A 57,185-nucleotide genomic window follows, 5' to 3' on the forward strand; every position below is an offset into this window, starting at 1 on the left:
CGACGTCGAGGTCCGGCGAGTCCGGATCGGCCTCGATCGGCCAGCCGTCCGGGCCGACCATGACCAGGGTGCCGTCCCAACGACGATGCAGGACCGTGGCGTACACGCGGACGATGATTGGCGAACACCTGCTCCGGATCAATAGAATTCATAGAATCTCGCTGCAAGTACACGCGTCCGAGGTAGTGAACTACCGTGCGTATTCGTTGATCGAGAGGTCTATGACCCATTCAGGCGCTCGCCATGACTGGTGATTGCATGGATTCTGTGAATTCCACAATCTAACGGAGGGGCTTCCATGAAACTGACTCACCTCGGCACGACATCGAAGAACGGCGGCTGCCCGGAGCTGTACGCCACCGACCGTGGGACTTACATCGTCCAAGGCGCGCGGGTGACCGACCCGGAGGCGTTGGAGACACTGCGCGCGCGTGGCCTGCCGGATCACGAGACAGCTGTCGAGATCCCTAAGGCTCTGCTGCGGTTCGCGCCGGAGAGCGCATGACTGCGCGCCGCCATAGCCCGGATGAGCTCGGTGCGCTGCTGGCGGGCGTGCGCCGCTCGTCATGGCGCTGGGAATGTCAGGGCTACTACGCCGTCGATGCCGCCGAGGTCGACGCCTGGCGGGCCGGACGTGACGTCGAGCAGACCGATGACGATCGCGCTTGGTTGGCCTACATCGGACGCCTGCGTGACACCGGTGTCCCGTTCGAACGCGTGCGGATGCTCACCGAGCCGCTCACGGACTACCTGCGGTGGATGCTCGACACCACCCACATCAACGTCGCCGCAGGTGAAGACATCCGCTGGATCGAGCAGGCGCGAGCTCGCCGGCTCGGCATGCCGGACTACGACTTCTACCTCCTCGACGACGAGCGCGTCGCGTTCCTGCGGTTCGACGACGCCGCTGAGCTGGTCGGCGTGGACGTCGACGACGATGTCGATATCGTGCGTACACACCAGCATTGGCGCGAGCGCGTGTGGCCGCTTGCCACGCGGCACGACGACTACATCGCAGGGGCCCGGTGAGTATCGACAAGAGACAACTCGCGCTCGCGGACACGCTGCGCAATATCCGCGAACGCGCCGGCTACCGCACCGGCAAGGACTTCGCTGAACGCATCGGCTGGCAGGCATCGAAGGTCTCGCGGGTCGAGAACGGCCGAACGCTACCCAGCGACGCCGACATTGCAGCATGGACCACCGCGGCCGGCGTCGACGACGACACGCTCATCGCCCTCCGTGACGAGGTCCGTGAACTACGCCTCGAACGTGACCGATGGAAGGCACGCCTGCGGCGCGGTCACGCCGAGGTGCAGCGGGACACCGCGGAGGCCGAACGCGTAGCCACGACGATCACCATGGTCGAACTGCTTCTCGTCCCCGGTCTAGTCCAGACCCCTGACTACGCTCGGCGCGTGTTCGAACTCGCCGCCGAGATGCACGGCGGCCGGCGTGATGCCGACGACGCGGTTCGGGAGCGCATCCGCCGTCAGGACGTGCTCTACGACCCGGCCAAGCGGGTCGAACTGCTCATCGGCGAAGCAGCGCTACGGCACCCCGTCGGCAGTCCGGCCACGATGCGCGCCCAGCGTGACCGCATCGCCAACCTGGCCGGACTCGCTCATGTTCGACTCGGCATCGTCCCGGTCGACGTCGAACTACCCACGATCACCCTGCATGGCTACACGATCCTCGACGACCTCGTGCAGATCGAGATCAACCACACCGACGTCGTGGTGACCACGGCCGAGGACGTGGGCCTCTACCGCCGCATCACGACCGACCTGTGGTCCGTCGCCGCTGAAGGTGACGAAGCACGGGCGATCCTCTCGCGCGCCATGTGATCTGTCCTAACTCGACAGGAGCCGCGCTCGCGCAGGCCGTCGCCGTCAGAACTGGTAGTACAGGAAGGGGCTGAAGGTGCCGGTGGCTACGAGGATCGCGGCGTAGGTGACCCCGACCGTCATCAGGCCGACGCGGAGGGCGGTCGCCGGTTTCGAGCGTGCCGTTTCGAGCAACGGACCGAGCACCGGTGTCGCGGGCAGGAAGAACACCGCCATCGCCACGAGCAGCAACACCAGACGCTGGTTCGTCAGCGCCGAGTCGACCACGTCGGTGAGTCCGCCGAAGTCCGGCGTGAACATGTGCCCGATCATCGACAGCGCCTGGCCCAGATCCGGGGCACGGAAGAACACCCACCCCACGATCACGAGCACCAACGTCAGCGCACGCCTGCCGGCCCGCGCACCCACCGATGCCGGCGTGCGCGACCATCCCGTCGCACGCTCCAGCACGAGCAGGGCGCCGTGGTACACACCCCAGATCACGTACGTCCACGCCGCACCGTGCCAGAACCCGGTCAGGATGAACACGATCCACAGGTTCCGGTACGTCTTGTGCCCACCGGCGCGGTTACCACCCAGCGGGATGTAGACGTAATCGCGGAACCAGCGCGAGAGCGACATGTGCCAACGCCGCCAGAACTCGGTGATCGTCACCGCCGAGTACGGCCGCGCGAAGTTCTCCGGCAGGCGGAAACCCAACATCCGGCCCAGGCCGATCGCCATGTCCGAGTATCCGGAGAAATCGAAGAACAACTGCAACGTGTATGCGATCGCGCCGAGCCACGCGATCGCGAACGTCATCTCGTCGTCCGGGGTGGAGAAGCAGGCGTCGACGAACGGGGCCAGCGAGTCGGCGATGATCGCCTTCTTGCACAGACCGAGAGCGAACCGGGGAAAGCCTGCCGCGATGTCGTCGAGCCGGTGCTGACGGTGCTGCGGAAGCTGGTCGGCGATCTCGTGGTAACGCACGATCGGACCGGCGGCCAGCTGCGGGAACATCGCGATGTAGGTGCCGAACGACACCGGGTTGCGCAGCGCGCGCCGCTCCCCGCGGTAGATGTCCACCACGTAGGAGATGTGGTGGAACGTGAAGAACGAGATGCCGATCGGCAGCGCCAACTCGGCGATGGGGAAGTCTCCGCCGAACAGCTGGGCGAACCACGCGATCTGCTCCGTGGCGAACCCGGCGTACTTCCACACGAACAGGATCGACAGGTCGAACGCGATCACACCGATCAGCAGGCGACGTCTCCGCCCACTCGGCGACATGTCCCATTCGTCCGGTTCCAGCGCGGGGCCTGCGAGGAAGTTCACCACCATGCAGGCGATGAGCAACAGCGTGAACGCGCCCGCGCCGGTGGCGTAGAAGACGAGACTTCCGACGGCGATGATGCCGTTGCGCCAACCCCTGGGGCACACCAGCACCGCGATGAGAATCGCGGGCATGAAATACCACAGGAACAGTGGCGATACGAACGACATCCGGTGGGCCCCCTCGGCTGATCCGAGGTGACCCTAGCTCAGGGCGTCGCCGTGTATGCCCGGTACCGGAAGGTCCACCGGCGAAGGCCCGTCACAACCAGGCCGGCGTCACACCCGGCCCGCGGCCCTCCTGCGCCGGGCGACCTCGGCCATCAGCACGGCCGCGGCCACGGAGGCGTTGAGCGACTCCACCTCGGGCGACATCGGGATCGACACCGTGACGTCGCAGTTCTCGCGCACGAGCCGCGAGAGCCCCCGGCCCTCCGAACCGACGACGATCACGAGCGGGTCGGTGGCGATGTCGAGGCCGTCGACGTCCAGCGTGGCGTCGGCGTCGAGGCCGGCGATCATCATGCCCTCGGAGGCCCACGCCTGGAGCTGGCGCGTCAGGTTGGTCGCGACCGCGACCGGCAGCTTGGCTGCCGTGCCCGCGCTGGTCCGCCACGCCACGGCGGTCATGCCCGCGCTGCGCCGCTGGGGAAGCAGCACACCGTGGGCACCGAACGCCGCGGCCGAACGGATGACGGCTCCGAGGTTGCGCGGATCGGTCACGCCGTCGAGCGCGATGATCAGCGGCGGTTCGCCGGAGTCGCGCGCGGCGGCGACCAGGTCGTCCGGGTGCGCGTACTGGAACGGCGGCACCTGGAGGCCGAGCCCCTGGTGCACCGCGCCACCGGTCTTGCGGTCGAGCTCGTCGCGCGGCACCTCGAGGATCGAGATCCCCCTGTCGGCCGCGAGCTGCACGGCCTCCTTGACGCGGTCGTCGGCGTCGATGTTCAGCGCGACGTACAGCGCCGTGGCCGGCACGTCGGTGCGCAGCGACTCGACGACGGGGTTGCGGCCGGCGATGATCTCCGGGCTGTCGGCCGCCTTCTTCTGGGCGCGCTTGCGCTGCTCCTCCTGTGCGGCGCGCTTCTGGGCCTGCTTCTGCTTGGGATGCCCGGGGCGGTTCTCGCCTTTGGGCGTCGGCCCCTTGCCCTCGAGGCCCTTCCTGCGGTTGCCGCCGGAGCCGACGACCTGCCCCTTCTTGGTGCCCTCTTTGCGGACCGCGCCGCGACGACGGGAGTTACCGGCCATGTCTCTAGTCCCTCACTGTCCACAATGGACCATTGGGGGTGTCCTCCACCGCGATGCCCGCGGCGGTCAGCTGATCGCGGATGGCGTCGGCCCGCGCGAAGTCCTTGTCCGCACGCGCCTGGGTGCGCTCGCCCAGGAGTGCGTCCACGAGCGCCCCGAGTGCGCGCGCCTCACCGCCGTCGCTCGCCGTGTCCCGCCACTGCTCACCCAGCGGGTCGAGCCCGAGCACGTGGACCATGCCGCGCACCGCCTCGGCGAACTCCAGTGCCTTCGTGGCATCGCCCGCGTCGAGGGCGGTGTTGCCGTCGCGGACGGCGTTGTGCAGTACGGCGAACGCCTGGGGGGTGCCGAGGTCGTCGTCCAACGCGGCCGCGAACTCGCCGGGCACCGCGCCCACGCGGACCTCGTGCGAGGCGCTCACCCGGCGCAGGAACTGCTCGACCCTGCGGTAGCCCTGGGCCGCCTCGGCCAGCGCTTCGTCGGAGTACTCGATCGTCGAGCGGTAGTGCGGTTGGATCAGGTAGTAGCGCAGCTCCACCGGCCGGGCCTTCTCCAGCAGCGCCGGGATGGACACGATGTTGCCGAGCGACTTCGACATCTTCTCGCCAGACAGCGTGACCCACGCGTTGTGCAGCCAGTAGCGCGCGAAGCCGTCACCGGCCGCGTGCGACTGGGCCCGCTCGTTCTCGTGGTGCGGGAACACCAGGTCGACGCCGCCGCCGTGGATGTCGAACTCCGAGCCGAGGTACGTCGTCGCCATCGCCGAGCACTCGAGGTGCCAGCCGGGACGTCCGTCACCCCACGGCGTCGGCCACGACGGCTCGCCGGGCTTGCTGCCCTTCCACAGGGTGAAGTCGCGGGGATCGCGTTTGCCCTCACCCGCGGACTCGCCCTGCTGCATCTCCTCGAGACGCTGACCGGACAGCGTGCCGTAGTCGGGCAGCGACGACACGGCGAAGTAGACGTCGCCGCCGGAGGCGTAGGCGTGCCCGCGGTCGATGAGCCGCTGGATGAGCTCGATCATCTGCGTGACGTGGCCGGTCGCGCGCGGGGACACCGACGGCGGCAGGCAGCCGAGCACCGAGTAGGCGTCCTCGAACGCGCGCTCGTGCGTCGCCGCCCACTCCCACCACGGCCTGCCCGCTTCGGCGGCCTTGGTGAGGATCTTGTCGTCGATGTCGGTGACGTTGCGGACCATCAGCACGTCGAGTCCACTGTGGAGGAGCCAGCGGCGCAGGACGTCGTAGTTCAGCGCGCCACGGACGTGACCGATGTGCGGAACGCCCTGGACGGTGGCCCCACACACGTACATGGACGCCGTTCCGCTGCGCGCGGGATGGAACTCCCGTACGTCCCTGGTCGCGGTGTCGTAAAGATGAAGGGCCACGCCCGAAATGGTACGGGCTACAACACGCCGTGCTCGCGCAGGGCGGTGCGCAGCCCGTCGGTGCGCTCGGCCGTGGGCAGCGGCTCGACCAGCGCGAACTCGCAGCCGATGTCCCGCGCGCCGCCGTCGGCGTCGGTGTGGTCGCCGATCATGAGGGTGGCCTCGGCGGGGGCCCCGAGGCGCTCGACGAGGATGCGGAAGACCCCGGGATCGGGCTTGACGACTCCGACCTCGTAGGACAACACGAACTCGTCGACATAGGCGTCGAGGCCCCGCGCACTGAACGCGGGCCGGATGTCGAACGCGATGTTGCTGAGCACGCCGATCCGGACACCCTTGCCAGCCAGCTCCTTGAGCACGTCGGCGGTGTCGGGGTACGGCGTCCACTCGGCGGGGTCGATCAGCCTGCGGTAGAGCGCCTCGCCCTGCTCGCGGCCGGGGACGCCGCTCTGCCGGAGGATCTCCAGGTACACCTTGTGGTGCAGCGCCGGGTCGAGGTCGCGGTTCTCCCAGGCGTGCCGGTACTCGGTGTCCAGATCGACGGTCAAAGTGACCGGCGCGGTCATGCGGCGCATGATCTCGGCCTGCGCGGCGGCGTCGAGCGGGGTTCCGTGGTCGTCCACCAGGCCGGAGAACCACGACTCCTGTTCCTCGAGCCGGAAGAGCGTGCCGGAGAAGTCGAACATCACCGCCTGGATCGCCATGAAGATCAGCCTACCGGGGTGTGAGCAGGGCCGTGGCGATCGCGGCGATGCCCTCGCCGCGGCCGGTGAGACCGAGGCCGTCGCTGGTCGTCCCCGACACGCTCACCGGTCCGCCCACGGCCTCGGACAACACCCGCTGGGCCTCCTCGCGGCGAGTCCCGATGCGCGGGCGGTTACCCACGACCTGCACGACGGCGTTGCCCACGACGAAACCGGCGGTCTCGACACGGCGCCGAACCTCGGCGAGCAGCTCGACCCCGTGCGCGCCCGTCCAGCGCGGGTCGCCCGTGCCGAAGACGCTGCCGAGGTCGCCGAGGCCGGCCGCCGACAGCAGGGCGTCGCACAGTGCGTGTGAGGCCACGTCCCCATCGGAGTGGCCGGCGCAGCCGTCGTCGTCCGGCCACAGCAGGCCCGCGATCCAGCAGTCGCGGCCGGTCTCGATCGGGTGGACGTCGACACCTTGGCCGATACGCGTCATGCGGGGTTCTCCGTGGTCAGCAGTGCCTCGATCACGGCGACGTCGAACGGCGTGCGGATCCGCATGCCGTGCGGGTCGCCGTGGACGGTGCGGATCTCGCCGCCGAGGGCCGCCAGGTCGGCGAGCAGAGTGGTCAGCTCGGCCGCGGGGTCGCGGGTGAGAGCGTCGGTGAGCGTGGCGAGGCGGAGCGCGAGCGGGGTCTGCACGTGCCGCAGGTGGCTGCGGTCGCGGGTCGCGCGGACGATCCCGTCGTCGTCGACGACCTTCACCGTGTCGGCGACCGGCTGCACCGGCACCGCCGCGACGGCTCCACCCGAGACCGCTTCACCGGCGACCGCGTCGACGACCTCGCGGACCACCGCGGCCGGCACGAACGCCCGGGCCACGTCGTGGACGAGGACGACGTCGTCGGGCCCTGCGTCCGCCGCCGCGAGAGCCGCGCGCAGCGGCGTGAGCCCCATGGCCCCGGGGCCGGCCGGGTCGCCGTCGGAGCCGGTCGGGACGACCGTGACCCGCGGGTCGGAGGCGAGCTGCGGGGTGCCGGGACCGTGAACAGCACGATGCCGTGCCGGTCCTGCCACGACGATCCGGTCCACGCATCCGGAGTCGAGCAGGCCGTGCACGGCATGTGACAACAACGGTTCCCCGTGGACGAGCAGGGGCGCACCGGAATGGAGCGCGTCCTCGTCCGCGAGTGGAACCAGCGCGATGACGTTCAGGTTCTTATGCCTCGTGCGCCTTGCCGGGAACTAGACGACCGCGGTCTCGAGGACCTCGTCGAGCAGCACCTCGGCCTTGCCCTCGTCGGTGCCCTCGGCCAGCGCCAGTTCGCTCACGAGGATCTGTCGAGCCTTGGCCAGCATCCGCTTCTCGCCTGCGGACAGGCCCCGGTCCTTCTCCCGCCGCCAGAGGTCGCGCACCACTTCGGCCACCTTGTTCACATCGCCGGAGGCGAGCTTCTCGAGGTTGGCCTTGTACCGACGCGACCAGTTGGTCGGCTCGTCGGTGTGGGGAGCACGCAGCACGTCGAAAACGTGGTTGAGCCCGTCTTCGCCCACGACATCACGCACGCCGACGATCTCGGCGTTGTCTGCGGGAACGCGAACGGTGAGATCACCCTGCGCGACCTTGAGGACGAGGTACTGCTTCTCCTCGCCCTTGATCACACGGGTCTCGATCGCTTCGATGAGTGCGGCACCGTGGTGCGGGTAGACGACGGTCTCTCCGACCTTAAAAACCATGTGTCCTCTGCCCCTTTCGCTGTATCCAGCTTAGCACGCCATGCATGCCTCCAACCAGGCGGCCGCGTTCGTCCTCGCAGGTCAGTGGCCTAATCTGACAGCGCCAGGGGCTTGACAAATGCGCAATTCGCATACTCACGCAGGTGGGCCGGGATCCGTTTCCTGCAGTTTTCTAATCCACTATGGACATTTCATCGGCCCGTTTCCCGTCGAAGCTCCCGGTCAGGGGGTGTGAGCCCTACAGAGTGTCGTGCTCGCCACCAGGTGATGTCGGCGCGGGGCGCGCGGGATAGTCTGCCTGCTAGACCGGCCTTGCGGACACGGCCGGTGTGCGTTGCAGGCGCTAGGAAGGACTCGAGCAGTGAAACGTCGCATGATCGGTGCGGGCATGGCGGGCATCGCGCTCCTCGTCGCGGGCTGCGGCGCAGGCCAGATCACGCAGACGGACACTCAGGAGGCGGCCGTCAACGGCGCCTCCGCGGAGGTCAAGACCATCGCCATCCGCAACGCCGAGGTCGCCTACCCCGGCGACGTCCAGCCTGCCGCCTACCTCGAGGGTGACGACGCCGACGTGGTGATGAGCATCGTCAACACGGGCGAGAAGGCCGACGAGCTGCTGTCGGTCACCTCGGACGTCGCCGACGACGTCACCGTGTCCGGCACCAAGTCCGTGCCGGCCGACACCACGGTCTCCGTGGGCCCGGAGGAGCCGCAGGCGGGCAAGCAGCTGCACGCCGAGATCACCCTCAACGGGCTCAAGCAGCAGCTGCGGCCCGGCCAGGACGTCATGGCGACGCTGACGTTCCGCGACGCGGGCACGGTCGAGGTTCACCTGCCCGTCAAGGTCCCCGAGGAGCCGCGGCACGACGCGCCCGCCCACGACGAGGAGCACGGCGGCCACTGAGCCGTTCCGCCTCGCCGTCCCGGCTTCGCGCCGGTTGTCGGTGCCTGCCGATACGGTCCGGTGCGTGGCCAAGAAGACGTCGAGTACCTATCGCTGCGCCGAGTGCGGCTACGAGGTCGCCAAGTGGGTCGGACGCTGTCCGGAGTGCCAGGCGTGGGGCACGATCGAGGAACGCGGTGACTCCCGTCCGCAGGTAGCGCGCGTGGCCGCGGGTGCGCCGAGCGCCCCCGCCCGTCCGATCGCGCAGGTGGACGTCGAGTCCGCGCGTGCAGAGCCGACCGGGGTGTCCGAGCTCGACCGGGTTCTCGGCGGCGGGCTCGTGCCCGGAGTCGTGGTGTTGCTGGCTGGCGAACCGGGGGTCGGCAAGTCGACCCTGCTGTTGGAGGTCGCCCACCGCTGGGCCGCGTCGGGTGGTGCGCCGTCGCTGTACGTCACGGGTGAGGAGTCGGCCGGTCAGGTGCGCCTGCGCGCCGAACGCACCGGCAACGTCGACGACGCGATGTTCCTGGCGGCGGAGAGCGATCTGTCGGCGCTGCTCGGACACGTGGACGACGTCAAGCCGGGCCTGCTCATCGTGGACTCGGTACAGACGATGTCCTCCCCGCAGGTCGAGGGCTCTCCCGGTGGTGTCACGCAGGTGCGCGCGGTCACCGCGGCGCTCGTCGCGCTGGCCAAGGAGCGAGGTCTGCCGGTCGTGCTCGTCGGGCACGTCACGAAGGAAGGGTCCGTCGCCGGACCGCGGGTGCTCGAGCACCTCGTCGACGTGGTGCTGCACTTCGAGGGTGATCGGCACTCCACGTTGCGCATGGTCCGCGGCGTGAAGAACCGGTTCGGGCCCGCCGACGAGATCGGCTGTTTCGAACTGCGCGACGACGGCATCGCGGGCGTGCCGGATCCGTCCGGGCTGTTCGTCAACCGGCATGCGGAGGCGGTGCCCGGCACGGCCGTGACGGTGACGGTCGAGGGCAAACGGCCGCTGCTGGCCGAGGTGCAGGCCCTGGTGGGCAAGTCGTATCTCAACCAGCCGCGGCGGGCCGTGAGCGGCCTCGACTCCTCGCGGGTGAGCATGGTGCTGGCCGTTCTGGAGAAACGCGGCGGTGTGCAGCTCGGGGACAAGGACGTCTACGTGGCGACCGTCGGGGGTATGAAGGTGACCGAACCGGCGGTCGACCTTGCCGCTGCGCTCGCCGTGTCGTCGGCGTTCACCGATCAGGCGTTGTCCCCGAAGCTCGTGGCCATCGGTGAGGTGGGCCTGGCAGGCGAGGTGCGCAGGGTGACCGGCGTCGGGCGGCGCCTCGGCGAGGCCGCACGCATGGGATTCACGCACGCGCTCGTGCCGCCGGACCCGGGGCCGCTGCCCGACGGCATCAAGACGCTCGAGGTGGCGGACCTGGCCAGTGCCGTGCACGCGGTCGGCTACGTGCCCGGTTGACAGGTGTGCTCCACCAGGGAACGCACCGGAAAGTGAGGCACCACCATGACGTCGATCGATGATCACGACGCCTACCTCGCCGCCGCGCCCGACGCGCTCCGGTCGTCGCTGGTCGCGTTGCGCGCACTGCTGGCCCGTCTGCTGCCCGATGCGGAGGAGATCGTCGCGTACAACATGCCGGGATTCGCGATCGGCGGTTCGGTGATCGCGAGCTATGCGGCGTTCAGCAGGCAGTGCGGGTTGTACGTGCAGCCCGACGCCATCGCCGAGCACGCCGACGCGATCGCGGCCGCCGGACTGAAGGCAACCAAGACGGGCATCACGTTCACGCCGCGTAAGCCGATTCCGGACGAACTCGTCGAAGCGCTGGTGCGGACGTCACGGACAGCCCTAGGGCGCTGAGGCGTTCCGGTTGGGAGGTGTTCCGGTTAGCCGGCCGGGACGCCCCCGACGTACGCCCCGGCCGGCTACGCGGAAGGGACGTACCGAGTCGGCCGTGCTGGTGCACACTCGACCATATTGTGACGTGAATCACGAAAGCGGCTGCCTGGTCTCGTGACCGGACAGCCCCGCGGACGGACGTCGTCACCGCGCGAGCAGCCTCGCGCAGCGGATCAGGCCGATGTGGGAGTACGCCTGCGGGTGGTTGCCGAGCGAACGCTCCGCCACCGGATCGTACTGCTCGGGCAGCAGGCCGGTGGGGCCTGCCGCGTCGACGAGCTGGTCGAACAGCTCCTCGGCCTCGGTGCGCCTGCCGGTGAGCAGGTAGGCCTCGATCAGCCACGCCGCACACAGGTGGAAGCCGCCCTCGCCGCCGGGCAACCCGTCGTCGCGGTGGTAGCGGTACACGGTCGCACCACTGCGCAGCTCGGCCTCGATGGCCGTGACGGTCGACTGGAAGCGCTCGTCCTGCGGGTCGAGGAGTCCGGCGAGCCCGACGAACAGCGACGCCGCGTCGAGATCGGTGCCGTCGTAGGCCGTGGTGTACGCCTTGACCTCGGAGTTCCAGCCGTTCTCCAGGACGTCCGCGGCGATGGTGTCCCGCAGGTCGGGCCAACCGGCCGGGATCTCCCTGCCGTAGACCTCGCCGAGCCGGATCGCCAGGTCGAGGGTCTGCCAGCACATCACGCGCGAGTAGACGCGGTGCCGCGGGACGTGGCGCTCCTCCCAGATGCCGTGGTCGGGCTCGTCCCAACGGCGGCTGACCGCCTCGGCCATCGCGCGCACCATCTGCCAGTCCTCGTCGCGCAGGTCGCCGCGCGCTTCGGCCAGGGTCATCACGAGCTCGACGACCGGGCCGAACACGTCGAGCTGCACCTGGTGGTTGGCCAGGTTGCCGACGCGGACGGGCCGGGATCCCTTGTAGCCGGGCAGCGAGTCGATCACGGCCTCTGCGCCGAGCTGCGTACCGGCCAGCGTGTACAGCGGGTGGAGCCGTTCGGGCCCGGCCAGGGTGGACAGCACGCCGTGCAGCCAGCCGAGGAACGCCTCTGCCTCCTCGAGCGATCCGAGCGTGACGAGCTCGCGCATCGTCATCGCGCCGTCGCGGATCCAGCAGTAGCGGTAGTCCCAGTTGCGCACGCCGCCGATCTCCTCCGGCAGCGACGTCGTCGCGGCGGCCATCGCGGCGCCGGTGTCGGCGTGGATGAGGCCGCGCAGCGTCAGGGCCGACCGGGCGACCAGTTCCGGCTCGACGCCGGGGAGCTTGAGCCTGCCCGCCCACTCGCTCCAGTACTCGCCCGCCCGTGCACGGCGGTCGAGCTCGGGCAGGTCGTGCGGGTTGAGGTCGTTCGTGCCGCAGCGCAGCTCGAGTACGACGGGCTCACCGGCCTGCGGCTGCACGTGGGCGGTCGCCGTGTCGTGCAGGCCGTCGCTGGTGATCTCCCACCGCACGCCGGGCGAACGCAGTGCGATCGGCTCCGAGGTGCCGAGCACCTGCAGGCCGTCCTCGTGCGCGACCAGGCGGACGGGCACGCCGCCGAACTCCGGACGCGGGGCGAAGACCACCTCGGCCTCGGCCTCGCCGGAGATGACGCGCACGATGTCGGTGCGGTGCGCGGGCGACTCGGACTCCATGTAGTCGGTGACCAGCAGCCGGGACCAGCGCGTCTCGACGGTCATCGTGTTCGGCAGGTATCGCTGGCCGAGCGGGAGGCCGTTGCGGTGCGGGTGGATCGAGAAGTGGCCCGCGCCCTCGCCGCCGAGCAGATCGGCGAAGACGGCCGCCGCGTCCGGGCCGGGGTGAGCGAGCCAGGTCAGCTTGGCGTCCGGCGTCACGAGCGCGACCGAACGGGCCGACGCCAGCATCGACAGCCGCTCGATGGGCGGCGCCTGCTCGCCGTAGAGCCAGTTGCGCCGCTCCTCGAGCAGGAACGCCAGCACCGTCGCGACCTGCTCGGTGTCGGCGACGCGGTAGTGGGCGAGGCTGTCGCCCTCGCCGACTTTGATGCCCAGGTCCGGGCCGGTGAGCTGTTCGAAGGCCTTCTCGTCGGTGACGTCGTCGCCGATGAAGAACGCCGCCGTGGAGCCAGCCTGGTGGCGAAGGGTGCCCAGTGCGCTGCCCTTGTTCGTCTGCACGACCGACAGCTCGACGACCTCCTTGCCGTCGGTGGTCGACACGCCATCCCACGTACACGGTCCATTGTGGACCTCGTCGACGATGCGGGCGGCGTCCTCTCTGGACGCGCGGCGGACGTGGACGGCGATGCTCGCGGGCTTGACCTCGAGCGCGGCTCCCGGCGCACCGTCGACGATGCGCTCGAGCTCGGCCTCGACACGGCGGTGCAGCGCGCGGGCCTCGCCGTCGAGCTCGTGCACGAAGCCGATGTCGAACTCCGAACCGTGACTGCCCACCAGGTGAACCTCGGCGGGCAGGCGCGACAGCGTCGCGAGATCGCGCAGCGCACGGCCGGAGATGACGGCCGTGGTGGTCTCGTGCAGAGCCGCGAGGGACCGCAGCGCGCCGACCGACTCGGCGAGCGGACGCGCCTCGTCGGGTTTCTCGGTGATGGGCGCCAGTGTGCCGTCGTAGTCGCAAGCGACCAGCAGGCGCGGCGTCCTGGCGATCTGCATGATCGCGCGCCGCAGCTCAGCGGGCAGGGCCTCGGCGGTCAACACTCCTCCTTAAGGAGTTTCGCGGGTGAGTTCTCGCTGGGGCAGGGCATTACTCGATTGTGACGAGCCCGGCGTCCCGGTACTCGAACTCTGGGGTGCGAGCTGCCGTAGGGCCCCAGTGCGTCGTGTGCACTCGCGGGAGAGTACTCAGGTCGTCGGCCCGGCCCCGAGGGCCTCGAGGAACGAGCGCGCCCACCTGTCGACGTCGTGCGTCAGAACCTGACGACGCAAGGCGCGCATCCGTCGGCGACCTTCCGCGGGGTCGAGCTTAATAGCCTGTTCGAGGGCGCTCTTCACCCCGTCCAGATCGTGCGGGTTCACCAGGAAAGCGCTGCTCAGCTCGGCTGCGGCGCCCGCGAACTCGGACAGTACGAGCGATCCGCCGAGGTCGTGGCGCGCGGCGACGTACTCCTTGCAGACGAGGTTCATGCCGTCGCGCAGCGGGGTGACGACCATGACGTCGGCCGCGGCGAACAGGGCGGCCAGTTCCTTGCGGTCGACCGACTGGTGCAGATAGTGCACGACCGTGTGGCCCACCCGGCCGAACTCGCCGTTGATCCGGCCGACCATCTGCTCGATCTCCACGCGCATCTGCTGGTAGTGCTCGACGCGCTCGCGGCTCGGCGTGGCCAGCTGGATGAACGTGACGTCGTCCGGTTCGACCCGGCCCTCCTGGAGCAGTTCGTGGAAGGCCTGCAGACGCAGGTCGATGCCCTTCGTGTAGTCGAGCCGATCGATGCCGAGCAGGATCTTCTTCGGGCTGCCCAGCTCCTCGCGCACCTCCGCGGCACGCTCGCCGACGGCCTTCGTCCTGGCGAGCTTGTCCAGGCTGGCGGCGTCGATCGAGATGGGGAAGGCGCCGACGCGCACGGTGCGGTCGTCGACCTGCACCATGCCGGGCCGCGACCGGACACCCACCGAGCCGCGACTCGGTTCGAGGCCGATCAACTGGCGCGCCAACCACAGGAAGTTCTGCGCACCGCCCGGGCGGTGGAAGCCGACGAGGTCGGCACCGATCAGCCCACGGACGATCTCCGCGCGCCACGGAAGCTGCATGAACAGCTCCACCGGCGGGAACGGGATGTGCAGGAAGAAGCCGATCCGCAGGTCGGGGCGCAGTTCACGGAGCATCGTCGGGACGAGCTGGAGCTGGTAGTCCTGCACCCACACCGTCGCGCCCTCGGCCGCGACCGACGCGCTGGCCTCGGCGAACCGCCGGTTGACCCGCACGTAGGCGTCCCACCACCCGCGATCGAAGATCGGCCTGGCGACGACGTCGTGGTACAGCGGCCACAGCGTGGCGTTGGAGAAGCCCTCGTAGTAGTCGCGCACCTCCGCCGAGGTCAGCGACACCGGGTGCAGCACCATGCCGTCGTCGCTGAACTCGTCGACCTCGACGTCGGGCACTCCCGGCCAGCCGACCCACGCACCGTTGCGTGCGCGGAGGAACGGCTCCAGCGCGGACACGAGCCCGCCGGGGCTCTGGGTCCAGCGCTGGGTGCCGTCCTCCGCACGTTCCAGGTCGACGGGAAGCCGGTTGGCCACGACGACGAACTCGGCCTCTCCTCGCGACGCTTCCGGCTGGGTGGCTTCCATGGACTCAGTGACCTCCGTGGACGCTGTCGACTCTCCGGGTTCCGAGCAAGGACTCGGAGGAAACATTAGCGTGCCGAGGTCACTCCGGGCTCGCTCCGGGAATCGGCGGACCGGCCATCCGTGGTCCGGCGAGCTTGCGTTCCAGCCTGCCGAGTCCGGTGCGGACCGGCTGGGCGAGGAACTCGCCGAACACCACACCCGCCGCGAGGGCGATACCGGTCGCCACGGCACCCATGAGCGGGGTCAGGTTGCCGTAATCGGCCAATTCGGACAGTCCGCGGTAGGTGGCGAAACCCGGGAGTAGCGGCGTGATGCCCGAGACCGCGACGACCAGCGGCGTCACCTTCAGCCTGCGGGCCATGACGCCACCGCCGAACCCGACGAGCGTGGCCGCGATGGCCGACGACGTGATGGCCCCGGCGTCGAGCACCATCAGGGTTCCGTAGGCCACCGCGCCGACCGCACCCGCACACGCGCCCACCAGCAGCGGACGCAGGCTCGAGTAGCAGGCCAGCGCGAAGCACGCGGCCGCACCCGTGCCCGCGGCGACGACCACGGGCAGGTTCACCACGTCCAGCGCGGGCACCGACGGCACCGGGGTGCGTTCGGCACCGAAGTACTCCGCCAGTTGGATTCCGCCTGCCACGCCCGTGATCAGTCCCGCCGACATGAGCGCGACCTCGAGACTTCGTCCCGCCGCGGTCACGTAGTACCCGGTGATGGCGTCCTGCACCGCCGACACGGTCGACAGTCCGGACAGCAACACCGTCAGTGCCGCGGCCACGACGAGCGTCGGTCTCTCCAGCGGCAGGATGTCGAGGTTCACGATGCCGATCGCCGCCGAAGAGGCCAGCACACCGCCGACCACCTGCTGGAAGAAGAACGGCATCGACGCACGGTTCAGCACCCGGCCGATGCGGTCGATCACCGCGCTGATCACGAACGCGACCAGCGCGGTCCAGACGTCACCGCCGAGCAGCAGGGAGATGCATCCGGCCATGCCGCCCCACGCGAGCGTGGAGACCCACCGCGGGTACGGGTGGCCGGCGTCGGTGACGCGGTGCAGCTCCGCGTAGGCCTCTTCCGCGCTGAGCTTGTTGCGGAGCAGCTTCTGCACGAGGCGTTCGGTGTCGGACAGGCGGGTGTAGTCGAGGCTGCGGGAACGCACCACGCGCAGAGCCGTCACCGGCGGCAGGTCGCTACCGCGGTGACACGACACGGTGATCGACGTGAAGATCACGTCGACCTCGCAGTGGGGCAGGCCGAGCGCGCGCGTGAGCGCGAGGATGGTCGCGGTGACGTCCTGGGCACCCGCTCCGCTGGCCATCTGGACCTCGCCGATTCGCACCACGAGATCCAGTACGAGGTGGACCGTCGTCTCGTCGGGAAGCTGGGGGCCGATCGCCGTGTCGGGTTCGACGGCGGGGAGTTCGCCGGTGGGGGCCTCGAGAATCTGCCATGCACGCTGCCGCAGATTGCTGCCACGTTGCTGGCGAGAGTTGCGCTTGTCCTGCTTGTCGTGCTTACGATCCTCGGCCGGCGCTTCGAGGATCTGCCACGCGTGCCGGCGATTCGCCGCCGACCTGGCGCGCGGCTTCAGTTTCATACGGCCCCACCTCCCTAGCTGCTCATCTGGTTCCCCCGTGGCATCGCCGTTCGAGGCCGCACCGTTGCACCCCCGTTGCTGTGTCGTCGGACACGTTTTCGCGAACCCGGTTGCGCCGTGTCCAATGTACTCACGGATGGGCGTTTTCGCAGGTAGGGACGTGTGTTCCGCGTATGTTCGGGAGTCTCGCCCGCGGGTGTGGCTTCGGTCCTATACTGGGGTCGCGACGTCGCCTCGGCGGCGGACGCATGCCGGCATAGCTCAGTTGGTAGAGCAGCTGTCTTGTAAACAGCAGGTCGCGGGTTCGAGTCCTGTTGCCGGCTCGCTTCGAAGGCCGTCTCCGGATCACCACGGGGGCGGCCTTCGTGCGTTTATTCCGGGTGCCGTGTTCCGTACTCCGCCCGGGATCCGCAACACGGGTTCCTGGGGACGCAACACGGGTTCCCAGGAGCGCAACACGCGCCCCCGAAGGCGCAACACGCGTCCCTGGGGATGCAACACGCGGCTCTTGGGGTGTTCGCGGCCTTACCCTGTCGCCATGCTGGATCTTCTGCTGCGCGACGTGCGTGCCCTGACGTTGGACCCCTCCCACCCGCGCGCCCACACGATCGGCGTGTTCGGCGGTCGCATCGTCGGCGTGGACGACGAGGTCGAAGGGATGCGGGCGCGGCACGTGGTCGACGGCGGCGGCGCGGTCGTCACGCCCGGCTTCTCCGACGCCCACAACCACATGGTCTGGTACGGGCTGTCGCTCGCCGAGATGGATCTGTCGACGATCTCCTCGCCGGACGCGCTCTACGACGCCGTCGCCGCCGAGGCGGCCACGTTGCCGGCCGACGGGTGGGTGATCGGATCCGGATACGACGACTTCGCGCTCGGCGGGCACCCCGATCGCGCGGCGCTGGACCGCGCGGGTGGCGGACGTCCGGTGTGGCTCAAGCACCGCTCCGCGCACATGGCGACGGTCAGCACGAGGATCCTCGAGCTCACCGGCGTCCTGGACGGTTCGGCGACCGTGCCGGAGGGTGGGGTCGTCGAACGCGACGCCGACGGCGCGCCAACCGGACTGCTGGCCGAGCAGGCGCAGCAGCTGGTCGACCGGCTCGTCAAGCCGTATCCGGTCGCCGACCTCGCCGACGCGATCACGCGGGCATCGGCGCGGTACGCGGCCGAGGGGCTGACGCACGTCACCGAGGCGGGCATCGGCGGCGGGTGGATCGGGCACAGCCCGGCCGAGGCGGCCGCCTATCAGGTCGCCCGCGGCCGCGGGGACCTCAAGCAGCGGGTCGAACTGATGCCCGCCCGCGAGGTGCTGCACGAGGTCGACGAGGCCTACGGGCTGGATCTGGGCATCCGCACCGGGTTCGGTGACGAGTTCCTGCGCATCGGCCCGATGAAGATCTTCACCGACGGCGCCCTGTCGAGCCGGACCGCGGCCGTGACCGAGCCGTTCTGCGGGCACGGGGGAGCCGAGGCCCACGGCGTGCTCGGGGACGACCCGGACGTCCTGCGGCGCGCGATTCTGGCGGCACACCACGGCGGCTGGCGGGTCGCCGCCCACGCCATCGGCGACCGGGCGATCGACCTGACCCTCGACATCTTCGAGCAGGCACAGCGCGAACTGCCGCGGCCGGGCGTGCGGCATCGCATCGAGCACGCCGCCATGACGCGGCCCGACCAGCTGGCTCGCATGCGGGAGCTGGACGTCGTGCCCGTTCCGCAGGCGCGTTTCCTGTACGAGATCGGGGACACGATCGCCGACGCCATCGGCGAGGAGCGGATTCCGTGGGTCTACCGGCACAAGTCCTTTGTGGACGCGGGAGTGCGGGTCGCGGGCAGCTCCGACCGGCCGTGCGTGTCGGCGGGTGCCCCGTTGCTCGGCATGCGTTCGATGGTCGAGCGGACCACGAAGAGCGGTGCCGTGCTCGCGCAGGAGGAGTGCGTCGACGCGGAGACGGCCCTGCGCGCCTTCACCGTCGACGCCGCCTACGCCGCCGGTCAGGAGCACGTGCGCGGGACGTTGGCCGCGGGCATGGTCGCCGACCTCGTGCTGCTCGACGACGACCCCACCGAGGTGCCGAGCTCGAAGATCGGAGACATCGAGGTGCAGGCGACCGTTGTGGCGGGCGCGGCGACGCACGGCGCGGAGCGGTTCGGCCTGCCGGGCTGAGTCGCATCCGGACTCGGAGAGCCGTGCCCACGGTCGGGTGCCGAATGAGAGAAAGTCGACATGCCACGTGCGGGGGACGTGCTTGGTGGACCGGCGGTGCGAACCTAACGTCGCTGGCGAATCCGGGAGGTGCGCGATGAGGGACGCCGTGCGGGAACTGCTCGACGCGGTGGACGGCCGCTCCGATGCCATGGAGCGTGCGGCCACGACGCTGCTGGACTGCATCGACGCGGGCGGTGTCGTCCACACCGCGGGTGCGGGCCATTCCGTGGCGATGGTGTGCGAGACGTTCTACCGGGCCGGAGGTCTAGCGGCGGTGCGGCCGCTGTGGGATCCGGAGGTCGTGCCGTTGGACGGTGCGCTGCGCAGCACCGCCGCCGAACGCGAGATCGGCCGCGGCCGCACACTCGTGGAGAAGGCGGCGCCGGCCGCACCCGACGTCGTGGTGGTGTTCTCGACGAGCGGCCGCAATCCGTACCCGGTCGAGATCGCACAGGAATCCGCGGCTCGCGGTGTCCCGGTGATCGCCGTCACGTCGCTGGCCGCGTCGGCGGGCGCCACCGATCGCTCCGGTTCCCGCGTCGCCGACCACGCCGACGTCGTGCTCGACACCGGGGTGCCTCCGGGAGACGCGGTCCACCCGGCGGACGCACCGCGGACGTCGGCCGTGTCGACGATCCTCGGTGCCTACACGTGGTCGGCGCTGCTGGCGCAACTCCACCGGAAGGCGGGGGAGCGCGGCAGCGTCCTTCCACTGTGGACGAGCGCGAACGTTCCCGGTGGCGATGAACACAACGCCGAACTGTTCGCCAGGTACTCCGAACGCATTCCCGAACTGACGGCCGGCATCGGCTGAGCGCGCCCCGCAGCCGGCCCGCCCGGCCCGTCCGTCCGGCTCCGGTCCGCCCGATTCGGCTCAGGGCTTCAAGGTCGCGACCGAGTCGAAACCGGCGAGCTCGACGATGCGCCTCGCCGCGGTTCCGCGGTCCGCAATCACCGCCAGTTCCGCCTGCAACAGGTGCAGCCGGTCGGCGAGTGCGAACAGGATCCGCAGCCCGGAGCTGTCCAGATACGTCACGTGATTGAGATCGAGTCGCACGAGCACGAGATCGTTGGCGATGACGCGATAGATCTCCTCGCGCACGTGGTCCACATTGGACAGGTCGATCTCGCCGGTCACCGTGATGTCGATCGTGCGCGGCTCGGTGCCTGCCCGAGCCTCCACCTGGGCCGTGGTCATCACCGCGCCCCCATCGCTCTGCGCAGGTACACCGTCGTGCCGTGCTCGTCGTAGTCGATGTGCAGGTCGTCGGTCAGTTCCCGCATCAGCTGTGTTCCCCTGCCGCGGTTCGCCCCTCGCGGCGACCGCCATTTGCCTTCGTCTCGTATCGTTCCTTCGATGTGGCCATCCGTGGCCCGCAGACGCAACTCGAGTTTTCCACCGAGCGGGCCGTAGGCGTGCTCGATCACGTTGGCACTGGCCTCGCCGATCACCACGAGCAGGTCGGCCACATCGTCCTCGTTCGCGCCCACCGTGGGCAGCCACCGGCGCAGCGAGGTACGGAGTTCGGCCAGTGCCTCCGGTTGGGCATCCAAGGTAAGCGTCAATTCCAGTTGCTCCTCCGCGGGACGCCTCCGCAGTGCGAGCACCGCGATGTCGTCGTCGGTGGGGTCGTTGCCGACCAGTTTCAGCATCACCTCCGAACAGGTCCGATCGGCAGGGCCGGAGCGGACCGAATCCCGCAGGGTGGCAAGGCCGTCGTCGAGGTTCCGGGTGCGGCGTTCCACGAGCCCGTCGGTGTAGAACAGGACGGTCGTACCGGGCGGGACGTCGATGGTGGTCGTACGCCGTGGTCGGGGCACGCTGCCCGCGCCGACGGGTGGATCGACGGGAAGCTCCAGCAGATCGGTCGCGTCTTTCTCCGACGCCACCACGGGATTGAGATGCCCGGCGAGCGAGATGTGCATGCGGGCCAGTGACGGCTCCCACATCGCATAGCTGACCGTCGCCATCATGTCGGGCTCGAAGTGCCGCACGTGCCGGTCGAGTTTCGTCAACACCTCGGCGGGGTCGGCCGAGTCGAGCGCGTAGGACCGGGTGGCAGTGCGCAGGCGGGCCATCACCGTGGCGGCCGGCAGACCCCGGCCGACGACGTCCCCGATCGTCGCGCACAGCCAGCCACTCGGAAGCTTGAACACGTCGTACCAGTCACCGCTGACACCACCGGCCTCGCCTGGGGAGTAACGGGCGGCGAGATCCAGGCCGGGGATGGTCGGAAGGTCGCCGGGAAGCAGGGTGCGTTGCAACGCCGAGGCGGCCACCGTGTCGGCGTCGGTGATGCGGTGACGGGCGGCGAGGGCGATGCGGTCCGCGGCAACCCGTAGAACGTCGACATCCTCCTCGCTGAACCGGCGCGGTGTGAGCGATCCCACGTGGAGCACGCCGAGCAGGTCGCCGCCCGCGATCAGCGGAACACCGGCGAGGGAGCGGATTCCGCGGTTCCACAGGATCGGGTTGACGACCGTCGTCTCGTCGACCTGGTCGAGCACGACCGGTTCCCTGGAGGCCGCGATGGTGCCCGCGAAGCCTTCGCCGAGGCGCACCCGTGTGCCCTGGCGCACCTCCTCCTCGATGCCCGACGCCGCGGTGGCGACGAGGTGGTGGCCGCTCGCGTCCAGGAGCAGCACGGTGGAGGTGTCGGCTCCGAGCAGGTCACGTACGCGCTTGAGAAGTTCCTCCAGTAATCGTTCGACCTCGAGGTGGGCGAGCGCGGCATCGGTGACCACCTCGATCCGGTGGAGTCGATCGGTGGCGCTGCCCGAATCGAACTTCGGCATGCGTTTCAGGCTAACGCTCCCGCCGGGCGGAGGCAGGGCCGAATCCCGGGTGAAAACAAGGAACTTATTCGTGCTACGTACATCCTGTACGCAACGTGGACCCGGTGTTACCCATGGTTGATCAGTTTTGCGCTCAACAGTGGGCGACTGCCACCGATAAGGGGTTCGAACAGGTCTCCCAGTGACTCTGTGCGGCGACGCACATCGTCGGCCGTGAACACCAAATCGGCCGCGTGATTGCAACTTGCGACCTCGTCCCACGTAATGGGAGTCGAGACCGTCGGTTGCGGTCGCGCGCGCAACGAATACGGCGCGACCGTGGTCTTCTGCGGGTTGTTCTGGCTCCAGTCGATGAGCACTTTTCCCTTGCGCAGGCTCTTCGTCATCCGGGAGACGACGAGGTCCGGCATTTCGCCTTCGAGGCGTTGCGCGAGCATGCGTGCGTAGTCGCGCGGCCGCTCGGATTCGTTGGTGCGAATAGGCGAGTAGAGCTGCATTCCTTTGGAGCCACTGGTTTTCGGGTACGCCTCGAAGCCGTCCTCGGCCAGCGCCTCGCGCAGCCGGACGGCGACCTGGCAGCATTCGACGATGGTGGCGGGTTCGCCGGGGTCGAGGTCGAACACCAGCAGATCGGGCTCCCGGCGTCCGCCACGCTCTCCGACGGTCCACTGTGGAACATGCAGCTCGAGGCTCGCCAGATGGGCGACCCAGACGAGGGTCGGAAGATCCTGCACCAGCGCGAAATCCGCGTACTCGGACCCGCGGGAGCTTCCCGGGGTGTCGATGCGCACGGTGCGCACCCAGTCGGGCGCGTGCCCGGCCACGTCCTTCTCGAAGAACGACGAGGCTTCGACACCGTCCGGGTAGCGCTTGAGGGTCAGTGGCCGGTCGCGCACGTGGGGCAGCAGCACCGGGGCGATCGACGCGTAGTAGTCGATCACCTCACCCTTGGTGAAGCCGGCCTCCGGATACAGCACCTTGTCCAGATTGGACATCTTGAGCCGTCGGCCCTCGATGTCGACGACCGGGTTGTGGTCGCGCTTCGAGCTCATGACCGCAGTTCCTCCGGTGTCCGATCGGGTCGCAGCCCGCGCCAGGACGGCGCGCGCAGTCTGCCGTCGTCGGTCCAGGCCTTGAACACGACCTCGCCGACCAGTTCCGGCCGCGCCCAGTGTGCGCCTTTCGCCCTGTCCCGCGGAACCTCGGTGGTGAACGGGGACTCGTCGCTCTCGACGTCGCGCAGCTGAGCGGAGAGTTCGTCCAGCATCGCGTCGGTGAAGCCGGTGCCGACCTGGCCGACGTAGCGCAGTCCACCGTCGGCCTCCGGCCTGCCGAGCAGGAGCGAGCCGAACGTGGCCGATCGGCGCCCCTCACCGGGCCGCCATCCACCGATCACGACCTCGATCGTGTTCAGCTCGGTGATCTTCAGCCAGTCGGTGCTGCGTTGTCCGTCGCGGTAGGGCGAGCCGGAGCGTTTGGCGACCACGCCTTCGAGGCCCTGCTGGGCGGCCGCGCACACGACGGCGTCGCCGTCCTCGTCGAAGCGGGGCGAGAGCGTCCAGTGGGTTCCCGTGAGCTCGAGCCGTTCCAGCAGCTCGCGGCGGCGTGAGTACGGTTCACCGAGCAGGCTGCGGCCGTCCAGGTGCAGCAGGTCGAAGACGACGTAGGTGACGGGCACCTGCTTGGCGAGCTGCCTCGCCCTGGACTCACCGGCGTGCATACGTTTCTGGAGTGCCGCGAAGCTCGGCGAACCGCCCGAGAGCGCGACGATCTCTCCGTCGAGCCACACCTGCGTGGTGCCCAGATTCGCCCCGAGGCCGCTGAGTTCGGGATAGGTGGCGCTGATGTCGCCACCCCTGCGGGAGAACAGGTCGGTCCGCCCGCCCTCGATGCGGGCGAGCGCGCGCACGCCGTCCCATTTGAACTCGAACGACCAGCCTCCCGACGCGGGAAGCCGTCCCTGGGAGGCGAGCATCGGCCTGATCAGCTCGGGCAACGGCTCCCAATCGGGGTCGGCGGGTGGGTCGGATCTGATGAGCTGCCAGTTCTCGCCCGCGCGGTACAGGACGTGCTTGCCCTCGACGCGTTCGCCGTGCAGGACGATCGACACCTCACGGTCGTTCCACTTGAGCGTGTCGTAGGTGCCCGTGTCCCAGATGCTCATCCGCCCGGCGCCGTACTGGCCCTCGGGGATCTCGCCGGAGAAGTCGATGTACTCGAGCGGGTGGTCCTCGGTGTGCACGGCCAGTCGCGCGACCCGGGGCACGGGCGGCAGTCCCTTCGGCACCGCCCACGACACGAGCACGCCCTCGCGTTCGAGCCGCAGATCCCAGTGCAGATGGCTGGCGTGGTGCTCGTGGACCACGAAACGGTTGCCGCCACCGGAGCCGCCGTTGTCCTGTTCGTCCTCTGTGCCGGACTTCGCAGAGCTCTCCGGCATCGGTTCCGGAGTGCTGCCTGCGCGGCGTTTGCGCCGGTACTCGTCGAGCTTGCCCGCCATGCGACCGGTCTACCCGATCACGCCGCTGTTCACCCGCCGAGCCGGCGGCGCGCCCTCGCTGCGCCGCGACCCGGCGAGCTCGCGAGCCAGTATCGCCCAGTGGTTCACGCCGGTTCGATCCGGGACGTGCCTTTCGCGACTTTCGTAGGGCGCGGCGTGGCTGTCAGGGGTGTGCGAAAGACTGCGTGTTGATCTTGTTCGCGTTTTCGTGTTGGAGGACGACAACCTCATGATGGGCCGCACGCACGCGCTCACCGGATGGTGTGCCGGGCTCGCCGTCGCGCCGCTCGCAGGCGTCACCTCGCTCGCCCAGGCCGTGGTGTTCGCGGCCACGACGGCCGGCTACGCCCTGCTGCCGGACCTCGACCATCCGGGAGCGCGGGCATCGCGCCTGCTGGGGCCGGTCACGGGGCTGTTGTCGCGGCTGTTGCGGTCGGCCTCCGCCGCGGTCTACTCCGTGACGAAAGGTCCCCGGGACGAGGACCGCACGGGAACGCACCGCCACCTGTCGCACACCGTGCTGTTCGCCGCGCTCGTCGGGCTGGCGGTCGCTGCCGGCACCGAGGCGGGCGGGCCGTGGGTGGTCGCGGCTGTGGTGATCATCGGACTGCTGCTGGCCGAGGACGCGCTCGGGGACTGGTTGCTGCCCGTCACCGGAGGTGCGGCGATCTGGTGGGCGTGGGAGGTCGCGCCGCACGCGCTGACCGAGCTCGAGGCGATGGGCGGACTGCTCGGGCTCGCGGTCGCCCTCGGCTGTGTGACGCACTGTCTCGGCGACGCGCTCACCGAGTCGGGTTGTCCGTTCCTGTTCCCCCTGCCGATCGCGGGGGAGACCTGGTACGAGCTGCGCCCGCCGTCGCTGTTGCGGTTCCGCACGGGCAAGACGTTCGAGAACCGCGTGCTGTTCCCGCTGTTCTCGGTGTTGGCGGTGCTGTTGATCCCGGGTGTGTGGACAATGCTGGCCGAGCTGCTCGCCGCGGTCGTCATGGACGGAACGCCCGCGGCCGAGAACTGATCGGTGCGTTCACGGCGCTGGGGCGGGCTCCTCGTGGTCGCGCTCGGCTTCGCGGAACGCGCGTGGCGTCATGGCCGTCCAGACGACCACCGCGGCGATGCCGTGCACGACCGCGCCGATCCACCACACACCGCGCAGATTCCACTGTGCGGCAACGAAACCGCCCATCAGCGCGCCCAGCGGAGTCAGTCCCCACGCCAGCATCTTGTGACTGGTCAGCACCCTGCCGAGCAGGCGGTTCGGCGTGAAGCGCTGCCGGGCCGACTGGGAGCAGACGTTCCACACGAGAATCGCCGACGACTGCACGACCAGCACCGCGCCGACGAACACCGGCCAGGTCGGCGCGGCCGCGGTGAGCACGGCCGTGACGACCGCCATCGACTGGGAGATCCGCATCGACCACGCGTAGCCGATGCGCGCGACGATCCGGTGGACCACGAACGACGTCACCACCCAGCCCGCCGCGAAGCACGCCAGCAGCGCGCCGTACCCGACCTCGCCGATGCCGAGCTCCTGGGTGGCGTACAGCACGAGCATCGTGTTGGCCGCACTGGCCGCAAAGGAGCCGAGTGCCACCGACACCGTCACGGCACGAAGTAGTGGCGCCGCGACGAGGTAGCGCAGTCCTTCGCCGATGTCACGCAGCGGCCTGCTCGGGCCGGTGGGCCGCGCGGGCGGTGCGGACTCGGCCGAGCGGCGCAGGCTCCAGCTGAGCAGCAGCGCAGTCGCGGCCATGCCGCAGGCGATCCACGCGGGGGCGCCGAGCGCGACCGCCAGCACCGCACCGGCGGCGGGCGGCACCACGAACTGGACGAGGCCGCGGTCGATGAGCAGTAGTCGCGCGTTCGCGGCAGGCAGCTCGTCGCGGGTCCGGACGGTGGGCAGCAGCGCGCCGCTCGCGCCGTCGCCGAGAACCTGCGCCGTCGTCACCGCGAACGCCGCGCACACGAGCAGCGCGAGGCTCAGCAGTCCGGTGCTCGCGGCGACGGCGAGCACGCCCGCGGCCACGACGAGCAGCGCGTAGGCCGCCATCAGCACGCTGCTCCTGCGGACGCGGTCCACGAGCAGTCCGGCTGGCAGCGCCAACAACAACCACGGCGCCTGGCCGACGACGTTCACCAGTGACACCGCCTGGGGATCGGTCGTGATCGTCACGGCCAGCAGGGGCATCGCGGCGATCATCAGGCCTTCGGCGGCCGAACCGGCGGCGACGACGCCCTGCAGCCGCGCCCAGTGCCCGGATCCGACCCATCGTGCCCAGCGGGAACGGGGCGCGGCTGCGGTGTCGGTGCTCACCACCGCATTCTGCCAGCGCACGGCGAGTCGCAGGCGTGGCTCAGCGGAACACGTGCTCAGGGTGCGGATGGCTGAGGAAGTCGTGGTGCGAGATCTCCCAGCCGTACGCGCCCGCGTAGACGAACTCGAGCACGTCACCCGCCCGCACACGGTCGACCACGACGTCGCGCGCCAGCACGTCCTTCGGGGTGCATAGCTCACCGACGACGGTCACCGCGGAACCGCGCGCCTCGGGGCGGGGAAGCCCGTCCGGCCACGCGTCGACCGCGCGTACGCGGAACGGGTGGCTGTGCTGCCACGAGGCAGGCAGCCGGAAGTGGTGCGTACCGCCGCGCACGACGACGTACTGGGTGCCGTGGTTGCGCTTGACGTCGAGCACCTCGGTCTCGTACGTGCCGAACGCGGCGACGAGGAACCGTCCGCACTCGAAGTCGATCTCGCGCCAGTGCGCGGGAAACGTGGCCACGAGCCGGTCGAGTTCACACGTGAACGCCGACCAGTCGAACTGCGGTCCCGGCTCGCCCTGCGCCGGCACACCGGACGCCGGCGTGTAGTTGACTCCGATGCCGCCGCCGACGTTCACCACCTCGCTGCGCAGCCCGTGGTCGCGCTCCCAGCGCGTGACCTTGTCGCGGTAGAGCGTCAACATCTGTAGGTGCGCCGAGGGCGAGAGGTTGTTCGACAGCGAGTGCAGGTGGAATCCGGCGAAGCGCACACCCGGCAGCTCGCGCGCGGCGCGAAGGGCCTCGGGAAGCCGACCCTCGTCGATGCCGAACTGCGTCGCGCCTCCCGCCATCGCGATCGTGGCCGGTGGGAACGGTCCGGCCAGATTGACCCGCAGGAGCACGTCGGCCACCCGGCCCGCGGCGACGGCCACCGCGGAGATCCGGTGCAGTTCGAGCACGCTCTCGACGTGGAACCGCAGCACCCCGGCCGCCAGTGCCTGTTCGATCTCCGGCTGCGTCTTCGCGGGTCCGCCGAACAGCACCGGCACGTCGGTGTCCACGGCACGCGCCTTGGCGATCTCACCTCCCGAAGCCACCTCGAAGCCCGACACGATCGGGGCGAGCGCGTGCAGGATCGGGTGTGCGCTGTTGGCCTTCATCGCGTAGAACATGCGGCACCGTTCCGGCAGCTGTGCCACCACCTTGCTCGCGTGCTCGGCGATGCCGGTGAGGTCGTAGCGGTACCGGCAGACCGGTTCGGGGGCGCTCATGACGCCGGCCGCGGGTCGGCTGCCGCCAGCGGATTGGGCACGGGATGCACGCGCAACTCCGTGTCGGGCAACAGGCGTCTGCTGGTCAGTTTCTCCACGGCCACCTCCGGGGTGAGTACGTCGTAACGGGGGTCGGGAAACCGGTCCAGATAACCGGTCAGCACCTCGCGCACGAGGGACCAGAACTCCGCCTCGTCGAATCCGTAGGCGTCGGCGAGGAACAGGGCGAGTTCGCCGATGCCGACGAACAGCAGTGCGTCGAGGACGAAATCGGTTACGAGCGAGGGGTCGTCGGTCTCGACGAACGAGTTGCGGTTCTCGTGGTGCGGCGGCGTCGAGCGCAGGGTGGGGCAGCGGTCCGGGGCGGCGAGGCGTTCGCGGCAGAAGCGCACACCGTCGTGGAAGTCGCGCAGTGCGACCCTGGTCGGCATCCCGGAGCGGTGCAGCAGCACCATGTTCTGTGCGTGGGATTCGAGCGCGATCCCGTGGTGGCACAGCAGGTGCAGCACCGGTACGACGACGACCTCGGCGATGCGCCGCACCCAGGCGGCCACACCCTGTTCGCGGACCCACGGATCGATCAGCGGGGTGCCGTCGACGTTGCGGGCGGTGAGCCCCGTGAAGGGCACGCCGGACTCGTCCGGGTCGAGATGCGGGTGCAGGCTCTCGCGCCAGATGCAGGCCAGGGTGCCGTAGGTGGCGTCGCGGCGTACCGGGTCGTCACCGGCGACGACGGCGGTGCCCATGAGCTCGCGGAGGAACACCGTGCGCAGTTCGTCCCGCAACAGGGGATCGTCGGCGGCGATGCCCGCCAGCCAGGCCGACACGGCCGGTGCGTTGTGGACGGTGTGCGGTGCGAGGACGCGGCTGGTCGAGGTGTTCACCAGCGACATGGCGAGTTTCAGGTACGGACGGTGTGGACGGTCGAGGCACGCCAGTGTGCGGATGGACTGCTGTGGGCGGAACCGGTCGGGGTCGGGCCCGAGGACACGGATCGATCCGGACGTGAGCTCGCCCGCGAACGCCGCGGCGAGGTGGCGGTCCCACTGCCACGGGTGGACCGGCACGAGCGTGCGCCCGGACTCGGCCTGCGCGGGGTACTGCTCCCGCAGGAACGACGCCTCGTCGACGACCGCTGACGTCTCGACGATCGAGCGGTCGACCGACAACCACAGTGGACGGACGTCGGGACGGAACTCCGGGCCGTACGCGAGGTTGTCGTCGATCCCGAACCCCAGGCGCGACTTGTAACTCGGGTGGTAACGGTGCCCGTCGGTGATGGCGCCCTCGAGGGTTTCGACGTCGAGTCGGTGCAGCCTGGTGTGCTCGGTGTTCCTGCGGTGCTGTTGCGCCAGTGCGTCCTTGACGTAGGTCTCCTCGAGTTCCCTGGCGAACTGAGGGAGCCGGGACGGATCGGCGTCGAGGAGCGGGGCGATCTCGGCGAGGAACAGACTGATGGACTGCGGCTCGAGGCCGTCGCGGCGCAGGTCGTCGACCGTGACCCTGCCGAACGTGTACCTGCGCCGGGCGCGGAAGGTGTACCGGACGCCGTTGTCGCTGTTGTCGTCGTTGTCGCCGTTGATGCCGTTGTCGCACCGGAGCTGCCCGTCCTCGGCGCGGACGGCGTTCTCGTAGAGCAGTGAGCCGAGCAGCTGGTGCAGGACGCGCCTGCGGACGTCCGCGGCGGTGGGACCGGTGAGTGCGGTGTCGAGAAGCGTGCTCGGCGGTGGCATCAGGAAGCGTCCTCTCTGTGGGGAACGGATCTCAGGGGGTTGGGGATCTCCACGAAGTACGGTCGCTCGCCGCGTTGGGCGAACCTGCTGAGCAGATTCGCCTTGGCGGGAAGGGTGGGTGCGGTGAGCAGTGGCTCGGCCTCGGGCCAGGGCCGCATGGTCTCGCGCGCGACCGACCACAGTGCGCGCTCGCCGACCTCCGAGGACCTGCCGAGCACGTGGATCACGTGGGCGAGCTGGTTGGTCACGGCGTGGTAGCAGAGGCGCTGCCACGCCTCGTCGCGGTGGTAGAGCGCAGGGCTGTCGGCCGGCAGGTCTCGATGGCGCGCCCGGTCGAGGGCGACGCCCTCCATGTCGCGGACCAGGAACCGGGCCGGCATGCCGTCGCCGTCGAGCCGTAACAGTGAGTTCTGCACATGCGCCTCGAACGCGACACCGTGGTCGGCGAAGGCGCGCATCAGCGGTCCGTGGGCGAGCGTGACGAAGCGGGCCAGCCACTCCGCGGGGTCGGTGACGCGCTGGGCAGGCCACGTCGGGTCCTCGAGCAGGCCCGCGAGGACGAGCGCGCCCGGTGTGCTCGCGCGGTGGACGGCGTTCAGTTCCGCGGCCAGGTCGTGCCCGGCGGCGGCCGGAGCGAGGGTGCGGAATCCGGTCTCGGGCACGATCCCGAACCCTTCGTAGGAGGGCAGCGCGGCCACGGCGCGCATCGCATCGGCCGAGCGGCGCAGGTGTTCCCACGGGGTGTGGCGGACGAAGTTGGTGATGCGCACGTGGAGCGGCAGCTTCCAGGTCGATCCGCTCGCCGGATCGCACACGGTGCGCACCGACGACGTCGGGTACACGTGCGGGCTCTGTTCCGGCAACGACACGAGCGCGCCGTCGGCGACCAGCCGCCGCACAGCCGGATTCCGCATCAGGTGCTGGTGCTGCCACGGATGCACGGGGATCGCGGCGAAACCGGGGGGCGTGGCGTCCGTGACCTGCGCGGGGACCGGTACCTGTCCCTCCTCGTGGACCAGTTCGCGGGCCACGGCCACGTGCCGCAGCGGGAACGAGACGCCGAGCTCGGGGGCGTAGGCGTGCAGATCGGATGCATCGAATCCCTCGGCGCTCTTCGGTGTCGGATGGAACGGGTGTCCGAAGAGGACGCCCTGTTCGGACGTTCTCGACGCGTCGGCGGTGTTGCGTCCGCGGCCTCGGTAACGTGCGGCGAGATAGCGTGCGGTGTTGTCCGTGCTGCCCGAGATCTGTGCCTCGAGTACCGGTGTCCCGCGCAAACCCGTGCGCGCCTCCAATTCGCCGAGTACCGCACGCACCGCCGAGTGCGGGATCGCGGCGTAGTCGTGGTGCCCGGCGGGTGAGGCGTACGTGACGGTCAGCCGCACCGACCGGCCGGTGGCCGCGAGTTCGATGTCCAGGGGCCCTCGGGTGACCTCGTGGATGCCGCTTTCCCGCAGGTACGCGTTCAGCACCCGGCGGTGGGCCCCGTGGCGGGCCTCCTCGGCCGCGGCATCGGCCAGGCGTCCGGTGTGGAGCGGGTTGGGCACCGATCCGGTGTCGGCGGGCATGCTCAGTCCCGTCGACCTGCCCTGGCTCAACAGCGGAGCCAGCACCCTCCGGTGCGGCCAGAACGGCGTGTCGAACAGGACGGTACGGAGGTCATGTGCGCCGCGCCGCTCGAGCGCCGCGTCCAGTGCCTCGTGGAGGGCCGTCCACAGGCGAGACTCGGGAACACCGTAGGTCCTGGTGAGCGCGTCGATGATGCCGTAGAGATTGACCTGGACGCCCAGGGTCTGCAGGTAGCGGGCGAGCGCGGCGGGATCCTCGACGCGCAGCGACTGCGGCGCGCCCGGCTTCACCCGGTACTCCGGATCGGGGGCCGTGAGCAGCTCCGGGCAGTACCGCACCGTGTCGTGGTCCCGCAGCACGAAGCGACGCCCCACCCGGAGCACGTTCTGTCCGTGGATCTCCGGAAGTACTCCGTGGGTGAGGAACCCGACCGCCATCGCGCAGAAGTCCCCCGCGAGCCTGCGGAAGAACGGAACCGGGTCGGTGAGGTTCGCGGTGTGCCACGCGACCGAGGCGAGCGCGCCCATCGGTACCGATCCGTCCACATCAGAGGGATACGCGCGAACCTGGGCGGAGAGGTGGCCTGGGCGGTCGGCGTACGGATCGCCGTCCCATCCGCACCACGACGTCTCGTCGGCGATCACGACCGTCGCTGCCAGCTCCTCGTCGCCGGAGAGGATCGTCCGCAGCAGGCGTTCACCGCGCTCGCCGTTGTCGAGGTAGCGCGCCGGGAGCAGGCGCTGGGAACCGAGCGTGTTGACCCCCAGCGGCAGCTTCACGTGCCGGGCGGGCCGCGCCCCCGCGTCGCCGTCGCCGTCGCCGTCGCCGTCGCCGTCGACGGGCGCGAGGGTGCGGATCGACGACGTCGCGCGCCACCGGCCGACCCCTCGCGCGTGCACCCGGACCGTGCCCGCGGCCAGCTCGGCCGCGAACTCGGACGGCAGCACGTGGTCGAGCTGCCACGGGTGGACGGGGATCAGCGTCTCGTCGTCCCGGGCATCGTCGGGCATTTCGGGTACGGTGCCCGGGTCCCACCCTCCGCTGCCGAACCGCACCGCCTCCGTGCGGACCGCGAGCCAGTCGAGTCCGAACACCGCACGCCCGTATCGGACGAGCTCGCCGGTGTTCCATCCCACGACCGCCCGCGCCGTCGGATGGAAGGGCCTGCCGCGAAGGGCGGTGAGCGATTCGGCGTCGCCGTCGCGGGCGGGAACGGCGGCGTGCTCGACGGCGGTCCGCAGATCCGCGGCCACCTGGTCGACCGCGGACTCTCCGGAACCTGCCGTGGCCACGCGCAACAGCTCGTCGGGGGTGAGCTCGCGGTTTCCCCGCAGCACCGGTCCGCCCGCGTGACGCCATGGCTGCAGGGCTCCGCCGGGGCGAACCCGGAACCGGATGTCACCGACTCGGTACCACTCGCCGTCGAGGCCGCCGTCGGCGAATCCGTGGATCCGTTCGCGGATGAGGGCGTCGACGAGTTCGCTCATGACCGTGGCGTCACACGCCGTGCCGGTGGTCGTATCGCGGGTCACGACTGGCCTCACCCGCGCCGCGTCCCCGCCTCGGCCAGCCAGTCGTCGTCGTAGACGAGATCGAGGTAGCGATCACCGCGATCGGGCAGGATCGCCACCGCGCGACACGGTTTCGGCAGGTCGGGAAGGCTGCGGCGGAGCGCGGCGATCACCGACCCGCTCGAACCGCCCGCGAAGATCCCCTCGGTCGCGAGCAGTTCGCGGCACGCGAGGGCGGCGTCGGCATCGCTGACGTGCACCACGTCGTCGATCTCGGCGGGACGGCACAGTTCCGGCACCCGGCTGGATCCGATACCGGGCAGATCGCGTCTGCCCGCGGGCCCGCCGAAGATCACCGAGCCCGCGGCGTCCACGGCGGTGACGCGCAGGTCCGGGAAGCGTTCCCGCAGCCGCCTCGCGCTGCCGAGCAGACTGCCCGTCGTGCTGACGGGTCCGAACAGGACGGTCGGCGCTTCGGGGAGCTGGTGCACCAGTTCGGTGCCGATGCCGTGGTAGAAGGCCTGCGGATTGCGTTCGTTGGCGTACTGGTTGATCCACACCGCGTCGGGGCGCTGCGCGAGCAGTTCGCGCACCCGGCGCAGCCTGCTGCCCAGGTAGCCGCCCGCGGGATCCACGTCGTCGACGACCTCCACCTCGGCACCGAGATGCCGCAGCAACGTCAGGTTGGCGCGCGTGGTCTTGGGATCGACGACGCACGTGAAGCGCAGGTCGTGGACGCGCGCGGCCATGGCCAGTGCCACGCCGAAGTTGCCCGAGCTGCTTTCGACGATCGTGCTGCCCGGTCGCAGAGTGCCGTCGCGCAGCCCGCCTTCGACGATGTAGCGCGCGGAGCGGTCCTTCATGCTGCCGCCGGGGTTCATCAGTTCGAGCTTGGCGATGACCTCGACGTCCGGGTCGGGGAAGAGCCGGCGGAGCGCCACGATCGGAGTGTTGCCGACGCAGTCGAGCACGGAGTCGGCTGCGAGTCCGTCCTGGGCGGCAGCGGTGGTCACGGAGTACCTCGATGTGTCGGGGATCTTGGTAAGGGTAGTCTTACCTTACTCTTTTGCGCACGGCTGGGTGACCATGCGACCACACTTCGTGTTCACCGAAAAGCCGCCAAAGGTGGACTTGACCTTCGAGTTGGCTGAAGAATCAGCCTTGACGCCATGCCTGACACCCACGCCATCCCTGACCCGCACCCGCCGGCCGATCTCATCCCGATCGGGGCGTTCGCGCGCCGCAGCGGCCTGACGGCGAGCGCGCTGCGCTTCTACGACGACTCCGGACTACTCAGGCCGGCGAACGTGGATGCCGCCTCCGGCTATCGCTACTACCACGCCGACCAGCTCGAACGCGCCGTCGCGGTGCGCCGCCTGCGCGGCCTCGAGATGCCGCTGCCGGTGGTCGAGAACGTGTTGGCGACCGATCCCGCCCACGCGGCGCGGCTGATCGACGAGCACGTGGCGAGCCTGTCCACCCGCGCCGACGAGGCTCGGCGCGCCGCCGTCGGCATCAAGGCCGCGCTCACCGGTACCGACGCCGTGCCGGTGGCGACCGTCAAGGGGCATGTCCTCGCCGCGGCCATCGATCAGGTGCTCGTCGCGACCGGGGAGTCCGACGAACATCCGGCGATCTCCGGCGTCCACATCGAGTCCGGACCGGAGGCGCTGACCCTGGTGGCGACCGACCGGTACCGGTTGTCGATCCGCACCCTCGTGCCGGACGAGACGTTGGGAGCCGAGTGGGCAGGCACGCTCGACGGAGCCGACCTGCGGTCGGTCCTCGGCGAACTGCGCCGCAGGCATGTCGTGCAGCTGGAAGCCCTGCCCGATGCGCTGCGGTTCCGGGCGAGGGAGAGCGCGCTGCACTGCAGGCTCGCCTCGGGGCGGTTCCCCGACCATCGCGCTCTGTCGGCGGCGGTGGCCCCGCCGGTGACCCGCGTCGTCGTGGCCAAGGCGAGTCTGCTCGCGGCGCTCGAGGCCACCGACGACGAGACGGTGCGACTGCGCGCGCGGCCCGATCACCTGGCACTGGCGTCACCGGACGGGGCCGAGCAGGCGTCTGTCGATGCGGTCGTCGACGGCCCGGACGCGGAGGTGTGGTTCGGCGTGACCGTCCTGCACCCTGCCGTCGCCACGGCCATCGGCCCCGACCTCATGCTCGACGTCCGCGGCCCGAACGAACCGGTCACCGTGCGCTCGGCCGACCACGGCGACCTCGCCACCCTGGCCATGCCCGTCGAGCCGCCACTCGACCAGGCCTGACGTCCACCGCGGCGTCCTCGGTGGCTGGTCGTGCCACCGAGGACTCCGGGTGTCGCCGGTCGTTCACCGGTCGTTGTCGTCGTGTCGCCGGGTCTGCGGACTGCCGTGTCGGTTCACGGCCCGGCGATCACCAGGTTCCGTGGTCGGTCTCGCTGCCGTTCCGGGTGATCCAGCCACCCTGGAAGTTGCTGCGCTTGCCGTCGCCCCGCCACGGTTTCTCGTCCGTCGTGGGGAATCCGAGATCGCCTCCCGGTCCGCCCAGTTCGAGATAGGTTTCGAGAATCTTTCCCTTCACGCCGTGGGCGCCGGAATTCGCCGACCAGTAAATGTTCGCACCGAATGTGTCGTCGCCTTCGAATTCGTTGACTTTTCCACCTTCGATGTCGGTGGTGTCGCCGGTCGGGAATCCGTACGTGCCCCGTTCCCAGCCGCTGGCCTCCCAGTGTTGCCGGATCTGGCCGGTGAGGGCGAACGCGTCCCCTCCTCGCCAGTAGATCGACACCCGCCCCGTGGCGTCGGTTCCGGTGAAGTGGTTGTACCGGGCCCCCTCCTGCGCCTCGCACTCGTCGGTCATGGGCACGCCGTAGGTCTGGTGCCCTCCGCCGTCGAGGAACTTGGCGAGGATGTCGCCGAAGACGGCGTGCACGCCGGCCTCTTCCGTCCAGTACAGCCTGCCGTTCTCGTAGGCACGCCAGCGGACATCTCCTTCGGCCTGTTCCGGGCCGGCCGGTTCGCCGAGTGCCTCGCGCAGTTGCGCATCCGACTCGTAGCGCTCGTCGATGGGCGAGGATTGCGCGGTGTCGGTCGACTCCTGCTGGTAGTCGCAGATCGCCGCGGCGAGCCGGGCGTCCGAAGGGGCGCGCGTCTCGGTGGCACCCGCGACGCCGGGTGCCAATGTGGCCGCGAGGAGTGCGGCGCCGAGAGTGGGCGCGATCATGCGCCGACAGTGACGATGTTGCATCGTGATTCCTTCCCCGATAAAGAAAATTCCCCAGGGTACGTTGCCGTACGTCTGGGGAATCGAATCCGGGAATTAGGTCGTTTCACGTGCGGCGTGAAAAATTCCTCATCACGACGTCGTCAAAAAGAGCGCTCCGGAATTCCGACGTGCTCGTCGGAATCATTCGGCGGCTGCGCCGTTGACCGTGCGCAGGGTGCGCATCGCCTCGGCCAGCTCCTCGGAGGACCGGTTCCCCAGCGGGGTGAGGACGCGCTCGCGCAGGATGTCGGCGCAGGTCTGACGCGCCTTCGACGCGACGTCGAGCCCGTGTTCGGTCAGGCACGCGTACGTGACGCGTCGATCCTCGGAACTGGGTACCCGCTCGATGAGGTCGGCGGCGACGAGGCGGTCGGCGACCTTGGTGAACCCGCCGCTCGACAGGGCCGCCTCCTTGGCGAGGCGGGTCATGGGAAGTCGGTGCTCCGGTGAACGGACCAGTCGCACGAGGATGTCGAACGAGGCCGGCGCAAGGTCGAAGCGTTCGGCGATCTCGCCCATCAGTCGGTCCTGCGTGGCCAGGTAGCCCTCGATCACGAGGCCCCACCAGGTCACGATCTCGTCGTCGTCCGGCTCTGTCGTCACACCGGCAGCGTACACGACGCCTCCCGGAGCAGATTCTCACCCGGATACATCTCACCCGGATGCATCTCGCGTGTGAAACTCTCTCGGAGATAAGTCTTGCGCGCGAGATGTTTCTGGGATAACTTTGCGCCCATCGAGTTCGGAGGAGATAAGTCATGGGCTTCACGACCAGCGGCCTGCACCACGTCACGGCGATCGGTGGGGAGCCCCAACGCAATGTCGACTTCTATCTGCGCGGCCTCGGCCTGCGGCTGGTGAAGACGACCGTCAACTTCGACGACCCGGAGACCTATCACCTCTACTACGGGGACGGCGCGGGTCGGCCCGGCACGCTCCTGACCTTCTTCCCCTGGCGCGGCGTGCCGGAGGGGCGGATCGGCACGGGGCAGGCCACCACCACGGCGTTCTCGGTGCCCGAGCACTCGCTGGGCTGGTGGAAGCAGCACCTCGAGGCCTCGGGAGTCACCCCCGGAACGGTCGTGACCAGGGACAACGAGGAGTCGCTGACCTTCCGCGACCCGGACGGCCTGCAGATCGCGCTCGTCGCGCATCCGCAGCCCGACCCCCGCGACCCGTGGGACACGCCGTTCGTACCCGCCGAGCACGCGATCCGCGGACTGCACTCGGTGACGATGTCGGTGACCACCGAGGACGCCACCGCCGACATGCTCACCCGCGGTCTGGGACTGTCGCTCGCCTCGGAGAGCACCGGGCGGTACCGCTTCCAGGCCGGTGACGGCGGGCCCGGCACCTACGTCGACGTCGAGATCACGCCCGACGCGCCCAAGGGTGTCGTCGCGGGCGGCACGGTGCACCACGTCGCGTGGCGTGCGGCCGACGACGAGGAGCAGCTGGCCCTGCGTGCGGACCTGGTCGACCAGGGCGTGGGCGTCACCTCCGTGCTGGACCGTCAGTACTTCCGCTCGATCTACTTCCGCGAGCCGGGCGGGGTGCTGCAGGAGGTCGCGACCGACCAGCCCGGCTTCGACATCGACGAGCCGCTGCTCGAGCTCGGCCGGGCGCTGAAGCTGCCGCCGTGGCTCGAGCCCACCCGTGAGCAGATCGCGGCCGCGCTCCCGCAGCTCGAACTGCCCGCCGAGAACAACCCGGAGCGGTGATGACGGAGTTGTCGCTCGACTACCGCCACGTCGAGGGAACCGGCGCCGAGCCCGTGCTGCTGCTGTTGCACGGCACCGGAGGCACTCCCGACGACATCCTCGCGCTGGGCAAGGAGCTCAGCCCGTCCTCTCCGATGATCGCCCCCGCGGGGCCGGTGTCCGAGGGTGGCGCAGCCCGGTGGTTCCGGAGGTTGCGTGAGGGTGTGTTCGACGTCGAGGACGTCGTCCGCCGCGCAGGTGAGCTCGCGGAGTTCATCGAGGAGGCGTTGCGCAAGCACGACCTGGCCGGCAGGAGGGTCGTGGCCGCCGGTTTCTCGAACGGAGCCAACATCGCCGCGGCCGTGGCGCTGCTGCGCCCCGACGTGCTCGGCGAGGTGATGTTGTTCTCCGCCATGTCGCCGCTGCCGGAGCCGCCGGACAACCGACTGGACACCGCACGCGTGTTCCTGGCCAACGGGCGCAGCGATCCGATGGCTCCGCTCGACTCGAGCGAGCGGCTCGTGCGGACCTTCCGCGAGCGGGGAGCGGAGGTCACCGAGTACTGGCACCCGGGTGGTCACCAGATCACCCTCGACGGGCTCGACGCGGCCCGTACGTGGCTCGGGGCGTAGCGCCCGAGTCGCGGAACCGGACGTGCACGACAGCGCCTGCGGCGCGGGGACATCGCCGATGTGGCGTGGTGCATCGGGCCGGCCCGGTCCGAGGTGGGGACCTTCGGACCGGGCCGGTCGACCCCGCGGGGGCGGGGCACGGGAAACGGCTGCCCGGCAGAGGTCGCAGGGGGACCTCTGCCGGGCAGCCGTGCGTTCTACCCCTCGTACGGCTGCCGGCCGGCGGGCGACCTTCGGTTGCACCCGGATGCGCCGCGGGGACTCGTCCGTTCGGACGTCTCGGCTACCCGCGGTGAAGATTGCAAGATGCAGACTGGACCTGTCGGCGGAACCGGAACGCTGCCGCACCCAATAGAGTTCTGGACCTCCGAAACACGGACATGCTGGCGATGACACCGGGAGGTCCACGTGGTGCAGGTCGGTGACATGGTCGACTGTCCCCGATGCCACGGATCGGGTCTGACACCCAACCGCCGCGGACCCTGCCCGAACTGTGGCGGCATCGGGCAGGTGCCGAAGACCTGATCCGGCGGCCGACCGTGGCCCCGCGGCGACGGGTAGTGATCATCGAGGCCCGCGCGGGGTGCCAGTAGCATCAGGTGCGTGGAAGCGGACGAGTTGATGCAGCGCGCGGGCAGGCTGGCCGGATGGGCGGCGCGAACGGGCTACACGCTGGGCAAGCGGGTGCCGGGCGCCGACAGTGCCGAGCGCTCGTTGCGCAACCTCGAACAGAAGGCGCTGACCGAGCTCCACAAGCGGATGGAGAACGCCAGCAACCGCAGGCTGCTGGAGCTGACGGAGCTTCCCACGGTGCCCGAGGCCCCTGCGGGCCACGGTGAGCACGCCCAGCAGGGCGGCGCCAACGGCCACGGCGCCAATGGCTCGGCTGGTTCGGCGGGGTCGAAGGGCTCGACCGGCTCGGCGCAGCGCAGCGCGACGACCGCCGTGGCGTTGCCGCTGCCGGCCGATCCGCTCCGCGCGGGCATGGCGGCGCTGCTCAACCGCTCCACGCTCATGAACCGCGACGCCGCGCGCGACTACCTGTACGCCTCGATCCTGCGCCAGCTCACGCCGGACGAGGCCCGCGTCGTCTCGGCCCTGTCCGACGGCACCGACTACCCGGTGGTCGACGTCACAGAGCGGCGGACCGGCCGGGTGCTGCTGCGCAACGCCTCGACGGTCGGCAAGACCGCCGGTGTGTCCGCCACCGAACACGTGCCCGTGTACGTCACGCGGCTGGTCGGCTTCGGTCTCGCCGAACTCGAAGGCGAGAAGACCGATTTGTCGACCCAGTACGAGATCCTGATGACGGACGAGACCGTGCGAAAGGCCGAGGACCTGGCCAAACGCCCGAAGATCACGCGCGGCACGCTGCGGATCTCGGCACTCGGCATGAACTTCTGGCTCGCCTGCGCTCCCTGAGTCGACGACGGGCCTGGCCGAACCGGTCCGAACCGGGCGACCCGGTGTCCGCCCCTGGCGGCGGGGCACCCGGTCGTGTGATCATGCGCGCCAGTGTCGGCGACGGGGCCGAGTCCGCTTTCGACGGTTGTGGCGGTGATCGATGGGCGAGTACCTGCTCGGGATCGTCGACGACTTCGTGCGGTACTGGCCTGTCTACGTTTCGATCCCCGTCGTCGCGGCCCTCATCGGATGGGTGACCAAGCTCGTCGCGATCCGGATGATGTTCGAACCGCTGGAGTTCGTGGGCATCCGCTGGCGCGGCAAGCCGCTGTTCGGCTGGCAGGGCATCGTGCCGAGACGCGCCGCGCGCATGGCCGGCATCGCGGTCGACACGATGACCGAGCAGCTCATCTCCCCGCGCGACATCGTGCAGCGACTCGATCCCGACCGGATCGGCAAGGAGATCGAGGCGCCCCTGCGCGAGGCGATCGGCGAGATCGTCGTCGAGGTCGCCGAGCGCTACCAGCCGGGTCTGTGGGAGCGGCTGCCCGAGCGGGCGCGCAAACTCGTGGTCCGCAGGGTGCAGAACGAGGCGCCCCGCATGGTCGCGGCCGTGACCGAGCAGATCAAGGCCGACGTCGATTCCGTGTTCGACCTGAAGGACATGGTCGTCACGAACCTGGTCAAGGACAAGTCGCTGCTGAACCGCATCTTCCAGGAGGCGGGCGACAAGGAGTTCCGGTTCATCGGCCGGTCGGGCCTGTTGTTCGGCGCCGTGATCGGCGTGGTGCAGATGGTCGTGTGGCTGCTGCTGCGGGTCCCGCTGATCATGCCCGTGTTCGGGCTGTTCATCGGCTGGTTCACCGACTGGCTCGCGTTGAAGATGATCTTCCGCCCGCTCCACCCGCGGAAGTACTTCGGCGTCACGTGGCAGGGACTGTTCCTCAAACGCAGGAACGAGGTGACCGACGCCTACGCCGAGCTGATCGCCACCGAGATCATCACGCCCCGCAACGTCATCGACGCGGTGTTGCGCGGGCCCATGTCGGACCGGGTGCTGACGCTCATCCAGCAGCAGGTCGACCACGAGCTCGCCCGCCACACCGGCGTGGCCAAACCGCTGGTGCTGCTCGCGATGGGCGGCGGTCAGTACCGCCAGCTCAAGGACACCATCGCCGAATCGGTGATGACCAGGCTGCCCGACACGTTGCGCTACGTGGAGACCTACGCCGCCGACGCGATGGACATCCGCGGAACGCTGGTCACCAAGATGCGCGAACTCGACGACGAGGAGTTCGAGGGACTGCTGCGGCCCGCGTTCCAGCAGGACGAGTGGATCCTGATCCTCACCGGCGCCCTGCTCGGCGGCGTGTGCGGCGAGCTGCAGGTGCAGCTCGTGCTACTGCTCACCTAGCGCCGGTCAGGCCCGCGGTCACACGCTGCACAGCCAGTCGAGCACGACGGCCGCCGTCCACGACTGGTTGGTGCTGCCGAGCGGCTTGCCCGAGAACGGTTCGTAGTACTCGCCGAACGCTCCGTCCGAGGCGAGGTGCACCCCCTGCGCGCGGAACTCGCTGGCGTGCCGTTCCCAGCCGCGCCTGCCGAAAGCCCAGCCGAACAGCCACGTCACGACCGGCCATTGGGGGCCGCGCCAGTACTGTCGCGGGTCGAAGTCGGGCGAATCCGGCGACACCGACGGCGGGACGGCGGCGAGCAGGTCGGGGTGTCCCGTCCACCGGGGGCTGTCGAGCGCGGCGATCAGCCGGTCCTCGACATCGCCGGGCAGCCCGCCGCACAGCAGTGGGGAGAAACCGGCGATCGACTCGGTGCTGATCCACCTGCCCGCGCGGACGTCGCGGTCGCGGGCCATGCCGGTCTCGGGGTGGCAGCTCATCGCCGTCGCGGTTCGGGCGCGTTCGGCCCACGTCCTCAGTTCGGCCACCCGTTCGGCGTCGGCGCCGACCTCGTCACCGATCTCGGCGAGCGTGTCGGAGGCCAGCGCGAACACGGCCGTGATGAACACGTCGCCGACGAGGAACGCCGAGGTCTCCACGACCTTGTCCGGGTTGTAGTCGGCGCGGCGCATCTGCTCGATCAGCCACAGGTAGCGGTCGTACTCGTCGTCGCTGGGCCGTTCGCCGGGGTCGTCGACCTTGAGCAGGTCGAGCCGCACGTACGGAGGCAGATCGGGGCCCGGACGGACGCCGCCGTAGGCCGAGTCCCACCGCGGTGAGTTGTCCATTCCGGACTCCCAGCCGTGCACGATGGTCACCAGTCCGCACGGATCGGGCATGCGGTGGCGCACGATCCAGCGGTGCCAGCGGTACATCGCGTCCCACGCACGTGCCGCGAACTCCTCCGCGGTGCGCGCGTCGGCGGCCGAGGTCCTGCGTGCGGTGTCGATGATCCGGCGAAGTGCGATGGCGTGCACGGGCGGCTGGCAGATGCCCGACGTGCGCACGCCGTCGGGGCGCTGCGGCGCGTTGTCGGTACCCCACCGGTCGGGGCCGGGGAAGTAGTCGGTGTCGCTGGTGAAGACGATGTGCGGGATCATCCCGTCGCGCCACTGTGCGGCCAGCAACGTGTCGAGCTCCTGCACCGCACGTCCGACGTCGAGGTGCGCGAGGCCCATGGAGATGAACGCCGCGTCCCAGCTCCACATGTGAGGATACAGCCGCGGGGAGGCGGTGACGAGCGTGCCGGTGTCGTTGTCGCGCAGCACCATGGCCGCTCGCGCGGCCAGGCTCGCGGGTCTGTGTGCGGTGCGGTCGCCGGTGGCGGTGGTCACCGGACCTCCAAGAGCAGAGACGTTTCGGGGTCGTACCAACGGCACGCGTCGTCGGGCAGCCGCAGGTTCAGCGAACCGCCGGGATCGGCGCGGAACGCGGGCGGGGCGGAGACCTTCACCGTCTGCCCGCAGACCTCGGTGGTCAGCAGCGCCGAGGATCCCAAGGGCTCGAGCACCTGCAGCTCGCCGGTCACCGAAGCACCGTCGTGTGCGACCTCGATCGCCTCGGGGCGTACGCCGAGCTTCAGCGGCTTTCCCGTGTGCGGGGACAGTGCCGCGGGCACGGGCAGGGACTGCCCGCCGAGGTCCAGTCTAGGTCCGTCGTCGGTGTCGACCACGACACCCGTGAGGAAGTTCATGGGCGGACTGCCGAGGAACCCGCCGACGAACTCGGTCGCGGGCTGGTCGTAGACGTCGGTGGGCGGTCCACATTGGATGATCTGGCCCTCGTGCATGACGGCCACCCGGTCGCCGAGGGAGAGTGCCTCCACCTGGTCGTGCGTCACGTACACGGTGGTCGTGCCGAGCTCCTCGACGAGCTTCTTCAGCTCGGCACGGAACGACAGGCGCAGCAGCGCGTCGAGATTGGACAGCGGCTCGTCCATGAGCAGCACGTCGGCGTCCATCACGATCGCCCGTGCGACCGCGACGCGCTGGCGCTGCCCGCCGGACAGCTTCGCCGGGTAGCGGTCCAACTGCGGCGTCAGCTGCAGCAGGTCGGCGGCCCAGTCGACCTTGCGGGCGACCTCGTCGGCGTGCACCCCGTGCATCCGCAGTCCGAAGCCGATGTTGTCGCGCACCGCCTTGTTCGGGAACACGGCGTAGCTCTGGAACACCATCGACAGGTTGCGGTTGCGCGGTTCGGCGTAGGTCACGTCGCGGTCGCCGATGACCACCTGGCCCGCGTCCGGCATCTCCAGGCCCGCGATCATCCGCAGCAGCGTCGTCTTGCCACAGCCCGACGGGCCCAGCAGCACCATGAACTCGCCGTCGCCGATCTCGAGGGACACCTCGTCGGTCGCCCTCGACGTGCCGCCGGGGTATGTCTTGACGAGGTCCCGCAGGATCACCTCGGCCATGCGGCCTCTCCCTTCGTCGGCGTCATCGCAGCGTCGTTCCCCACATGTTCACCAGGTAGCGGCGCATCACGAAGATGAACAGCAGCGCGGGCAGGATCAGGGCGAACCCGCCCGCGAACCGGTAGGCCTGGGACGCCTCCGCGAGCGACGTGAGCACCTGCGCGGGCAAGGTGCGGTGGCCCAGCGTCACCACGGTGGCGCCGAGGATCTCGTTCCACGACAGCACGAACGTGAAGATCGACGAGGCGGCCAGGCCGGGCAGGGCGAGCGGCAGCACCACCTTGCGGGCTGCCTGCCAGCGGGTGCAGCCGAAGATCTGTGCCGCCTCCTCGACGTCGTGGGGCACCGACACGAAGATGCTCGCGGTGATCAGCACGGTGGTGGGCAGCGCGAGCACGGTGTGCACGAGCGTCACGGCGAACACCGTGTCGTAGACGCCGAACTGCAGGAACATCGTCGCCAGCGGCACCGAGAGCACGACGATCGGCAGCGCGCGCACCAGCAGGATGAACACCTGGTACGGCTCCTTGCCGCGGAAGGCGTACCTGGCCAGTGCGTAGCCGGCGGGTGCGCCCACGACGAGGGACCAGAAAACGGTGTAGAGCCCGACCAGCAGCGAGTTGCCGAACGCGGGGAACGTGCCCGTTGCCTGCAGGAACGCCTGCAGCGTCTCGGTGGACAGCTCCGACGGCAGCAGCGACTTGGGGAACTCGGCCAGTGCGGCCCGCGACGACAGCGCCGACAGTCCGACCAGGACGATCGGCAGCGCCATGAACAGCGAGATCAGGATGCACGCGAACTGCACCCACGCGGCACGCATCCTGCGCCTGCGCAGCGGGGTGTGATCGACGGGTGGCAGGGCGCGCCGCTGCGCGGACGTGGCGGCGGTGTTCGCGGTCGCGGCCGTGCTGCCCGTGGCGTCGGTCATGACTCGGCCTCCGAGGGACTGCGGACCGTGCGCAGGTACAGCACCGCCGTACCCACCGAGATCGCCAGTACGACGAGGGCGACGGCACTGGCCACCGCCGGGTTCTGCAGGCCGACGTACCACTCGTAGGTCTCGCCGACCAGCAGCGGGAAGTCCCGTCCGGTCAGCGCCTGCGCCACGGCGAACGCCTGCAGCGCCAGGATCGTGCGCAGGATCAACGCGACCTGCAGGCTCGGCTTGAGCATAGGCAGGGTCACGTGGCGCAGCCGTTGCCAGAACGAGGCCCCGAAGACCTGCGCGGCCTCGTCGTACTCGCGCGGCACCATCTGCACGCCCGCGACGACGATCACGAACACCAGCGACGTCGCACGCCAGATCTCCGCCAGTACCACGGTGAGCAGCATGGTCGCGGTGTTGTCGTAGCTGAGCCACTGCACACCGTGCTCGGAGAGCCCGAGCGAGACCAGTAGTGAGTTGAGGTACCCGCGGTTGTCGAAAATGGACAGCCACACCAGACCGGCGGCGAGTTCGGAGATCGCCAGGGGAATGCACCACAGGTAGAAGTGCCCGCTCACGAACCTCGGCCTCGCCTGGACGAGCAGCGACATCGCGACCGCCAGCACGAGCTGCACCGGCACGACGATGACGATCAGCAACAGGGTGTTGCGCAGGGCGTCCAGGAAGTACGGGTCGTCGAACAGCCGTTGCCAGTGGGCGAGCGTGAAGCCGTGCTCGTCGGTGAAGGCCTCCAGCACGCCGTCCACGAGCGGCCAGCCGAACAGCACGAGCAGCAGCACGATCGACGGGGTCAGCAACAACCACGGGGACCGCAGCACGGATCGCATGTCAGCCCACCTCACAGCGTTCGGCGGCGGGGTCGGGCGCCCAGCACGGGACATTCAGCTCCGACAGCACGCCCTGCAACACGCGTGCCTGTGCGTCCAGTGTGGACCGGATGTCGGCACCGCCGAGCACGATCGCGCGGAACGTGTCCTGGAAGACCTTGCTGACCTCGCCCTCGCGTTCCCCGAGGCCGACCGGCGGCAGGGACAGGATCGCGTCGTCGGCGTTCTTCTGCTTGGCGACCGCGTCGGCCTCGAGCTGGATCGCGGGAGGGAGGTTGCCGGGGATCTCGGTGTCGACGACCGGGAAGAAGCCGTTGGAGCGCAGCACGTCGAGCTGCGCCCGCGGGGTGGTCAGTGCGCGGATCGCGTCGCGGGCCAGCTCCGGATCGGTGCTGCCCTTCGGGATCGCCAATCCGGCCAGCACCGCCATGTAGCCGAGACCGTGCTCGCCCCGCGGTGCGGGCAACATGCGCCAGTTCTCCGGGTCGCGTTCGGGGGCCTCGACGAGGCGCACCACGTGATCCCACGTCATCCGCACCTCGCCCGATTCGAGCGGCTCCTGCATGAAGTCGTAGGTGGTGCTGGCCGGGTTGCAGTTCGCCCACAGTTCGCGCAGGTACTGCCATGCCGACACGGCCTCGCGGGACCGGAACGTCGTGATCTGCCCTCCGGTGAACGACGGCAGCAGGTAGCCCTGGGTGAACCGGTGGAACAGGCCTTCCGGCCCGAGCGGAAGGCCCAGCATGGGCCGCCCTCCGTTCGCGCGCCGCGCGGCGATCGCCCAGTCGAGGAACTGGTCGTAGGTCAGCGATTCGGCGTCGGCGCCGGACGGCAGGTGCTCGAGCGCGTCGGCGTGTGCGGCCAGGACGTAGCTGGCGTCCGCCCACGGGATGTACCAGGCGCGGTCGGTACCCGACCTGGCCAGATCGACGTAGTCCGCGGGAAAGCCGCGCCCGCTCAGGTCGGACAGCAGGTCCGTGACGTCCTCGAGGTAGCCGTCGGCGAGCGGGGCGAGGTCGCCGTGAAGTCCGCCGAGCAGGCCCATCTGGGTGGCGCCGGAGCCGACCTGGCTGCGAACCTGGCCCGCGAACGGACCCTCCTCGATGGTCACGTAGCTGACGCCGGAGATCGTCTTCGCGAGTGTCGAACGGAACGCCTCGGCCTCGTTGACCGGCCGGAACTGCGTGGACAGGAAGATCATGCCGCCGTCGCCGGTGGTGGCGAAACCGGTGCAGCCCGCGAGGCCGGACCCGGCCAGACCCGCCAGGCCCGCGGCACCCGCTCCACGCAGGAAGGTACGGCGGGAGACCTGCGAAGGGCCGCCACGGCGCATCTGTCCGGCCTCCACTGACGAATCGCGTTGTCGGAACTGGCTTGTCGGAACTGGCTTGTCGGGACCTGACGTGTTACGAACTTTTGTCAGGCCCGTTAACATAAGTAGCGATGGGACGATTGTCAACGTGGTTGTGACAGGTCGGCATGGATCTCCGCCGAGCGCGACGTCCTCGGGACACGTGCTCGCCGTGTTGCGCGCGCACGGCTCGCTCACGAGGCAGGAGCTGCAGGAGCGCATCGGCCTGTCCCGCGTGACGCTCGTGGAGCGGCTGGATGCGCTGCGCAGGCACGGGTTCGTCCGCGCGGCCGGGCACCGTGACTCCAGCGGCGGCAGGCGCGCCGAAGTGCTCGAGGTGGACGACGAGACACCGACCGCGCTGGCCGTCGACCTCGGGCAGAGTCATGCCGCGCTGGCCGTGACCGATCTGCGTGGTGCCGTGCTCGCCCGCGACGTGCACAGACTCCGCGTCCGGCACGCTCCCGACGACGTCGTGCCCATGTTGCTGGACGCCGGCCGCGAGCTCCTGTCACGCACGGGGCGCACCGGAACGCTCAAGGCCATGGCGTTGTCGATCCCGGGTCAGATCGACCACGACCGCGGCGTCACGGTCGCGCCGCCGACGATGCCCGACTGGAGCGGCACGGCGCTGCGGGAACCGTTCGCGGACGCCTTCGGCGTTCCCGTGCTGCTGGAGAACGACGCCAACGCCCTGACCTTCGGCGACTACTGCGCCATGGGGAGGCCGGACACGACGGCCGTCGGCGTCAAGATCGGCACCGGCATCGGGGCCGGCGTCGTCGTGGGCGGACGGATCCATCGTGGGGAGAGCGGCACCGCGGGCGAGATGGGGCACATGCGGATCGAGGGCAACGACCGCAGGTGCGGGTGCGGCAGGCGCGGGTGCGTCGCCGCCAGTGCCAGCGGTCTGGCGCTGGTGCGTGACCTTCGCGATTCCGGGGTGCGCTCGATGGACGACGTGGTGCGCCGCGTCGAGGCCGGACGAGGGGACGCCGTGCGTGCGACAGCGGAGGCGGGCCGCCTCGTGGGGACCGTCCTGGCCACCGTCGTCACGATCGTCAACCCGCGGCACGTCCGAGTCGGCGGTGCGATCGGCGTGCTGCCGCCGTTCCTCGAAGCGCTGCGCAGGACCGTCGAGTCCAACGCCCACGCGAGCGCGTTGCGTGGACTGGACGTCGGTGCCTCCCGGCTCGGGGAGAACGGTGCCTTCGTCGGACTTGCCGGTCTGGTCGCCGACTCGGTGTTCGAACCCGCCGCCGTGGACGCCGCATTGGACTCGTCGGTGTAGCGGCCTTCTGGCAAGCGAAACGTCGCCGTGGCCACCACAATTCACGGTATGGGAAGTGTCGAACTGCTGACGGACGCCTTCGGGCGCGTGCGCGAGATCGTCCACGACGTCGTCGAAGGACTGGACACCGACGCGCTCGCCTACCGCGTCGACGCCGACGCCAACTCCATCGGCTGGCTCGTCTGGCACCTGACGCGAGTGCAGGACGATCACCTCGCCGACGCCGCCGATCTCGAGCAGTGCTGGACGGCCGACGGCTGGGCCGAACGGTTCGGCCTGCCGTTTCCCGTCGGCGACATCGGCTACGGGCATTCGAGCGCCGACGTCGCCGCCGTGCGGATCGCCGACCCCGCGCTGCTGGTCGACTACCACGATGCCGTGCACGACCAGACGGTCGAGTTCGTCCGCGGTATCTCCGACGACGACCTCGACGTCGTCATCGACGACGCGTGGGATCCGCCCGTGACCCTCGGGGTCCGCCTCGTCAGCGTCATCGGCGACACCATGCAGCACGCGGGCCAGGCCGAGTTCGTGAAGGGCATCCTGCTTCGCCGGTGACGCCCCGTTCCACAGTGGACCCCGTGCCCGGTGGCTGCCGAGGGAACGCGGCTGGCGAGGCGAACATTCGGGAACGCCTGACGGGCGCGCACTCCCGGTCTGAGCTCTGCCGCGGCGAACCGGGAGGCGGTGTCAGCGATGACTGTGGGGACGGCGGAGTCGGAGGCGCCGGTGGGCGCGGCGGGACGCGTCACGGTGGCGTGGCTCGCGGGCGTGGTGCTCGCGGGGATCGGCACCGGGCTGGCCGTCGTGGCGCTCACCCTGCCCTGGGTGTCGGCGACGATGCAGCAGGCCGTCGAAGCGCTGCCAATCACGGCGATCGCGCGATTCGGTCCGCTGTTCGCGGTGTTGCTCGTGCTCAGCGCGGTGGCCGCGGCGGTGGGCTTCGCGGGCGCGGCACGTTCGTCCAGGGTCGCGGCTGTCGTGGCCGCCGGCTGTGGTCCCGTGGTGCCGATCTTCGCGCTGTGGGTCGGATGGCAGCCGCCCGAACCCGCGCTGCGGGCCGGGGCCGAGGCCGTGCGGCCGGACTGGGAGGTGGCGCTGCAGGCGGGAGCCCCGTTGTCGGCATCGCCTGCGCCAGGGCTGTACCTCTACGCCGTCGGCGCGCTGCTGATCAGCCTGGGCGTCGCCGTTTCGGCGGGTGGCTCCGCCGCGACACTGCTGGTGGCGCCGGCGCGGGTGGGTGAGCCGAGCCTGCGCGCACGCAGGATCGTCGGATGGGGCGCGCTCGTGCTCGCGCTGCCGCTCGCGGTGCTGTCGTTGTCCTGGCCGTGGTTCGAGATCACCGCCGACGACTGGCCGCCTGCCGTCGAAGGGTGGCAGACGGTGTACCGCGCCGGATTGGTGCTCACGTTCTTCTGCGCGGTCGGCATCGTGCTGACCGCGGGGGTGCGGCGCCGGATCTGGCGTGCCGTCGGAGTCCACTGTGTGTGCGCGGTCGGCGGGGTGCTCGCCCTCAACGCGATACTGGTGTGGGACCCCTACGGCACCTTCGGCGATCTGGTGTCGGCCTACGCGTCGCTGTCGCTCGGCGGCGGATTCGTCGCCGGCGCCGCAGCGGTCCTGGCCTTGGCGTACGCGTTCGTCCTCGCGCCCGTTCCCGGGGAGGGGCCGAGCGAGGACGACACGGAGGACGACAACGCGGCCGTCGCCGAAGGGGAACCGGCGTGAGCAGGCGCAAGCACGTCGCGGGGCGGAAGACGTCGACGCGGGAACCGGCCAGGCGCCAGGCGGACGAGAATCGCTGGTGGCGAAGGCTGTCGACGGTCGGAGGCAGGGCGAAGGTGGCCGTCGTCGGCACCGTGGGCCTGGTCGCGACGCTCGCCGCCATCCCCGGCGCGTACGGATGGTTGCACGACCAGGCGCGGGACCTGGTCGGTGAGGACCCGCTCGTCGCGGAGGGCAGAGCCAACCCCGCAGTCATCACCGCCGTCTACTGGGCCACCGACGACATCGTCACCGGATCAACGACGCGGGACGTGCTCGAGGCCATCAAGTCCGGCGGCGCGCAGATGGGCACGTCCGGTCACACCGTGGCGCTCAACAGCAACCGGGCGGGGCGGATCGACGTCGTCCGCATCACCGCCGTCGTCGAACGGCGCGAGCGGCCGTTGGCCGGCACCGCGTTCCTCGCCGACCCGCAGGGCGGCGACAGTGACGCGCTGTTGGTCCGGGTGCCGCTCGATGCGGGCGGCGACGAGATCCCGGCACGGGTCCAGCGCGGAGGTGGGCAGCCGCGGCCGTACGGAGCCGACGGCCGCATCCGGTATGTCGAACAGGGCAAGGCCGAGCACATGATCGTGCAGGCGTCGACGGAGACGTGCCACTGCACGTGGCGGCTGCGGATCGACTACACCTACCGCGGGCAACACGGCACGGTCACGGTCCCGCCCCGCGACCGGCCCGCGTTCGAGACGACGGCGTGGGGTCGCCACGCCGTCCAGTACGACGCGTGGGGAGCAGGCGTAGGACAGCTGACCCGCACCGACTGTGCGCGGCACCCCGGCGAGTGCCGCACGAGCCCTGACCGGTGAGCTGTCGCCCACCGGATGCCGCACCACCCCGAGAGGTAGGGCCGCTACTTCTTCGCGGCCGCCTTCTGTGCCTTCTTGAAGGTGCGTACCTCGGCGAGGGTGTCGGGGTCGACGACGTCGGCGATCGAGCGGCGGGCGCCCTCCTCGCCGTACGCCCCGGCGGCCTCCCGCCACCCCGCCGGTTGCACGCCGAGCTGCTTTCCCAGCAGCGCCAGGAAAATGCGTGCCTTCTGGTCGCCGAAACCGGGCAGCGCCTTCAGCCGCTTGAGGACCTCTTTCCCGTCCGGGTCCCCGTAGGTCCACAGCTCAGCGGTGTCGCCGTCGTAGTGGTCGACGATGTAGCGGGCGAGGGCGTGGAGGCGCTTGCCCATCGACGCGCCGTAGCGGTGGATCGCCGGCTTGGCCACGCACAGTTCGACGAACGAGTCGACGTCGGTTGCGGCGATCTTGTGCACGTCGAAGCCGTCCATGCGTTCGTCGAGCTTCTTCGGACCCGCGAACGCCACCTCCATCGCCACCTGCTGGTCCAGCAGCATTCCGCTCAGCAGCGCGAACGGGTCGTCGGAGAGCAGCGTATCGGCGGCGGCGTCGCCGGTGAGATTGAGCTTCGGCATGTCCTCATCGTCGCACGTCTCGCCCTCAACGATCGCCGAAGTCGGTTGCGATCGCGGCGGTGAAGGTCTCCTCGTAGCGCAGGAACGTGTCGACGACCAGTCGCTGTTGCTCGGCGTCCAGCGGTTCCAGTGCGGCCCGCCACGCGTGCGCACCCGGCGAGAGCCACCGGCTGATGACCGGCCTGCTGTCCGGGGTGATGTCGACGATCCGGCGCCGCCGGTCGGCCGGGTCCTCGCTGCGCACGAGCACACCTTTGCGCGCGAGCTCGGTCACGACCAGGCTCGCGGTCGTCGGTTCCACCCCCAGCGCCTCGGCCAACCCTGACACGCTCATCGGCCCGTCGAGCAGCAACATCGACAACGCCGACAGGTGCCGCGGCGTGAGTTCGAGCGAGCGCAGCTCCTCGGGCAGCGGCAGGCGCTTGATCCGGCCCACCAACCTCGGCAGCACGAGCATCAGCTTCCTGACGGCGTCCTCCGTGGCGTCCGGCGTTGACATCCGCCGACCCTCCCAATACTTTTGGTATCAAAATCTTTTTGTTTTCAAAACTTGCCTGGGGAGGATCCTATGCCGCACCTCGACGTACACGTGGCGGAGAGTGACCTGGCGGGTCGCGAGACCGCACTGATCGAGAAGCTCACCGGCGCGATCGTGTCGGTCTATGGGGAGTGGGCTCGCAACATCGCGGTCGTGCGACTGTTCGGCGTGCCCGCCGGGCGCTGGGGTGTCGGCGGCCGGATCGCCGAGGCACCGTCGCCGACCGTGAACTTCGGCATCAAGGAGGCCGTCTTCGAGCGGGCCGACGCCGACGACATCCTCGGCGGGCTCGTGGCTGCGGTCACCGATGCACTGGCCGAGGTCCTCGGCGAACACGTCCGCGCGGGAGCGACGGTCGAGTTCGACGGCGTGGCCGACGGGCGTACGGGGGTGGGAGGCGTACTCGTGACGTCGTGACGCTCGCGGGCCCGCCGTGGCGGGCCGCGCACCGGGTCGATGCGGTGGTGCGGGGTCGACGCCCTGGGTGACCGTGGTCGTCACGCAAAGTCGCCCCGCTCCGACCCCTCGCGCTCGCCGTCGCGAGCCACTAACGTGCGGGCCGAGGTCTGCGGGATACGTCCGAAACGTCACGGGGGCCTACGCGTCCTTAGCACAGCCGCCGCCATGATCGGTAGCTCGCTGTCGCCATCGTCACGCGTGTTTCTGCATTGTTGCAGGTTAATCGGGTGATCGTGACCGTCGTGAGCTGATAAGGAAACAACGACCTGTTACGTTGCTTGAATATGTCCGGAAAGCACACAAAGCGTGCCAACGGCGATAATGATTCGGCGGGCCACGTGGTGATCGAACCACCAGCGGCGGATGACGGCGCGGCCCTCTGGCGAATAGCGCGTGATTCACAAAAGCTGGACCTGAACTCGTCCTACGCCTACTTGCTGTGGTGCCGTGATTTCGCCGACACATCTGTCGTCGCCCGCGTTGACGGGAACCCCGTAGGATTCGTGATGGGCTATCGACGGCCCACCGCGCCCGATTCTCTGCTGGTGTGGCAGGTCGCTGTGGACGATTCACAGCGCGGCCGCGGCCTGGCCGGGAAGATGCTGGACGCTCTGTTCGAGCGAGCGGTCGCAGACGGTGTGCGGTACCTCGACACCACCATCACACCGGACAACGAAGCGTCGATCCGGTTGTTCGGATCCTTCGCCAAACGGTGGGACGCGACGCTGGAGCGGTCGGACTTCCTTGCCGCGGAGCAATTCCCGGATCCGCACGAGCCGGAAGATCTCTTCCGCGTCGGTCCGCTGAACCCGCCCGCCGGCTGAGCCGCGCCGAGCGCGCGAAGCGCCGCGAACACATCACCAGATTTGCCTGAAAAAGCAGGAGCTGAAAACACGTGAGCATCTTCGAAAAGCTCGAGTCCGAGGTGCGCAGCTACAGCCGTGGCTGGCCCGTCGTCTTCGACAAGGCGCAGGGCAGCTGGCTGTACACGGAGGACGGCAAGCCGTACCTCGACTTCTTCGCCGGCGCGGGCGCCCTCAACTACGGGCACAACAACCCCGCGCTCAAGCAGGCCCTGATCGACTACATCTCCCGCGACGGCGTGACGCACTCGCTGGACATGTACACCGTCGCCAAGCGGGACTTCCTGCAGTCGCTCGACGACGTGATCCTGCAGCCGCGCAACATGGAGTACAAGGTCATCTTCCCCGGCCCCGGTGGCGCCAACGCCGTCGAGGCCGCGCTGAAGCTGGCCCGCAAGGTGACCGGCCGCGAGTCGGTCATCAACTTCACCAACGCCTTCCACGGCATGACCCTGGGCGCGCTGTCGGTCACCGGTAACTCGATGAAGCGCGGCGCCGCGGGCATCCCGCTCGTGCACGCCACGCCGATGCCGTTCGACAAGTACTTCGACGGCGAGTTCCCCGACTTCTTCTACTTCGAGCGGCTCCTCGAGGACTCCGGCTCGGGCCTGAACGAGCCTGCCGCCGTCATCGTCGAGTCCGTGCAGGGCGAGGGCGGCATCAACGCCGCGCGCCTCGACTGGCTCAAGGGCCTTTCCGACCTGTGCAAGAAGCACGGCATCCTGCTCATCCTCGACGACGTGCAGATGGGCTGCGGTCGCACCGGTCCGTTCTTCAGCTTCGAAGAGGCCGGCATCGAGCCCGACATGATCTGCATGTCCAAGTCGATCGGTGGCTACGGCCTTCCGATGGCGATCACGCTCGTGCGCCCGGACCTCGACGTCTGGTCGCCCGGCGAGCACAACGGCACGTTCCGCGGCATCAGCCCCGCGTTCGTCACGGCCGCCGCGGCGCTGCGCAACTACTGGAACGACGACACGCTCGAGAAGTCGACCAAGGCCAAGGGCGAGAAGATCGCGGCCGAGTTCGGCAAGCTCGTCGACGCCTACCCGGACGCCGAGCTGATCGCCAAGGGCCGTGGTCTCGCGCGCGGTCTCGAGTTCGGCAACGCCGAGGCCGCGGGCAAGGTCGCCGCGGCGGCGTTCGACCGCGGCCTGCTGCTCGAGACCTCCGGCCCGAGCGACGAGGTCGTGAAGCTGCTCCCGCCGCTCACGCTCACCGACGACGAACTCACCAAGGGCTTGGAGATCATCTCCGAATCCGTCGAGTCCGTGTTGTCCCGCTGACACGACGCCCCACCTGACGGGCCCCCGCCCGGTTCTGTGCTCGAATGGCAGGGCCGGGCGGTGGCTCGCGCGCCCCACGAACACTCACGACCCAAAGGAGTCGCATTGATCGTCCGCAGCCTCGACGAGATCACGGACACCGACGCCGACATCAAGACCGAGAACTGGCGCAGCAAGCGCATCCTGCTGGCCAAGGACAAGCTCGGCTTCTCCGTTCACGAGACGACGCTCTACGCGGGCACCGTGAACGACTTCTGGTACGCCAACCACATCGAGGCGGTGTTTATCACCGAGGGCGAGGGCGAGGTCGAGGACAAGGCCACCGGTGAGGTGCACCAGCTCAAGCCGGGCTCGATCTACGTGCTGAACAACGCGGACAAGCACCAGGTGCGGCCGCGGACCGAGATGAAGACCGTCTGCGTGTTCAACCCGCCCGTCACCGGTCGCGAGGTGCACGACGAGAACGGCGTCTACCCCCTGATCGTCGAAGAGGACTGACACAAAACGTTGCCATAGGCGACGTGTCACCCCAGTTCAACGGGTACCCGGTCAGTGTGGCCGCCGTCGCCGACGGCGCCCACACGGGCCGGGTACCCGTTCTCTGTAGGAGAGAGATAACCGGAACAACAGAGTGGAGAACCCTGTAGGAGGCGAACGTGACTCTCGCGCAGAGCCGCACGAACGACACCAACGTTTCCGACGCCTACCCGACCCGCCTGCGTGGCGGCGAGGCGCAGCTGCTGGATCGAAGTGATCCCGCTGTCTGGGGTGTTGCCGACGACGGCCCCTTCGACGCCGCCGAACTCGCAGCCCACGAGGCGAAGGGCTACTCGATCCTGGAAGGCCTGATCTCGCCTGCCGAGGTCCAGGGCTACTGGAGGGAACTCGAGCGACTGTCGTCGGACGAGCAGCTGAAGGCCGACGAACGCGTGGTCACGGAGAAGACCTCCGGCGAGGTGCGATCGATTTTCGAGGTGCACAAAATCAGCGAGCTGATCGCAGAATTGGCTCGTGATCCGCGCATTCTCGACCGGGCACGTCAGATTCTGGGTTCCGATGTCTACATTCACCAGAGTCGCGTGAACTACATGCCGGGATTCCGGGGCAACGGCTTCTACTGGCATTCCGACTTCGAGACCTGGCACGCCGAGGACGGCATGCCGCGGCCGCGCGCGGTGAGCTGTTCGATCGCGCTCACCGACAACTACCCGTTCAACGGCGGGCTGATGGTGATGCCCGGTTCGCACCGGACCTTCGTGCAGTGCCTCGGCGAGACCCCGGACGACCACTACAAGGCCTCGCTGAAGGAACAGGAGATCGGCGTCCCCAGCGAGAACGACATCACCAAGCTGGCCGCCGAACACGGCATCGACCAGTTCACCGGGCCCGCAGGGTCGGCGCTGTTCTTCGACTCGAACATCATGCACGGCTCGGGCAACAACATCACCCCGTACCCGCGGTCGAACATCTTCCTGGTGTTCAACAGCGTGGAGAACACGCTCGTCGAGCCGTTCGCCGCGAGCAGTCCGCGGCCCGAGTTCATCGGTGCCCGCGACTTCACGCCGCTGAGCCGGGACTGACGCCCACGCGGCAGCCGCGCAGCGGTGCACGAACGCGGCCGAGTCGGTTCGGCCGAATGCGGTAGGGCAGGCGACGCGCAAGGTCGATTTCTCCAGGGGTGGGTGTAGTCGACCTTGCGCAGCCTGTTACCGTGTCGCCACCTCATCGCGTAAGCGGTGGGCAGCCGTCCGCAGCGGCCTGGTGACTCCTTTGCTCGGGGTGGGCACTGCGTGACCGCGGTGGAGGCGGCGACAGTACGAGGAGTACGGCCCCGCGCCATCAGATCGGGACTGATGGCACGGGGCCGTATTCTGTGTGCTGCCCCGTGCGGTCTGCTGCCCGAGCCGCCGCCTCCACGTCCGCCGGATTTCCCGACGTGCCGCGAAAATGCGCGAATCAGTCGAATGGTGCGCCGGCCGTGACCGAGCCGGCCGGGTGGTCCAGAACTCCCGTAGTAGAGAACCCGGCAGAGGAGAACCCCCGCAGGGGAGAACTCAGTCGAACAGGCTCGACTCGCCGTGGATGTCGAGCAGTTCGTACACCGGCCTGCCGCGCCGTCCGTCGATCGTGGTGGTGCGAACCACCCGGAGCCGGGCCGTCACCGGCCGGTCGAGGTTGACCTTGATCTGGTCGAGCAGGTCCGGCACGACCGCGCCCTGGATGGTGCTTCCGGTGTCCCGCTCGAGGTAGAAGATCCGCCTGCGGGTGCGCACGCCGTCCAGCCTGCCGGTAACGGTCTCGTAGCCGACGTCCTCCCGCGACTCACGCAGGCTGTTGCCCAGCACGCGCGCCTGCTCGGTCGTCATGCTGCGCGTGACCTCGTCACCCGACGTCGGCGTGAGCGTCAGACCGAGGCTGGAGGTCTTCGTGACGGCGCTGACGATGTCACTCACCGCGTTGCGGATGGTGTCGCGCTGCAACAACACCGCATCCAACGCGCCGTCGTCGGATCCGTTGATGGGCAGGAAGTCGCACAGCTCCTTGACCGCGCGCTCGGACAGAGTCTCGATGCCGTCGTTGATCAGCGCGTCCGGATCGGACGTCTCGGGAAAACCGAAGAACAGCGCGTTGCCTGCCTGGCCGCGCTGCAACAGCGGAGCCTTCTCCCGGTCGGCGGGCTGGACGTAGGTGATCTCGCCCTGCGGATTGCGGACGATGTGGCCGACCTTCGCCGTGGCGTCCTGGAACGCCCTGCTGATGTCGGAGAACGCGTAGGCGTCCATACGGGTGGAGTCGAGCATCGACACCCGCAGCAGTGCCGACCGGCCGGTGCGTTCGAACTTGGCGTGCGCCG

General features: G+C 69.6%; 53 protein-coding genes and 1 tRNA gene (2 of these 54 running past the window's edge). 24 read left to right on the top strand and 30 right to left on the bottom strand.

Annotation, left to right across the window (positions count from 1 at the left end; genetic code table 11):
• Positions 1-106, bottom strand: the start of a protein-coding gene (locus tag IF64_RS0112545) for a hypothetical protein (protein ID WP_030532258.1). Its footprint begins 194 nt before the window's first position; 106 of the gene's 300 nt are visible here — the first part of the coding sequence; the start codon lies at positions 104-106; its stop codon lies off the left edge, out of view.
• A 192-nt stretch (positions 107-298) separates the two neighbouring features.
• On the opposite strand from IF64_RS0112545, the gene IF64_RS0112550 reads away from it, so the two are divergent.
• Genes IF64_RS0112550 through IF64_RS0112560 form a run of 3 tightly spaced genes read left to right on the top strand, consistent with a single transcriptional unit; the run spans position 299 to position 1,847 of the window.
• The gene (locus tag IF64_RS0112550; protein ID WP_030532259.1) at positions 299-505 is read left to right on the top strand and encodes a hypothetical protein; all 207 of its coding nucleotides are present in this window, start codon (positions 299-301) and stop codon (positions 503-505) included.
• Complete coding sequence (locus tag IF64_RS0112555; RefSeq protein WP_030532260.1) at positions 502-1,029, top strand: DUF6879 family protein; 528 nt, start codon at positions 502-504, stop codon at positions 1,027-1,029. Before IF64_RS0112550 ends, IF64_RS0112555 begins: the two co-directional genes overlap by 4 nt.
• The gene (locus IF64_RS0112560) at positions 1,026-1,847 is read left to right on the top strand and encodes a helix-turn-helix domain-containing protein (RefSeq protein WP_030532261.1); all 822 of its coding nucleotides are present in this window, start codon (positions 1,026-1,028) and stop codon (positions 1,845-1,847) included. The genes IF64_RS0112555 and IF64_RS0112560 overlap by 4 nt, the downstream gene beginning before the upstream one ends.
• A 45-nt stretch (positions 1,848-1,892) precedes the next feature.
• Here the strand turns inward: IF64_RS0112560 and IF64_RS0112565 are convergent, their stop codons facing one another.
• The 7 genes from IF64_RS0112565 to IF64_RS0112595 form a co-directional block, all read right to left on the bottom strand.
• Positions 1,893-3,329, bottom strand: a complete 1,437-nt coding sequence (locus tag IF64_RS0112565) for an MBOAT family O-acyltransferase (protein ID WP_030532262.1) — start codon at positions 3,327-3,329, stop codon at positions 1,893-1,895.
• 108 nt (positions 3,330-3,437) lie between these two features.
• Positions 3,438-4,406 (bottom strand): 23S rRNA (guanosine(2251)-2'-O)-methyltransferase RlmB, encoded by a 969-nt coding sequence (gene rlmB, locus IF64_RS0112570; protein ID WP_030532263.1) that lies wholly within the window; start codon positions 4,404-4,406, stop codon positions 3,438-3,440.
• Between the two features lie 4 nt (positions 4,407-4,410).
• Positions 4,411-5,793: a cysteine--tRNA ligase gene (gene cysS / locus IF64_RS0112575; RefSeq protein ID WP_030532264.1), complete on the bottom strand. Its 1,383-nt coding sequence runs from the start codon at positions 5,791-5,793 to the stop codon at positions 4,411-4,413.
• A 17-nt stretch (positions 5,794-5,810) separates the two neighbouring features.
• Positions 5,811-6,497, bottom strand: a complete 687-nt coding sequence (locus tag IF64_RS0112580; RefSeq protein WP_030532265.1) for an HAD family hydrolase — start codon at positions 6,495-6,497, stop codon at positions 5,811-5,813.
• A gap of 10 nt (positions 6,498-6,507) precedes the next feature.
• Positions 6,508-6,975: a 2-C-methyl-D-erythritol 2,4-cyclodiphosphate synthase gene (gene ispF, locus IF64_RS0112585; protein ID WP_030532266.1), complete on the bottom strand. Its 468-nt coding sequence runs from the start codon at positions 6,973-6,975 to the stop codon at positions 6,508-6,510.
• Complete coding sequence (locus IF64_RS0112590) at positions 6,972-7,694, bottom strand: IspD/TarI family cytidylyltransferase (RefSeq protein ID WP_030532267.1); 723 nt, start codon at positions 7,692-7,694, stop codon at positions 6,972-6,974. The genes ispF and IF64_RS0112590 overlap by 4 nt, the downstream gene beginning before the upstream one ends.
• Positions 7,695-7,724: 30 nt before the next feature.
• A complete protein-coding gene (locus IF64_RS0112595; protein WP_030532268.1) occupies positions 7,725-8,216 on the bottom strand; it encodes a CarD family transcriptional regulator in 492 nt (163 codons plus the stop codon).
• Between the two features lie 361 nt (positions 8,217-8,577).
• On the opposite strand from IF64_RS0112595, the gene IF64_RS0112600 reads away from it, so the two are divergent.
• The 3 genes from IF64_RS0112600 (at position 8,578) to IF64_RS0112610 (ending at position 10,954) form a co-directional block, all read left to right on the top strand.
• Positions 8,578-9,120 (top strand): copper chaperone PCu(A)C, encoded by a 543-nt coding sequence (locus tag IF64_RS0112600; protein WP_030532269.1) that lies wholly within the window; start codon positions 8,578-8,580, stop codon positions 9,118-9,120.
• A 64-nt stretch (positions 9,121-9,184) separates the two neighbouring features.
• Entirely contained in the window at positions 9,185-10,552 is a 1,368-nt protein-coding gene (gene radA / locus IF64_RS0112605; protein ID WP_030532270.1) for a DNA repair protein RadA, read from the top strand.
• 45 nt (positions 10,553-10,597) lie between these two features.
• A complete protein-coding gene (locus IF64_RS0112610; protein WP_030532271.1) occupies positions 10,598-10,954 on the top strand; it encodes an iron chaperone in 357 nt (118 codons plus the stop codon).
• Between the two features lie 183 nt (positions 10,955-11,137).
• On the opposite strand, the gene otsB is transcribed toward IF64_RS0112610, so the two are convergent.
• From otsB to IF64_RS0112625, 3 genes are all read right to left on the bottom strand, one after another.
• Positions 11,138-13,666: a trehalose-phosphatase gene (gene otsB, locus IF64_RS0112615; protein ID WP_030532272.1), complete on the bottom strand. Its 2,529-nt coding sequence runs from the start codon at positions 13,664-13,666 to the stop codon at positions 11,138-11,140.
• A 147-nt stretch (positions 13,667-13,813) separates the two neighbouring features.
• Positions 13,814-15,262, bottom strand: coding sequence for an alpha,alpha-trehalose-phosphate synthase (UDP-forming) (locus tag IF64_RS0112620; protein ID WP_036876452.1), 1,449 nt, complete (start codon positions 15,260-15,262; stop codon positions 13,814-13,816).
• 79 nt (positions 15,263-15,341) lie between these two features.
• On the bottom strand, positions 15,342-16,868 hold the full coding sequence (locus tag IF64_RS0112625; protein WP_030532274.1) for a threonine/serine exporter family protein: 1,527 nt from the start codon (positions 16,866-16,868) through the stop codon (positions 15,342-15,344).
• Positions 16,869-17,118: 250 nt separating this feature from the next.
• Here IF64_RS0112625 and IF64_RS0112630 point away from each other — a divergent pair.
• The 3 genes from IF64_RS0112630 (at position 17,119) to IF64_RS0112640 (ending at position 19,894) form a co-directional block, all read left to right on the top strand.
• Positions 17,119-17,191: transfer RNA gene (locus IF64_RS0112630), tRNA-Thr, on the top strand.
• 215 nt (positions 17,192-17,406) lie between these two features.
• A complete protein-coding gene (locus IF64_RS0112635) occupies positions 17,407-19,038 on the top strand; it encodes an amidohydrolase (protein ID WP_030532275.1) in 1,632 nt (543 codons plus the stop codon).
• A 136-nt stretch (positions 19,039-19,174) separates the two neighbouring features.
• Complete coding sequence (locus IF64_RS0112640; protein ID WP_030532276.1) at positions 19,175-19,894, top strand: SIS domain-containing protein; 720 nt, start codon at positions 19,175-19,177, stop codon at positions 19,892-19,894.
• A 60-nt stretch (positions 19,895-19,954) separates the two neighbouring features.
• Here IF64_RS0112640 and IF64_RS0112645 read toward each other — a convergent pair whose 3' ends face one another.
• From IF64_RS0112645 to ligD (IF64_RS0112660), 4 genes are all read right to left on the bottom strand, one after another.
• On the bottom strand, positions 19,955-20,278 hold the full coding sequence (locus IF64_RS0112645) for an STAS domain-containing protein (protein ID WP_030532277.1): 324 nt from the start codon (positions 20,276-20,278) through the stop codon (positions 19,955-19,957).
• Positions 20,278-21,876 (bottom strand): ATP-binding SpoIIE family protein phosphatase, encoded by a 1,599-nt coding sequence (locus tag IF64_RS0112650; protein WP_030532278.1) that lies wholly within the window; start codon positions 21,874-21,876, stop codon positions 20,278-20,280. The genes IF64_RS0112645 and IF64_RS0112650 overlap by 1 nt, the downstream gene beginning before the upstream one ends.
• 107 nt (positions 21,877-21,983) lie before the next feature.
• The gene (gene ligD, locus IF64_RS0112655; protein ID WP_030532279.1) at positions 21,984-22,928 is read right to left on the bottom strand and encodes a non-homologous end-joining DNA ligase; all 945 of its coding nucleotides are present in this window, start codon (positions 22,926-22,928) and stop codon (positions 21,984-21,986) included.
• A complete protein-coding gene (gene ligD, locus IF64_RS0112660; protein WP_030532280.1) occupies positions 22,925-24,376 on the bottom strand; it encodes a non-homologous end-joining DNA ligase in 1,452 nt (483 codons plus the stop codon). Before ligD (IF64_RS0112660) ends, ligD (IF64_RS0112655) begins: the two co-directional genes overlap by 4 nt.
• Before the next feature lie 229 nt (positions 24,377-24,605).
• Here ligD (IF64_RS0112660) and IF64_RS0112665 point away from each other — a divergent pair, with 229 nt between their 5' ends.
• Complete coding sequence (locus IF64_RS0112665; protein ID WP_030532281.1) at positions 24,606-25,391, top strand: metal-dependent hydrolase; 786 nt, start codon at positions 24,606-24,608, stop codon at positions 25,389-25,391.
• 9 nt (positions 25,392-25,400) lie between these two features.
• Here the strand turns inward: IF64_RS0112665 and IF64_RS0112670 are convergent, their stop codons facing one another.
• The 5 genes from IF64_RS0112670 to sbnA are packed head-to-tail and all read right to left on the bottom strand — an operon-like array spanning position 25,401 to position 33,729.
• The gene (locus tag IF64_RS0112670; protein WP_425468442.1) at positions 25,401-26,687 is read right to left on the bottom strand and encodes an MFS transporter; all 1,287 of its coding nucleotides are present in this window, start codon (positions 26,685-26,687) and stop codon (positions 25,401-25,403) included.
• A 40-nt stretch (positions 26,688-26,727) separates the two neighbouring features.
• Positions 26,728-27,903 (bottom strand): type III PLP-dependent enzyme, encoded by a 1,176-nt coding sequence (locus tag IF64_RS0112675; protein ID WP_030532283.1) that lies wholly within the window; start codon positions 27,901-27,903, stop codon positions 26,728-26,730.
• Positions 27,900-29,636, bottom strand: coding sequence for an IucA/IucC family protein (locus IF64_RS0112680; protein ID WP_030532284.1), 1,737 nt, complete (start codon positions 29,634-29,636; stop codon positions 27,900-27,902). Before IF64_RS0112680 ends, IF64_RS0112675 begins: the two co-directional genes overlap by 4 nt.
• Entirely contained in the window at positions 29,636-32,737 is a 3,102-nt protein-coding gene (locus IF64_RS26055; protein ID WP_051757784.1) for an IucA/IucC family protein, read from the bottom strand. Before IF64_RS26055 ends, IF64_RS0112680 begins: the two co-directional genes overlap by 1 nt.
• Before the next feature lie 8 nt (positions 32,738-32,745).
• Positions 32,746-33,729 carry a 2,3-diaminopropionate biosynthesis protein SbnA gene (gene sbnA, locus IF64_RS0112695; protein ID WP_051757786.1) on the bottom strand — a complete coding sequence of 328 codons (984 nt, stop codon included), beginning with the start codon at positions 33,727-33,729 and terminating at the stop codon, positions 32,746-32,748.
• A gap of 156 nt (positions 33,730-33,885) precedes the next feature.
• On the opposite strand from sbnA, the gene IF64_RS0112700 reads away from it, so the two are divergent.
• Entirely contained in the window at positions 33,886-34,983 is a 1,098-nt protein-coding gene (locus tag IF64_RS0112700; protein ID WP_051757788.1) for a DNA polymerase III subunit beta family protein, read from the top strand.
• A 127-nt stretch (positions 34,984-35,110) separates the two neighbouring features.
• On the opposite strand, the gene IF64_RS0112705 is transcribed toward IF64_RS0112700, so the two are convergent.
• Complete coding sequence (locus tag IF64_RS0112705) at positions 35,111-35,920, bottom strand: LGFP repeat-containing protein (protein ID WP_030532287.1); 810 nt, start codon at positions 35,918-35,920, stop codon at positions 35,111-35,113.
• A 183-nt stretch (positions 35,921-36,103) separates the two neighbouring features.
• Positions 36,104-36,565: a MarR family winged helix-turn-helix transcriptional regulator gene (locus IF64_RS0112710; RefSeq protein WP_030532288.1), complete on the bottom strand. Its 462-nt coding sequence runs from the start codon at positions 36,563-36,565 to the stop codon at positions 36,104-36,106.
• Between the two features lie 155 nt (positions 36,566-36,720).
• Here IF64_RS0112710 and IF64_RS0112715 point away from each other — a divergent pair, with 155 nt between their 5' ends.
• The 4 genes from IF64_RS0112715 to IF64_RS0112730 all read left to right on the top strand — a co-directional run bounded on the left by IF64_RS0112715 (position 36,721) and on the right by IF64_RS0112730 (position 41,112).
• A complete protein-coding gene (locus tag IF64_RS0112715) occupies positions 36,721-37,683 on the top strand; it encodes a ring-cleaving dioxygenase (protein ID WP_030532289.1) in 963 nt (320 codons plus the stop codon).
• Complete coding sequence (locus IF64_RS0112720; RefSeq protein WP_030532290.1) at positions 37,683-38,294, top strand: alpha/beta hydrolase; 612 nt, start codon at positions 37,683-37,685, stop codon at positions 38,292-38,294. The genes IF64_RS0112715 and IF64_RS0112720 overlap by 1 nt, the downstream gene beginning before the upstream one ends.
• 603 nt (positions 38,295-38,897) lie before the next feature.
• Positions 38,898-39,716, top strand: coding sequence for an Abi-alpha family protein (locus IF64_RS0112725; protein WP_342779933.1), 819 nt, complete (start codon positions 38,898-38,900; stop codon positions 39,714-39,716).
• A 142-nt stretch (positions 39,717-39,858) separates the two neighbouring features.
• Positions 39,859-41,112: a DUF445 domain-containing protein gene (locus IF64_RS0112730; RefSeq protein WP_030532292.1), complete on the top strand. Its 1,254-nt coding sequence runs from the start codon at positions 39,859-39,861 to the stop codon at positions 41,110-41,112.
• Positions 41,113-41,130: 18 nt separating this feature from the next.
• Here IF64_RS0112730 and ggh read toward each other — a convergent pair whose 3' ends face one another.
• Genes ggh through IF64_RS0112755 form a run of 5 tightly spaced genes read right to left on the bottom strand, consistent with a single transcriptional unit; the run spans position 41,131 to position 46,686 of the window.
• Positions 41,131-42,486 carry a glucosylglycerate hydrolase gene (ggh, locus tag IF64_RS0112735; RefSeq protein WP_084705822.1) on the bottom strand — a complete coding sequence of 452 codons (1,356 nt, stop codon included), beginning with the start codon at positions 42,484-42,486 and terminating at the stop codon, positions 41,131-41,133.
• Positions 42,483-43,565 (bottom strand): ABC transporter ATP-binding protein, encoded by a 1,083-nt coding sequence (locus IF64_RS0112740; protein ID WP_030532294.1) that lies wholly within the window; start codon positions 43,563-43,565, stop codon positions 42,483-42,485. The genes ggh and IF64_RS0112740 overlap by 4 nt, the downstream gene beginning before the upstream one ends.
• 22 nt (positions 43,566-43,587) lie before the next feature.
• Positions 43,588-44,493 (bottom strand): carbohydrate ABC transporter permease, encoded by a 906-nt coding sequence (locus IF64_RS0112745; protein ID WP_036876456.1) that lies wholly within the window; start codon positions 44,491-44,493, stop codon positions 43,588-43,590.
• Positions 44,490-45,338, bottom strand: coding sequence for a carbohydrate ABC transporter permease (locus IF64_RS0112750; RefSeq protein ID WP_030532296.1), 849 nt, complete (start codon positions 45,336-45,338; stop codon positions 44,490-44,492). Before IF64_RS0112750 ends, IF64_RS0112745 begins: the two co-directional genes overlap by 4 nt.
• 1 nt (position 45,339) lies before the next feature.
• Positions 45,340-46,686, bottom strand: a complete 1,347-nt coding sequence (locus tag IF64_RS0112755; RefSeq protein ID WP_248700054.1) for an ABC transporter substrate-binding protein — start codon at positions 46,684-46,686, stop codon at positions 45,340-45,342.
• Positions 46,687-46,852: 166 nt separating this feature from the next.
• Here IF64_RS0112755 and IF64_RS0112760 point away from each other — a divergent pair, with 166 nt between their 5' ends.
• From IF64_RS0112760 to IF64_RS0112775, 4 genes are all read left to right on the top strand, one after another.
• Positions 46,853-47,980, top strand: coding sequence for an ROK family transcriptional regulator (locus IF64_RS0112760; RefSeq protein WP_248700055.1), 1,128 nt, complete (start codon positions 46,853-46,855; stop codon positions 47,978-47,980).
• A gap of 48 nt (positions 47,981-48,028) precedes the next feature.
• On the top strand, positions 48,029-48,538 hold the full coding sequence (locus tag IF64_RS0112765; RefSeq protein WP_030532299.1) for a mycothiol transferase: 510 nt from the start codon (positions 48,029-48,031) through the stop codon (positions 48,536-48,538).
• A gap of 138 nt (positions 48,539-48,676) precedes the next feature.
• Positions 48,677-49,708, top strand: coding sequence for a hypothetical protein (locus IF64_RS0112770; protein WP_051757790.1), 1,032 nt, complete (start codon positions 48,677-48,679; stop codon positions 49,706-49,708).
• Positions 49,705-50,571 carry a hypothetical protein gene (locus tag IF64_RS0112775; RefSeq protein WP_051757792.1) on the top strand — a complete coding sequence of 289 codons (867 nt, stop codon included), beginning with the start codon at positions 49,705-49,707 and terminating at the stop codon, positions 50,569-50,571. Before IF64_RS0112770 ends, IF64_RS0112775 begins: the two co-directional genes overlap by 4 nt.
• A gap of 44 nt (positions 50,572-50,615) precedes the next feature.
• On the opposite strand, the gene IF64_RS0112780 is transcribed toward IF64_RS0112775, so the two are convergent.
• Together IF64_RS0112780 and IF64_RS0112785 are read right to left on the bottom strand one after the other, a co-directional pair.
• Entirely contained in the window at positions 50,616-51,185 is a 570-nt protein-coding gene (locus tag IF64_RS0112780) for an HhH-GPD-type base excision DNA repair protein (protein WP_030532302.1), read from the bottom strand.
• A 25-nt stretch (positions 51,186-51,210) separates the two neighbouring features.
• On the bottom strand, positions 51,211-51,684 hold the full coding sequence (locus tag IF64_RS0112785) for a MarR family winged helix-turn-helix transcriptional regulator (protein ID WP_030532303.1): 474 nt from the start codon (positions 51,682-51,684) through the stop codon (positions 51,211-51,213).
• A 69-nt stretch (positions 51,685-51,753) separates the two neighbouring features.
• Here IF64_RS0112785 and IF64_RS0112790 point away from each other — a divergent pair, with 69 nt between their 5' ends.
• The 5 genes from IF64_RS0112790 to thpD all read left to right on the top strand — a co-directional run bounded on the left by IF64_RS0112790 (position 51,754) and on the right by thpD (position 55,911).
• Positions 51,754-52,140 carry a tautomerase family protein gene (locus IF64_RS0112790; protein ID WP_030532304.1) on the top strand — a complete coding sequence of 129 codons (387 nt, stop codon included), beginning with the start codon at positions 51,754-51,756 and terminating at the stop codon, positions 52,138-52,140.
• 326 nt (positions 52,141-52,466) lie between these two features.
• A complete protein-coding gene (gene ectA / locus IF64_RS0112795; protein ID WP_030532305.1) occupies positions 52,467-53,006 on the top strand; it encodes a diaminobutyrate acetyltransferase in 540 nt (179 codons plus the stop codon).
• Positions 53,007-53,077: 71 nt separating this feature from the next.
• Complete coding sequence (ectB, locus tag IF64_RS0112800; RefSeq protein ID WP_030532306.1) at positions 53,078-54,331, top strand: diaminobutyrate--2-oxoglutarate transaminase; 1,254 nt, start codon at positions 53,078-53,080, stop codon at positions 54,329-54,331.
• 105 nt (positions 54,332-54,436) lie between these two features.
• Positions 54,437-54,829: an ectoine synthase gene (locus IF64_RS0112805; protein ID WP_030532307.1), complete on the top strand. Its 393-nt coding sequence runs from the start codon at positions 54,437-54,439 to the stop codon at positions 54,827-54,829.
• Positions 54,830-54,987: 158 nt separating this feature from the next.
• Positions 54,988-55,911, top strand: a complete 924-nt coding sequence (gene thpD / locus IF64_RS0112810) for an ectoine hydroxylase (protein ID WP_030532308.1) — start codon at positions 54,988-54,990, stop codon at positions 55,909-55,911.
• Between the two features lie 474 nt (positions 55,912-56,385).
• Here thpD and IF64_RS0112815 read toward each other — a convergent pair whose 3' ends face one another.
• Positions 56,386-57,185 carry the 3' portion of a hypothetical protein gene (locus IF64_RS0112815; protein WP_030532309.1) on the bottom strand. 79 nt of this gene lie beyond the right edge of the window, so the window shows 800 of its 879 coding nt (coding positions 80-879); its start codon lies beyond the right edge, outside the window; it ends in the stop codon at positions 56,386-56,388.

It is taken from the genome of Prauserella rugosa, assembly GCF_000719975.1.
Lineage (GTDB): Bacteria > Actinomycetota > Actinomycetes > Mycobacteriales > Pseudonocardiaceae > Prauserella > Prauserella rugosa.

Coding starts and splice junctions, on each gene's coding strand:
- IF64_RS0112715 (WP_030532289.1), top strand. CDS start 36,721: ATGGGCTTCACGACCAGCGGCCTGCACCACGTCACGGCGATCGGTGGG.
- IF64_RS0112770 (WP_051757790.1), top strand. CDS start 48,677: ATGACTGTGGGGACGGCGGAGTCGGAGGCGCCGGTGGGCGCGGCGGGA.
- IF64_RS0112635 (WP_030532275.1), top strand. CDS start 17,407: ATGCTGGATCTTCTGCTGCGCGACGTGCGTGCCCTGACGTTGGACCCC.
- IF64_RS0112580 (WP_030532265.1), bottom strand. CDS start 6,497: ATGGCGATCCAGGCGGTGATGTTCGACTTCTCCGGCACGCTCTTCCGG.
- IF64_RS0112550 (WP_030532259.1), top strand. CDS start 299: ATGAAACTGACTCACCTCGGCACGACATCGAAGAACGGCGGCTGCCCG.
- IF64_RS0112720 (WP_030532290.1), top strand. CDS start 37,683: ATGACGGAGTTGTCGCTCGACTACCGCCACGTCGAGGGAACCGGCGCC.
- ligD (WP_030532280.1), bottom strand. CDS start 24,376: ATGGCGGGCAAGCTCGACGAGTACCGGCGCAAACGCCGCGCAGGCAGC.
- IF64_RS0112675 (WP_030532283.1), bottom strand. CDS start 27,903: ATGAGCGCCCCCGAACCGGTCTGCCGGTACCGCTACGACCTCACCGGC.
- IF64_RS0112610 (WP_030532271.1), top strand. CDS start 10,598: ATGACGTCGATCGATGATCACGACGCCTACCTCGCCGCCGCGCCCGAC.
- IF64_RS0112665 (WP_030532281.1), top strand. CDS start 24,606: ATGATGGGCCGCACGCACGCGCTCACCGGATGGTGTGCCGGGCTCGCC.
- IF64_RS0112705 (WP_030532287.1), bottom strand. CDS start 35,920: ATGATCGCGCCCACTCTCGGCGCCGCACTCCTCGCGGCCACATTGGCA.
- IF64_RS0112565 (WP_030532262.1), bottom strand. CDS start 3,329: ATGTCGTTCGTATCGCCACTGTTCCTGTGGTATTTCATGCCCGCGATT.
- IF64_RS0112750 (WP_030532296.1), bottom strand. CDS start 45,338: ATGCGATCCGTGCTGCGGTCCCCGTGGTTGTTGCTGACCCCGTCGATC.
- IF64_RS0112730 (WP_030532292.1), top strand. CDS start 39,859: ATGGGCGAGTACCTGCTCGGGATCGTCGACGACTTCGTGCGGTACTGG.
- IF64_RS0112625 (WP_030532274.1), bottom strand. CDS start 16,868: ATGAAACTGAAGCCGCGCGCCAGGTCGGCGGCGAATCGCCGGCACGCG.
- ectA (WP_030532305.1), top strand. CDS start 52,467: ATGTCCGGAAAGCACACAAAGCGTGCCAACGGCGATAATGATTCGGCG.
- IF64_RS0112765 (WP_030532299.1), top strand. CDS start 48,029: ATGGGAAGTGTCGAACTGCTGACGGACGCCTTCGGGCGCGTGCGCGAG.
- IF64_RS0112785 (WP_030532303.1), bottom strand. CDS start 51,684: ATGTCAACGCCGGACGCCACGGAGGACGCCGTCAGGAAGCTGATGCTC.
- IF64_RS0112555 (WP_030532260.1), top strand. CDS start 502: ATGACTGCGCGCCGCCATAGCCCGGATGAGCTCGGTGCGCTGCTGGCG.
- IF64_RS0112790 (WP_030532304.1), top strand. CDS start 51,754: ATGCCGCACCTCGACGTACACGTGGCGGAGAGTGACCTGGCGGGTCGC.
- rlmB (WP_030532263.1), bottom strand. CDS start 4,406: ATGGCCGGTAACTCCCGTCGTCGCGGCGCGGTCCGCAAAGAGGGCACC.
- IF64_RS0112620 (WP_036876452.1), bottom strand. CDS start 15,262: ATGGAAGCCACCCAGCCGGAAGCGTCGCGAGGAGAGGCCGAGTTCGTC.
- IF64_RS0112645 (WP_030532277.1), bottom strand. CDS start 20,278: ATGACCACGGCCCAGGTGGAGGCTCGGGCAGGCACCGAGCCGCGCACG.
- IF64_RS0112745 (WP_036876456.1), bottom strand. CDS start 44,493: ATGACCGACGCCACGGGCAGCACGGCCGCGACCGCGAACACCGCCGCC.
- IF64_RS0112780 (WP_030532302.1), bottom strand. CDS start 51,185: ATGCCGAAGCTCAATCTCACCGGCGACGCCGCCGCCGATACGCTGCTC.
- ligD (WP_030532279.1), bottom strand. CDS start 22,928: ATGAGCTCGAAGCGCGACCACAACCCGGTCGTCGACATCGAGGGCCGA.
- IF64_RS0112700 (WP_051757788.1), top strand. CDS start 33,886: ATGCCTGACACCCACGCCATCCCTGACCCGCACCCGCCGGCCGATCTC.
- IF64_RS0112650 (WP_030532278.1), bottom strand. CDS start 21,876: ATGCCGAAGTTCGATTCGGGCAGCGCCACCGATCGACTCCACCGGATC.
- IF64_RS0112595 (WP_030532268.1), bottom strand. CDS start 8,216: ATGGTTTTTAAGGTCGGAGAGACCGTCGTCTACCCGCACCACGGTGCC.
- IF64_RS0112740 (WP_030532294.1), bottom strand. CDS start 43,565: ATGGCCGAGGTGATCCTGCGGGACCTCGTCAAGACATACCCCGGCGGC.
- IF64_RS0112680 (WP_030532284.1), bottom strand. CDS start 29,636: ATGCCACCGCCGAGCACGCTTCTCGACACCGCACTCACCGGTCCCACC.
- IF64_RS0112640 (WP_030532276.1), top strand. CDS start 19,175: ATGAGGGACGCCGTGCGGGAACTGCTCGACGCGGTGGACGGCCGCTCC.
- ispF (WP_030532266.1), bottom strand. CDS start 6,975: ATGACGCGTATCGGCCAAGGTGTCGACGTCCACCCGATCGAGACCGGC.